54 protein-coding genes (2 of these 54 cut by a window edge) are annotated in these 56899 nt (G+C 52.1%); 26 read left to right on the top strand and 28 right to left on the bottom strand.

The window, feature by feature from the left end; genetic code table 11:
• Positions 1–475, top strand: partial view of an orotidine-5'-phosphate decarboxylase gene (gene pyrF, locus ACS0RQ_RS14500; RefSeq protein WP_271851177.1) — the 3' portion only. Its footprint begins 263 nt before the window's first position; only the last 475 of its 738 coding nucleotides appear in the window; the start codon falls outside the window, past its left edge; its stop codon occupies positions 473–475.
• Positions 475–801, top strand: coding sequence for a stress response translation initiation inhibitor YciH (yciH, locus tag ACS0RQ_RS14495; RefSeq protein ID WP_271851176.1), 327 nt, complete (start codon positions 475–477; stop codon positions 799–801). The genes pyrF and yciH overlap by 1 nt, the downstream gene beginning before the upstream one ends.
• A 112-nt stretch (positions 802–913) precedes the next feature.
• On the opposite strand, the gene osmB is transcribed toward yciH, so the two are convergent.
• The 3 genes from osmB to yciZ all read right to left on the bottom strand — a co-directional run bounded on the left by osmB (position 914) and on the right by yciZ (position 2421).
• Entirely contained in the window at positions 914–1132 is a 219-nt protein-coding gene (gene osmB / locus ACS0RQ_RS14490) for an osmotically-inducible lipoprotein OsmB (protein WP_039076988.1), read from the bottom strand.
• 258 nt (positions 1133–1390) lie between these two features.
• Entirely contained in the window at positions 1391–2149 is a 759-nt protein-coding gene (yciT, locus tag ACS0RQ_RS14485; RefSeq protein WP_271851175.1) for a DNA-binding transcriptional regulator YciT, read from the bottom strand.
• Between the two features lie 89 nt (positions 2150–2238).
• Positions 2239–2421 (bottom strand): protein YciZ/DeoL, encoded by a 183-nt coding sequence (yciZ, locus tag ACS0RQ_RS14480; protein ID WP_047370475.1) that lies wholly within the window; start codon positions 2419–2421, stop codon positions 2239–2241.
• A gap of 194 nt (positions 2422–2615) precedes the next feature.
• Here yciZ and ACS0RQ_RS14475 point away from each other — a divergent pair, with 194 nt between their 5' ends.
• Entirely contained in the window at positions 2616–3485 is an 870-nt protein-coding gene (locus ACS0RQ_RS14475; protein ID WP_271851174.1) for a crotonase/enoyl-CoA hydratase family protein, read from the top strand.
• On the opposite strand, the gene pdeR is transcribed toward ACS0RQ_RS14475, so the two are convergent.
• The 4 genes from pdeR to fabI all read right to left on the bottom strand — a co-directional run bounded on the left by pdeR (position 3482) and on the right by fabI (position 10047).
• A complete protein-coding gene (pdeR, locus tag ACS0RQ_RS14470) occupies positions 3482–5473 on the bottom strand; it encodes a cyclic di-GMP phosphodiesterase (RefSeq protein WP_271851173.1) in 1992 nt (663 codons plus the stop codon). The genes ACS0RQ_RS14475 and pdeR overlap by 4 nt on opposite strands.
• A 310-nt stretch (positions 5474–5783) precedes the next feature.
• Entirely contained in the window at positions 5784–7718 is a 1935-nt protein-coding gene (locus ACS0RQ_RS14465) for an exoribonuclease II (protein WP_271851172.1), read from the bottom strand.
• Positions 7719–7857: 139 nt separating this feature from the next.
• The gene (locus tag ACS0RQ_RS14460) at positions 7858–9015 is read right to left on the bottom strand and encodes a carboxymuconolactone decarboxylase family protein (protein WP_271851171.1); all 1158 of its coding nucleotides are present in this window, start codon (positions 9013–9015) and stop codon (positions 7858–7860) included.
• 243 nt (positions 9016–9258) lie between these two features.
• Positions 9259–10047 carry an enoyl-ACP reductase FabI gene (gene fabI / locus ACS0RQ_RS14455; protein WP_039076945.1) on the bottom strand — a complete coding sequence of 263 codons (789 nt, stop codon included), beginning with the start codon at positions 10045–10047 and terminating at the stop codon, positions 9259–9261.
• Positions 10048–10811: 764 nt separating this feature from the next.
• Between fabI and ACS0RQ_RS14450 the strand changes: the two genes are divergently transcribed.
• Positions 10812–11993, top strand: a complete 1182-nt coding sequence (locus ACS0RQ_RS14450) for a fimbrial protein (protein ID WP_271851170.1) — start codon at positions 10812–10814, stop codon at positions 11991–11993.
• 179 nt (positions 11994–12172) lie between these two features.
• Here ACS0RQ_RS14450 and sapF read toward each other — a convergent pair whose 3' ends face one another.
• The 6 genes from sapF to pspF form a co-directional block, all read right to left on the bottom strand.
• Entirely contained in the window at positions 12173–12979 is an 807-nt protein-coding gene (sapF, locus tag ACS0RQ_RS14445) for a putrescine export ABC transporter ATP-binding protein SapF (RefSeq protein ID WP_039076947.1), read from the bottom strand.
• A 1-nt stretch (position 12980) separates the two neighbouring features.
• Positions 12981–13973: a putrescine export ABC transporter ATP-binding protein SapD gene (sapD, locus tag ACS0RQ_RS14440; RefSeq protein ID WP_271851169.1), complete on the bottom strand. Its 993-nt coding sequence runs from the start codon at positions 13971–13973 to the stop codon at positions 12981–12983.
• Complete coding sequence (gene sapC / locus ACS0RQ_RS14435; protein ID WP_271851168.1) at positions 13973–14863, bottom strand: putrescine export ABC transporter permease SapC; 891 nt, start codon at positions 14861–14863, stop codon at positions 13973–13975. The genes sapD and sapC overlap by 1 nt, the downstream gene beginning before the upstream one ends.
• Positions 14850–15815 (bottom strand): putrescine export ABC transporter permease SapB, encoded by a 966-nt coding sequence (sapB, locus tag ACS0RQ_RS14430; RefSeq protein ID WP_271851167.1) that lies wholly within the window; start codon positions 15813–15815, stop codon positions 14850–14852. The genes sapC and sapB overlap by 14 nt, the downstream gene beginning before the upstream one ends.
• The gene (sapA, locus tag ACS0RQ_RS14425; protein WP_271851166.1) at positions 15812–17455 is read right to left on the bottom strand and encodes an ABC transporter substrate-binding protein SapA; all 1644 of its coding nucleotides are present in this window, start codon (positions 17453–17455) and stop codon (positions 15812–15814) included. The genes sapB and sapA overlap by 4 nt, the downstream gene beginning before the upstream one ends.
• A 98-nt stretch (positions 17456–17553) precedes the next feature.
• Positions 17554–18534, bottom strand: a complete 981-nt coding sequence (pspF, locus tag ACS0RQ_RS14420) for a phage shock protein operon transcriptional activator (protein ID WP_271851165.1) — start codon at positions 18532–18534, stop codon at positions 17554–17556.
• Positions 18535–18700: 166 nt separating this feature from the next.
• Here pspF and pspA point away from each other — a divergent pair, with 166 nt between their 5' ends.
• The 10 genes from pspA to tyrR all read left to right on the top strand — a co-directional run bounded on the left by pspA (position 18701) and on the right by tyrR (position 25676).
• Complete coding sequence (gene pspA, locus ACS0RQ_RS14415; RefSeq protein WP_039076953.1) at positions 18701–19369, top strand: phage shock protein PspA; 669 nt, start codon at positions 18701–18703, stop codon at positions 19367–19369.
• 67 nt (positions 19370–19436) lie between these two features.
• Positions 19437–19661 carry an envelope stress response membrane protein PspB gene (gene pspB, locus ACS0RQ_RS14410; protein ID WP_039076954.1) on the top strand — a complete coding sequence of 75 codons (225 nt, stop codon included), beginning with the start codon at positions 19437–19439 and terminating at the stop codon, positions 19659–19661.
• The gene (gene pspC / locus ACS0RQ_RS14405) at positions 19661–20020 is read left to right on the top strand and encodes an envelope stress response membrane protein PspC (protein ID WP_039076955.1); all 360 of its coding nucleotides are present in this window, start codon (positions 19661–19663) and stop codon (positions 20018–20020) included. The genes pspB and pspC overlap by 1 nt, the downstream gene beginning before the upstream one ends.
• A 17-nt stretch (positions 20021–20037) precedes the next feature.
• The gene (pspD, locus tag ACS0RQ_RS14400) at positions 20038–20256 is read left to right on the top strand and encodes a phage shock protein PspD (protein ID WP_271851164.1); all 219 of its coding nucleotides are present in this window, start codon (positions 20038–20040) and stop codon (positions 20254–20256) included.
• A 91-nt stretch (positions 20257–20347) separates the two neighbouring features.
• Positions 20348–20662: a thiosulfate sulfurtransferase PspE gene (pspE, locus tag ACS0RQ_RS14395; protein ID WP_079497516.1), complete on the top strand. Its 315-nt coding sequence runs from the start codon at positions 20348–20350 to the stop codon at positions 20660–20662.
• A gap of 112 nt (positions 20663–20774) precedes the next feature.
• Positions 20775–22172 carry a YcjX family GTP-binding protein gene (locus ACS0RQ_RS14390; protein ID WP_271851196.1) on the top strand — a complete coding sequence of 466 codons (1398 nt, stop codon included), beginning with the start codon at positions 20775–20777 and terminating at the stop codon, positions 22170–22172.
• Positions 22169–23230 (top strand): YcjF family protein, encoded by a 1062-nt coding sequence (locus tag ACS0RQ_RS14385; RefSeq protein ID WP_271851163.1) that lies wholly within the window; start codon positions 22169–22171, stop codon positions 23228–23230. Before ACS0RQ_RS14390 ends, ACS0RQ_RS14385 begins: the two co-directional genes overlap by 4 nt.
• Positions 23231–23325: 95 nt before the next feature.
• Positions 23326–23628: a type II toxin-antitoxin system HigB family toxin gene (locus ACS0RQ_RS14380; protein ID WP_271851162.1), complete on the top strand. Its 303-nt coding sequence runs from the start codon at positions 23326–23328 to the stop codon at positions 23626–23628.
• A 5-nt stretch (positions 23629–23633) separates the two neighbouring features.
• The gene (locus tag ACS0RQ_RS14375) at positions 23634–23993 is read left to right on the top strand and encodes a helix-turn-helix domain-containing protein (RefSeq protein ID WP_271851161.1); all 360 of its coding nucleotides are present in this window, start codon (positions 23634–23636) and stop codon (positions 23991–23993) included.
• A 141-nt stretch (positions 23994–24134) separates the two neighbouring features.
• A complete protein-coding gene (gene tyrR, locus ACS0RQ_RS14370; protein ID WP_271851160.1) occupies positions 24135–25676 on the top strand; it encodes a transcriptional regulator TyrR in 1542 nt (513 codons plus the stop codon).
• 41 nt (positions 25677–25717) lie between these two features.
• On the opposite strand, the gene tpx is transcribed toward tyrR, so the two are convergent.
• Positions 25718–26224: a thiol peroxidase gene (tpx, locus tag ACS0RQ_RS14365; protein ID WP_132439330.1), complete on the bottom strand. Its 507-nt coding sequence runs from the start codon at positions 26222–26224 to the stop codon at positions 25718–25720.
• Positions 26225–26341: 117 nt separating this feature from the next.
• Between tpx and ycjG the strand changes: the two genes are divergently transcribed.
• Complete coding sequence (gene ycjG, locus ACS0RQ_RS14360; RefSeq protein ID WP_271851159.1) at positions 26342–27316, top strand: L-Ala-D/L-Glu epimerase; 975 nt, start codon at positions 26342–26344, stop codon at positions 27314–27316.
• Here the strand turns inward: ycjG and mpaA are convergent.
• Complete coding sequence (gene mpaA, locus ACS0RQ_RS14355; RefSeq protein ID WP_039076961.1) at positions 27298–28011, bottom strand: murein tripeptide amidase MpaA; 714 nt, start codon at positions 28009–28011, stop codon at positions 27298–27300. The genes ycjG and mpaA overlap by 19 nt on opposite strands.
• A gap of 188 nt (positions 28012–28199) precedes the next feature.
• On the opposite strand from mpaA, the gene ACS0RQ_RS14350 reads away from it, so the two are divergent.
• Entirely contained in the window at positions 28200–29816 is a 1617-nt protein-coding gene (locus ACS0RQ_RS14350; RefSeq protein ID WP_271851158.1) for a peptide ABC transporter substrate-binding protein, read from the top strand.
• Positions 29817–30168: 352 nt separating this feature from the next.
• Positions 30169–30357, top strand: a complete 189-nt coding sequence (locus ACS0RQ_RS14345; RefSeq protein WP_039076991.1) for a YdiH family protein — start codon at positions 30169–30171, stop codon at positions 30355–30357.
• Between the two features lie 54 nt (positions 30358–30411).
• On the opposite strand, the gene ACS0RQ_RS14340 is transcribed toward ACS0RQ_RS14345, so the two are convergent.
• Positions 30412–31632 carry a sensor domain-containing diguanylate cyclase gene (locus ACS0RQ_RS14340; protein WP_334633203.1) on the bottom strand — a complete coding sequence of 407 codons (1221 nt, stop codon included), beginning with the start codon at positions 31630–31632 and terminating at the stop codon, positions 30412–30414.
• A gap of 143 nt (positions 31633–31775) precedes the next feature.
• Complete coding sequence (locus tag ACS0RQ_RS14335) at positions 31776–33143, bottom strand: MHYT domain-containing protein (RefSeq protein ID WP_334633205.1); 1368 nt, start codon at positions 33141–33143, stop codon at positions 31776–31778.
• A 456-nt stretch (positions 33144–33599) separates the two neighbouring features.
• Here ACS0RQ_RS14335 and ACS0RQ_RS14330 point away from each other — a divergent pair, with 456 nt between their 5' ends.
• The 3 genes from ACS0RQ_RS14330 to ynaL all read left to right on the top strand — a co-directional run bounded on the left by ACS0RQ_RS14330 (position 33600) and on the right by ynaL (position 36340).
• Positions 33600–34796, top strand: coding sequence for a methyl-accepting chemotaxis protein (locus tag ACS0RQ_RS14330; RefSeq protein WP_271850364.1), 1197 nt, complete (start codon positions 33600–33602; stop codon positions 34794–34796).
• A gap of 134 nt (positions 34797–34930) precedes the next feature.
• On the top strand, positions 34931–35914 hold the full coding sequence (gene zntB / locus ACS0RQ_RS14325) for a zinc transporter ZntB (RefSeq protein WP_271850365.1): 984 nt from the start codon (positions 34931–34933) through the stop codon (positions 35912–35914).
• 276 nt (positions 35915–36190) lie between these two features.
• Complete coding sequence (ynaL, locus tag ACS0RQ_RS14320) at positions 36191–36340, top strand: proline-rich small protein YnaL (protein WP_271850366.1); 150 nt, start codon at positions 36191–36193, stop codon at positions 36338–36340.
• A gap of 32 nt (positions 36341–36372) precedes the next feature.
• Here ynaL and ttcA read toward each other — a convergent pair whose 3' ends face one another.
• From ttcA to nifJ, 4 genes are all read right to left on the bottom strand, one after another.
• A complete protein-coding gene (gene ttcA, locus ACS0RQ_RS14315) occupies positions 36373–37308 on the bottom strand; it encodes a tRNA 2-thiocytidine(32) synthetase TtcA (RefSeq protein ID WP_039076966.1) in 936 nt (311 codons plus the stop codon).
• A gap of 143 nt (positions 37309–37451) precedes the next feature.
• A complete protein-coding gene (locus ACS0RQ_RS14310; RefSeq protein WP_139153700.1) occupies positions 37452–37547 on the bottom strand; it encodes a YoaK family small membrane protein in 96 nt (31 codons plus the stop codon).
• A 483-nt stretch (positions 37548–38030) separates the two neighbouring features.
• Entirely contained in the window at positions 38031–38243 is a 213-nt protein-coding gene (locus ACS0RQ_RS14305) for a KTSC domain-containing protein (protein WP_193796080.1), read from the bottom strand.
• Between the two features lie 123 nt (positions 38244–38366).
• Complete coding sequence (gene nifJ / locus ACS0RQ_RS14300) at positions 38367–41891, bottom strand: pyruvate:ferredoxin (flavodoxin) oxidoreductase (RefSeq protein ID WP_334633209.1); 3525 nt, start codon at positions 41889–41891, stop codon at positions 38367–38369.
• Between the two features lie 556 nt (positions 41892–42447).
• On the opposite strand from nifJ, the gene ACS0RQ_RS14295 reads away from it, so the two are divergent.
• From ACS0RQ_RS14295 to ACS0RQ_RS14285, 3 genes are all read left to right on the top strand, one after another.
• The gene (locus tag ACS0RQ_RS14295) at positions 42448–42918 is read left to right on the top strand and encodes an Hsp20 family protein (RefSeq protein ID WP_039076969.1); all 471 of its coding nucleotides are present in this window, start codon (positions 42448–42450) and stop codon (positions 42916–42918) included.
• A gap of 224 nt (positions 42919–43142) precedes the next feature.
• Positions 43143–43349 (top strand): hypothetical protein, encoded by a 207-nt coding sequence (locus ACS0RQ_RS14290; protein WP_039076970.1) that lies wholly within the window; start codon positions 43143–43145, stop codon positions 43347–43349.
• Positions 43350–43644: 295 nt separating this feature from the next.
• Positions 43645–43911, top strand: coding sequence for a putative hemolysin (locus tag ACS0RQ_RS14285; protein ID WP_072039689.1), 267 nt, complete (start codon positions 43645–43647; stop codon positions 43909–43911).
• Here ACS0RQ_RS14285 and hslJ read toward each other — a convergent pair.
• Both hslJ and ACS0RQ_RS14275 read right to left on the bottom strand, forming a co-directional pair.
• On the bottom strand, positions 43905–44333 hold the full coding sequence (hslJ, locus tag ACS0RQ_RS14280) for a heat shock protein HslJ (protein WP_271850368.1): 429 nt from the start codon (positions 44331–44333) through the stop codon (positions 43905–43907). The two genes, ACS0RQ_RS14285 and hslJ, sit on opposite strands and share 7 nt — an antisense overlap.
• A 112-nt stretch (positions 44334–44445) precedes the next feature.
• Complete coding sequence (locus tag ACS0RQ_RS14275; RefSeq protein ID WP_271850369.1) at positions 44446–45435, bottom strand: 2-hydroxyacid dehydrogenase; 990 nt, start codon at positions 45433–45435, stop codon at positions 44446–44448.
• A gap of 208 nt (positions 45436–45643) precedes the next feature.
• Between ACS0RQ_RS14275 and ACS0RQ_RS14270 the strand changes: the two genes are divergently transcribed.
• Together ACS0RQ_RS14270 and ACS0RQ_RS14265 are read left to right on the top strand one after the other, a co-directional pair.
• A complete protein-coding gene (locus ACS0RQ_RS14270) occupies positions 45644–48286 on the top strand; it encodes a YdbH family protein (RefSeq protein ID WP_271850370.1) in 2643 nt (880 codons plus the stop codon).
• Positions 48283–48477, top strand: a complete 195-nt coding sequence (locus ACS0RQ_RS14265; RefSeq protein ID WP_271850371.1) for a YnbE family lipoprotein — start codon at positions 48283–48285, stop codon at positions 48475–48477. The genes ACS0RQ_RS14270 and ACS0RQ_RS14265 overlap by 4 nt, the downstream gene beginning before the upstream one ends.
• 6 nt (positions 48478–48483) lie before the next feature.
• Here the strand turns inward: ACS0RQ_RS14265 and azoR are convergent, their stop codons facing one another.
• Positions 48484–49089, bottom strand: a complete 606-nt coding sequence (gene azoR, locus ACS0RQ_RS14260; protein ID WP_039076975.1) for an FMN-dependent NADH-azoreductase — start codon at positions 49087–49089, stop codon at positions 48484–48486.
• Between the two features lie 202 nt (positions 49090–49291).
• Between azoR and hrpA the strand changes: the two genes are divergently transcribed.
• Positions 49292–53194, top strand: a complete 3903-nt coding sequence (gene hrpA / locus ACS0RQ_RS14255) for an ATP-dependent RNA helicase HrpA (RefSeq protein ID WP_169039308.1) — start codon at positions 49292–49294, stop codon at positions 53192–53194.
• A gap of 155 nt (positions 53195–53349) precedes the next feature.
• On the opposite strand, the gene ACS0RQ_RS14250 is transcribed toward hrpA, so the two are convergent.
• The 4 genes in view from ACS0RQ_RS14250 to ACS0RQ_RS14235 are tightly spaced (at most 25 nt apart) and all read right to left on the bottom strand, a layout consistent with a single transcriptional unit that may run on beyond the window.
• The gene (locus ACS0RQ_RS14250; protein WP_039076977.1) at positions 53350–54009 is read right to left on the bottom strand and encodes an O-methyltransferase; all 660 of its coding nucleotides are present in this window, start codon (positions 54007–54009) and stop codon (positions 53350–53352) included.
• Between the two features lie 15 nt (positions 54010–54024).
• Positions 54025–55413 carry an efflux transporter outer membrane subunit gene (locus ACS0RQ_RS14245; RefSeq protein ID WP_271850372.1) on the bottom strand — a complete coding sequence of 463 codons (1389 nt, stop codon included), beginning with the start codon at positions 55411–55413 and terminating at the stop codon, positions 54025–54027.
• Complete coding sequence (locus tag ACS0RQ_RS14240) at positions 55410–56492, bottom strand: HlyD family secretion protein (protein WP_271850373.1); 1083 nt, start codon at positions 56490–56492, stop codon at positions 55410–55412. The genes ACS0RQ_RS14245 and ACS0RQ_RS14240 overlap by 4 nt, the downstream gene beginning before the upstream one ends.
• 25 nt (positions 56493–56517) lie before the next feature.
• A protein-coding gene (locus tag ACS0RQ_RS14235; protein ID WP_271850374.1) for an MFS transporter crosses the window boundary here: on the bottom strand, positions 56518–56899 show its final stretch. Its footprint extends 1274 nt past the window's final position; only the last 382 of its 1656 coding nucleotides appear in the window; its start codon lies beyond the right edge, outside the window; its stop codon occupies positions 56518–56520.

Below are 56899 nucleotides of genomic sequence, written 5' to 3'. Positions count from 1 at the left end.
GGCAGATTTAGGTGTATGGATGGTGAACGTACATGCTTCTGGCGGTGCACGAATGATGACCGCCGCCAAAGAGGCGCTTCTCCCTTTCGGTAACGATGCGCCACTTCTTATTGCCGTCACGGTACTCACCAGTATGGAAGCCAGCGATCTGCAAGGATTAGGTATCAACGCTACCCCTGCTGAATACGCAGAACGTCTGGCGGGCCTGACTCAACAATGTGGTCTGGACGGCGTTGTCTGCTCAGCGCAAGAAGCGGTGCGCTTTAAAGCGGCTTTTGGTCAACAATTCAAACTGGTGACGCCGGGTATTCGTCCTCAGGGCAGTGAGGTGGGCGATCAGCGTCGCATTATGACCCCGGAACAGGCGCTGGCGGCCGGTGTAGACTATATGGTGATTGGTCGTCCGGTCACGCAGTCTGCTGATCCCGCGCAGACCCTGCGCGACATTAACGCATCTCTTGGCCTGGAGGCGTAATGAGCGATAACAATAGTCGTCTGGTCTATTCCACCGAAACCGGGCGAATCAATGAAGAAAAAGCTCCCGTTGAGCGCCCGAAAGGCGATGGTGTTGTGCGTATACAGCGTCAGACCAGTGGCCGTAAAGGGAAGGGGGTATGCCTGATCACCGGTGTTGAAGGTGATGACACCGCGCTTGCAACCTTAGCCGCCGAGCTCAAAAAGAAATGTGGCTGCGGTGGTTCAGTGAAAGATGGCGTTATTGAAATTCAGGGTGATAAGCGTGATTTGCTTAAATCATTACTGGAAGCGAAAGGGATGAAAGTGAAACTGGCAGGCGGGTAATATTTGTGCCTAAGAGAAAGGCCGCGATTTTCATCGCGGCCTTTTTAATACTGCTTATTCAGACCTGAAAGAAAGTATCTTTATTCTGTTTTAGATGCCGTGGTGAAACGAATTATTTACCAACCTGGTGACCGATAATACCACCAACCGCCGCGCCACCCAGTGTACCCAGCGTGCTACCATCGGTTAAGACAGCACCACCTAAAGCACCTGCGCCAGCACCGATTGCGGTATTACGATCGCGTTTAGACCAGTGACCGCATGCACTCAGAGACATTGCCAGGGTTACAGCCAGCAGAGCGGCTGCCATTTTTTTGCTTGTTAACATCATCATACTTTCTCCTGAATAGTTGATTCACGGAAAGTGTTCTCTTTAAGTATAGTGCCTTTAGCCTGTACTAAAGACTTTCCGTAAAACCTTGTGGCGCAGGTGTTACTAAATTCACGCGTGTGATAGTTACGTCCTGTTATATCGCTGAATATAATTTTACGTCTGAACATTTTTACCGGCAGGGTAAATAGTCTTAATTGGCGGGTCAGAATAGTCTCAGATATGAAGGAGATAGCCCGACTGAGCGGGCTGTTTCTATTAAAGCGAAGCGGCTGTGTCGACGATATCAACGAAAAGGCCAGATTCCTGCAACTGGCGCTGAGCATCCGCAGGGATACCCGCGTCAGTGATCACGCGATTAAAGCGGTTGCCGACGCCCAACGTATACGGATGCACCGCGCCAAATTTTGAGCTGTCTGTCAGGACAATGGCTTCATTGCCTTTTTCCAGCACCGCGTTAACCACGTCAGAGCGCATCATATCTCTTCCGGTAAAACCGGTATCAGGCAGCCAGCCATCAATGCCAATAAATGCCTTGCTGAAATGCACTTGCTGAACGTATTGCCGGGTGAGGGGGCCGACGACGCTTTCACTTTTCTTCTGATAAATACCGCCCAGCAAAATAACGTCACACAGGGCATCTTTAAGGAGATGTGCGATATAGCTGCTGACGGTAATGATAGTGATGCCACGTTGCTCACCCAGGCGACGGGCCAGCAGCGCGTTGCAGCTACCGTTTTCGATAAATACCGTTTCGCCGTCACCCACCAGTGATGCGGCGTAGTCAGCAAGCTCGCGTTTTACGGTGTAGTTATTCATCATGCGCGTTTCGACGTCATCGCTATCCAGCGGAACGGCAAAACCATGCGTACGACGCAGGTAACTCTGTTTTTCAAGGGTATTGAGATCCTGTCGGATAGTTACTTCGGAAACCCCTGTCATTTTTGACAGATCCGAAACGCTCATCCGTCCCTTATCGATTACCGTCTGCAGTATTAATTGTTGTCGGGAATTCATATCCACTACTTTCAGAGTCGTTACGTCTATTAATAAAAAGCTATAACGGCGCCATCTTCCTGTGGTCCGCTATCGCGAGAGGGTATCAGTCAGACTTCCCAGGGTGTTTTAGGGTTGCCAGCAGATGCGGATTTATCCGCGTTATCAAGGTGCTGTAATTCAGCCTTCAGAATTTCAAGGTTACGAATGGCGGATTGGTAATCGCCCGCAACCAGAATGTCCAGAACGGTATCGAGCCGTCCGGTCAGTTGCTTTACATCAATGTCAGCCATGTCTTCACCTTTATGTTTGAAAATTAACAAAATGAATGATGCAGAAAACAGTTTAAAAAGAGAAGGGGAAAAGCGAAATCTCAAAATATTATAAGTACCAATTATATATTCATTAAGTTACATACAGCTAAGGTTGCTGCTGGATTAGTCTTGCTCTGCGCACACTGCGCTTTTATTTCCGGAGGAGTAAGTCTATGACAGTTATCAACCAGGCTACGTGTAAACTTTTTACGGATAATGAACGTTTTACGCAACTTTCGGGCTACTACGAAGAAGAACGCCGCACGGTATGGATGATGTTGCGAGCTCAACCTCGGCCCTGTTTTAACCACGTGTTAATCGAAGAAATCATGAACATCTCCTGGCTTGTCCGGCAGGCGGGATTTGCCGTCGATTTCTGGGTAACGGGCTCGCTGGTTCCCGGAATGTACAACGTGGGGGGCGATCTGAACTTCTTTGTTGAGTGCATTCAAAATGGTCGCCGGGAAGCATTGCGTGCCTATGCACGTGCTTGCGTCGATTGCGTCCATGCAGCGTCGCGCGGGTTCGATACTGGCGCGATTTCGCTGGCCATGGTCGAAGGTAGTGCATTAGGCGGCGGCTTTGAAGCGGCGCTGGCGCACCATTTTGTCCTGGCGCAACGCGATGCTCGCCTCGGATTTCCGGAAATTGCCTTTAACCTGTTTCCGGGCATGGGAGGTTATTCGCTGGTTGCCCGTCGCTCAGGGATGAAACTGGCGGAGGAATTGATCTACAAAGGCGAGTCCCATACTGCAGAGTGGTATGCGCAACAGGGTCTGGTGGATGAGCTTTTTGAGCCTGGACAAAGCTACCTGGCTGTACGTACGTTTATCGATACGCTGCAACCCCGGCTCAATGGTGTCCGCGCGATGTTGCGGGCACGTCAACGCGTAATGCAGCTTCCTCGCAGTGAGCTCATGGACATTACCGAAGACTGGGTCGATGCCGCCTTCTGCCTGCAACCGAAAGACGTGGCCTATATGGAACGTCTGGTGCAGTTGCAAAACCGGCATTTATCCACCAGCCTAAGTAAAGCAAGCTAGCCCTTTTTCCGCGCCTGATAGCGCTTATACCATCGCTCGAATACGGCAGCGGGCATGGGTTTAGCAAATAAAAATCCCTGCCGTTCGTTGACGCCGTTCTTAGTAAGGAAGGCGTCTTCTTTCGCATTTTCAACCCCTTCGGCAATTACCTGTAAATTCAAGGCCTGTGCTACCGCAACAATCGCCCGCACCAGAGACTGCGAAACAGACTGTTTATGGATATCCTTAACGAAGGATTGATCGAGTTTTATCGCATCTATAGGAAAACGCGCCAGTTGTGAAAGGGAAGAGTAACCGGTACCAAAGTCGTCGAGATGTACCTGAGAGCCCAAATCACTGAACTGCTGAATCACCGACAGCGCCAGATCCTCATTTTCAATCAGACAGCTTTCTGTCAGTTCAACGTCTATCGGGCAATATTCAAAATTCAGGTCATGCAAAGCCTGTTTTAAATCGCTGAATATCGACTGATCTGCTAACTGCCGTGCAGAGACGTTTACCGCCACACGCAAATTGATGCCCTTATCGCGCCACTTCGCGACCTGACGCACGACATCAAGCATAACCCAGCGTCCCAGGGGCACAATCAGCCCTGATTCTTCTGCATAGGCAATAAAATCCTGCGGCGGAATTAACCCACGTTCCGGCGACTGCCAGCGAACCAAAGCTTCCAGGCTGCGCACTTCACCACGCCAGGTGACTTTGGGCTGATAGTGAATCACCAGTTGGTCATTATCGAGTGCTTTACGCAGGTTGGTATCCAGCCATAAATACTCGAAAACCCGCTGATTCATTTCGGGAGTGAAAACACAGAATTTCCCACGTCCGTTTTCTTTTGCGATATACATCGCGGTATCGGCGTTGCGAATAATACTTTCGCGATCGTTACCATGCTGTGGGGCGAGGGAAATCCCCAACGAACAACCGGTGTAAATCTCGATTAGGCCAATCCGGAAGGGCTGGCGCAGACGGGTGATAATACGCGAAGCCATCGCCTCCAGCGCGCTTTGCGACGAATCTGTCGCCAGGACAATAAACTCATCACCTCCCAGGCGCGCCAGGGTCTGGCCTTCGTCCAGACAGCTTAAAATCGCCAGGGCCACGGCTTGTAAAAGTTGGTCGCCGAACATATGGCCATAGGCATCGTTTACTTTTTTGAAATTATCCAGGTCCAGGTAAACGATACCAATTTGTGTGTCGCCACGATTATCAATCGCGTTGCTGATTAACTCATGAATAGCATTACGATTGGGCAACCCGGTAATGGTGTCGGTATTCGCTAAAACCCGTAAACGCTCTTGTGCCCGACGTTCTTCGGTAATATCGGTGCCGGAACAAATAAGGAAGATTTCGTTTTTTCCGCTGCCGCTGTGTACGAATTTATTGCGAAATAAGAACAGACGTTGCCCCTTTCGCGTTTTAATCCAGCGTTCGACTTCGTAAGAAGCGCCGTTACGGAAAAATTCAGAGATATTGCGTTTAGAGGCTTCGGCTTCGTTATGGCTCATAAAGAGTTTAAAAACGTTTTGCCCTATAACCTCTTGCTCTTTTAAACCCGTATATTCTTCACAAAGTCGATTAAAGCGCTGGATATTGCCATGGCGATCGAGGATGACGATTACGGAATTGGCTTCGGAAACAACCTGTTCGGCAAAGGAGAGCCCTTGAACCAGATCCCGTGCCACAGATGATGTGTCATTCCACGCTGACGCGGTTCCGGCCCACTCGGTTTTATTGATTTTGCGGCCAACTAAATGAACGGGAACATTATCGCCAAATAAAGATATATGCATAGTCAGGCTGGAAGTAATAACGGTCATTTGTCGTAGCTGTGTTGCCTGCTCATCATTAAGTGTCACCACCTGACTTGACTCAGAGTCTTCATCAGGAGCGAAATGTAATGCGTTGCTGTCAGCGGTCAATCGCCAGAATGGGCTGCTGGAACCCAGGTACCGAAACAGTAGATTCTGTTCCTGATCGTCTCTCATGCTGTCTCCCAACCCACCAAAAAGCGCAACGGTTACTCATCTAATGACGGATTAACCCCCTTAAATTAAGGGGTAATCAGGGATGAAGGTATTGTTTTTATTTACAATCTTATAATAAAACGAGTCCCGGACAAAAGAACAGCAGGCGCGAAAAAATGGATAAAGCGCCGCAAAAATGTGCAAAGTTATTTTATTGTGGTCGCTTTTAATGCTTTTTGTGAGGATTTGAAAAAAAATGAGGGTGGTATCGCTTTCACAAAGAAATTTTTGCTCCCTCTGAATAAGAGAGGGAGCAAAAGAACGTGGTTTATCAGGCAGCTGGGCGCGCGATAATACTACGGGTTTCCATACGAACTTCCGCAATCGTGACATCAATAACGTCAGTCGCTTTATAAACGGTTTCGCCTTTAATTTGCACGGTCCCGGTTTCCTGGCTGCATACTAATTCATCGCGTACTGCGTGTAGGAACGGTGCCGGGATAAATGCAATGGCACCGTTATCCACCAGACGAACACGCATGCCGCCACGGCTGATATCGATAATCTCGGCGCTAAATCGGGTTTCGGTACCGGCTTTATTCTGCAAGAAACGGGCATACAGCCAGTCACCAACATCGCGCTCCGCCATACGGTTAAGACGACGACGCTCAGCCATCTGCACGGTAGCTTCGGCCTGTGGACGTTCTGCCGTTTCACCTTTGATCACTGCTTTCAGCAGGCGATGGTTGATCATATCGCCATACTTACGAATAGGTGACGTCCAGGTGGCGTAAGCTTCGAGGCCCAGACCAAAATGTGGGCCTGGATCGATGCTGATTTCCGCAAAGGACTGGAAACGGCGAATACGACTGTCGAGGAAACCGGACGGCTGTGCGTCCAGCTCGCGACGCAGCTTACAGAAGCCATCCAGCGTCAGCACTTCTTCCGCATCAACGTGCATTCCGTGGCCTTTCAGTAGCGTGGCAAGCTGTTCACTGTTTGCCGGATCGAAGCCCAAATGCACGTTATAAATGCCAAAACCGAGCTTGTCTCGCAGCACGCGAGCCGCGCAGATATTGGCGGCAATCATTGACTCTTCCACGATACGGTTTGCGATTCGACGCGGCTCGGCAACGATATCCAGCACTTCGCCTTTTTCACCAAGAATGAAGCGATAGTCAGGACGGTCTTTGAACACCAGCGCATGTGTCTGGCGCCACTGAGAACGTGCCAGACAGACGCGATGCAGCAGACGAATTTGTGCGGCTATGGCGTCGCTCTGTGGCTGCCAGCTACCGCTGTTTTCCAGCCAGTCAGAGACCTCGTCATAAACCAGTTTGGCTTTTGACGTAATCGTCGCGGCGAAGAATTCGATATTGTCTTCGATAGCGCCTTGTGCATCCAGCGTCATGCGGCAGGCCAGGACCGGGCGAACTTCATTAGCGCGCAGTGAACACAAGTCGTCAGACAGTTCACGCGGCAGCATCGGAATGTTGAAGCCCGGCAGATAGTTGGTAAAGGAACGCACTTTGGCGATGTTATCCAGCTTGCTGCCTTCTGCGATCCACGCGGTTGGGTCGGCAATCGCAACGGTCAGTTGCAGTTTGCCTTCGGCGGTCTCTTCAACATACAGCGCATCGTCCATATCTTCAGTGCTGGCACTGTCGATGGTAACAAAATCCAGCGAGGTCAAATCGATACGCTCAAGGCCTTCATCCAGCATGGCGGTCGCTACGCCATTTGGTGCTTCTTTTTCAAGGTTATGACGCGCCAGGGTGACCCACCATGGTACAAAATGGTCGTCGCCAAAGGTGATGAATTGCGTCAGCTCAGCATAAAAGCTGCGGTCGCCTTTGAGGGGATGACGGCGCATTTCAGCAACCGCCCAGTCACCGTCTTTGAAATCGTGCGTCACGCCACGTTCAGCGCGGCAGGGGATAACATCTTTAATTAACGGATGGTCAGGAACGATAGAAAGACGGTCATCTTTCTTCTGCACCCGGCCAACAAAACGGCTCAGGAACGGCTCAACCAGCTCTTCAGGTTCAGCGGATTCGCGTTCCTTTTCGGTGTGGATCACAGCGATAATTCGATCGCCGTGCATCACTTTTTTCATCTGCGGCGGCGGAATAAAGTAGCTTTTTTGCGCATCGACTTCGAGGAAACCAAAGCCTTTTTCCGTGGCTTTAACGACACCTTCCGCACGGGGTGTTTGGGAATGAAGTTGCTGTTTTAGCTGCGCGAGCAGCGGGTTGTCCTGAAACATAATTTTGTATTTTCGTGGCTGAAAGAGCGGCTGACAGTTTTACGCGAATCTGCCTGTTGCAGCAAGCGCTGTTTCAGCAAAATGCCCGTCCCTGACTTAGCATAAAGCCACATGCCGGGTAAGGGCGCTGGTGCCAGAATCAGGCGATATCACCGAAGGCAATTTTCAGACGGTTTAACCAGCCGCATAACGCACACCAGATAAGCAATCCAATAGCTGATACTTCGTTAACGCCATTCTCTTTCAACTGAGCAAAATGCGCCGGGCTGAAACGATCGGGGGCGCAGGTCAACATTTGGACAGCTTGTGCAATAGCACCTTCTTTAATTCGTGTTTGCCCCAGGCGTTTGAGTACCCGATCACCATTACGCACTGCTTCGGCAAGGTCATCATCGCCGTTCCAGCCTTGCCAGGTCTCACTAAAACAGTTCACGCTGCCGTTAATTCGCGCAGTGTAGAGAGTGACCAGTTGCGTGATGTTGTCGTCCACCAGCGTCGGGAGCGCGCCGCTATAAATTTCACCCAGCGCATCAAGTGAAGGATACTCATGCGCCAGCACGGGCGCGAGAAGCTGAAAAACAGGCAACGGTTGCCATTTAGCAAGTGACTCCATCTGACGTGCGCTGGCGGTGCGTAAATCCACCGGCGCAATGCCTGGCGTCCACTGTGCCTGCGTTGCGTCAAACAAGGCATGTTCGGCCTCTTGCTGCATTTCCATGCCTGGGATCCAGCGCACAGGCTGTCCTTGTAGCGCCTGAAAAGTGGCGATGGCGCGCGCCTGAAAACCAATAAAACCGATAACCTGGCCCATCAGAATAATGTCGTATTCTGTTAACCCCACTTCATCAAGCTGCTGGCGGGCACGTGCGTCAATAACGCCAGGTGACAGCGCGAGCTGGCGGGCATATTGCGTGATTTGTGCCAGACGCCGATTGCTCTCACGTGAAGAGTCCGGGCCGGGAAGGGGGGCCAGACGTGCGGCATAGTGATTACACAGGCGCTGCACGCCATATACCTGAGCGACAGTCAATGCAGTACTCAGGCGGTCATAGGCGCTGAATGTGTGCAGGCGATTGATCGTCACGCGCTGAGGAAACAGGAATTTGTACAGTGTTCGTGCAGGCGTCAGCCAACTGTTGCATGCCTGAATTAACGAATCTGGCAGGGTCAGGTTTAACAGAAACGGGTCGTCAACAGTGGCTGCTTCGGGAACTAAGGGGAGCGCCTGAGCCTGACGGGCGCTCGACTGGGTTTCATGATACCAGTGGCTTTTGCCGGAAACACGGCGTTGTTCCATGGTCGTTCCTTGGTCTGAAAGTGGCGATCCGGACTCGTCGTTATGCTGGTACGCGGATCTTTTTCGCTGTTTTATCCTGGCGTAAGCGGTGGAAGGGATGAAAGAATGTTACGTGATAATAAATATCAGAAAGATATATATAACGTTAAAGCGTACAGGCTGCTGGATGAGGGGGAAAGGGCAGGAATACAAACGGGAAAAGAGGTAACGAAATTCGCCCCCTGTGGCAGGGGGCGAGGGCAATTATTTCAGTTCCAGCTCGTTCATTGCAGCGATGTTGAAACCGCCATCAACGTGAACAACTTCACCGGAAATACCTGCGGACAGGTCAGAACACAGGAACGCAGCGGTGTTACCCACATCTTCAATGGTAACGGTGCGGCGAATCGGGGTAACTGCTTCGCAGTGGGACAGCATTTTACGGAAATCTTTGATACCAGATGCCGCGAGGGTGCGGATCGGGCCAGCAGAGATACCGTTAACACGAACGCCTTCCGGACCCATCGCGTTCGCCATGTAACGGACGTTCGCTTCCAGAGAGGCTTTTGCCAGACCCATAACGTTGTAGTTAGGAATAGCACGTTCTGCGCCCAGGTAGGAGAGGGTCAGCAGTGCGGAGCCTGGGTTCAGCATTTCGCGGCAGGACTTAGCCAGTGCCACAAAGCTGTAGGAGCTGATGTCATGTGCGATTTTGAAGCCATCGCGGGTTACGGCATTAACATAGTCACCGTCCAACTGGTCGCCCGGCGCAAAACCGATAGAGTGAACGAAACCGTCAAATTTCGGCCATACTTTAACCAGTTCGCTGAACAGGGCTTCGATGCTGGCATCTTCCGCAACGTCACACGGCAGTACGATGCTGGAACCCAGTTGAGCGGCAAACTCTTCCACACGGCCTTTCAGTTTGTCGTTCTGATAAGTGAACGCCAGTTCAGCGCCTTCGCGATGCATAGCTTGCGCGATACCGTAGGCGATGGAAAGTTTGCTGGCAACACCCGTTACCAGAATGCGCTTACCGGTAAGAAAACCCATAGCTTTTAATCCTTATAGTCATTGCTTTTATTTACTTTAACAATCAATAAGTTATGATTGCCATTTCAACATAAATCAAAACGAAATCGAATTATCCCAGCAGCCGCTGTCGGTGTCACGTTTTTTCCGTGATGCCAGAGCGCGCCAGAGGAATGTTTCAGACTGACTCATTAACAGTTCGATACCGCAAAAGTATATCATCAGTCTGCCATTTCGGGTCATCCAACCAGCGGGAAAGAGGAGGCGATAAGCGGAGCGTACGATAGGGCATCTGGTTGATATATGGCCATATTTATTTTAAATGACAACTATATTATTGGGATAAGTATCGCTTTTAATTAATCAAGAACACTATCTTCGTGAAGAGATTTACCCGGGAAAATGCCATCAGGCTATAAGTATATTCTAACTCACATATCAATTCAGGCTTGTGATATTTTAATGTGATCAGTCGAAAATGGACTGTCTTGAATTAATATGTCTGGTTAAAATTATCTGCCAGCGTCAGAGGAATAAATATACCTTTACATAAAGGGTGCTTTAATGGTTATCATAATCAAAAAAGCAATGTTTTTGATGGTTTCTGGTTAAATCTCTGGTTGATATATTTTTCATATGAATAATATTATTGGATTTTATATAAAAAACTAATTAAAAAGGCATTTTTTGTCTTGTGAGTCATTATTCTGGAGAGATCTAATATCTATTCATGATGAACTATTGTATATTTCCTATAATGGATGGCAGCGTACAAGGAGTGCCTTATGCGAGAGGTTACAACAGTAATAAGTATTGTGCTGATATTAGCTGGCAAGACAGTTTATGCAGAAGATATTAATATTACCATAGATGGCACAGTGGTTAGACCTTATAGTGCAAACCTCGCAAATAAAGTCACGCTGGGGACTGGTCTGTCGAATTGTGCAATGATAGGCAGCGTTAATTCGGTTAATATGGGAGGGACATGGGCAAAGAAAAATGATGGGAGTCCAAAGGTAACCTATTATACCTTAATAAATAGGGCAGACCGTTCAGCGGTTGAAGTTTGCTCGGGGCAATATGCGAACTATCGTATTTACAAAACAACGGTAGACGGTATTGGTATCTCTTATAATGATGCTGATCCAGGTTCACAATCTAAAGGAGAACCAATCACACCAACTGCGCTGACTAAATATTCAGTAAGTACAGACAGGAATAACGTACAATTATGGGCAGACATACGTTTATGGCGTTACTCGTCCTCAGCAGATTCACTGCCGTCCGGTTTGCTTAATATTGAGGGGCCTGCCTTAGCACAGGGGGTTGGGGCTACCGAAGCGGGAGACGTGATAAATAATTGTACGTCCTATTCAACAGGTACCAATCCCAGGTTATGTTTTACGGACATCATTAAATTTCCGCAAATTACGACATCCGTCTATTCTGGTACCTGTGAATTTGTCAATGCCTCAAAAACCGTACAAATGGGCAATCGTAATATCCCGGCGAATGCGCCCGAGGGGTATGGCACTTCGTGGGTGGATGCCAGTTTTCAGTTACGGTGCCCGGATGCCTGGGGCTATTATTCAAACCCTTCCAGCCCTACGGCTGTTACAAGAAACAGTGCCGTGATGGTCACCGTTAAGCCGCGTGATGGTGTGGTGAATGCCTCTAAAGGCATTTTCAAACTCGACGGCTCCGGGGCGCAGGGGGTAGGCATTCAGCTTGCCTGGGGAGATTACGGCAGCCAGGGTGAGACACCAGCGAAACCGGTACAGCTCAATACGCCGACCAATGCGAGCGGCATAAGCAGTAATTTTGCCGCCGGACCTTACGCCACAGGCAGTAATGCCGTGTCGGGGGACGGTACGATAAAAATGGCCGCCCGGTATATTCGCACAACGGGTACAGTACAGCCAGGACCAGCGAATGGCCTGGTAGAAATCCTGGCCAATTACCAGTGAGCTACGGCAGTGGAAAAATCGGTTCGCCGGGACGGGCCGATAACGCTGCTCAACCTCTTTCAGACTAATAAAGATGGTCAGATATATTTACCTGATAAAATCCGGGCAAATAACCAATAGCACCAAATGAAAACCATCGCGGTGCTATTTGCCGGGCGCGAAGCGCGCCTTAAGCATTATCAGCGATCCTGCCGCCAGGCATCGGCAGTCAGCGCCTCGCCAAAATGTCCGGCAATCAAGCGCTTAGTCAGATCGTGAAGCGGCGAAGCCAGCACGCTCGCGGTACTCCCGCGTTCAACCACTTCACCCTGATGCATCACCAGAACCTGATCGCTGATATGTTTCATCATACCGATATGCTGAGTCACATAAATATATGAAATACCCTGTTTTTCCTGTAATTCCAGCATCAGGTTAATCAGTTGCGAGCGCATCGACATATCCAGAGACGCCAGCGCTTCGTCGGCAATGATCACCTTCGGGCGCAATATTAAAGCGCGTGCCAGCCCCAGACGCTGTTTTTGCCCCGGCGCGAACATGTACGGATAGTAACTGGCGTGATCGGGCAGCAGGCCAACCATGCGCAACGTTTCATAGATGCGCTTTTGCCGTGCCTCCGGCTCCAGATCAGTATTCAGACGTAGCGGGAAATCAAGGATCTGCGAGATACGCTGACGCGGGTTCAGCGAGGTCGACGGGTCCTGGAAAATCATGCGGATACGTTGACTACGAAATGAATAGTCGCCGTAATGCAGAGGATGATCGTCAATCAGTAACTCACCGGTGGACGGTTCCACCATGCCTGCCAGCATCTTTGCCAGGGTCGATTTGCCAGAGCCATTCTCGCCGATAATGGCCAGCGTTTGCTTCTCACGCAGGGTAAAACTGAGTGATTTAACCGCTTCCACGGTTTGCGGACGAAACCACCCGGTACGATAGCGGAACGTCTTACTTAGATTGCGCACTTCGAGCAGCGTTTCAACCATCTCACTCTCTCTCCATATTCAACGGGAAATGACAGGCATACAGATGGTTTTTCGCACCACTCAGACGCGGTTTTTCTACACATTTGCGCTGGGCATAAGGACAGCGCGGCCCAAGGCGACAGCCGATCGGCAGATGTTCGAGCAACGGAATGGCACCCGGCATGGTGTTCAGGCGGCTTTTATGCGGCATGGCACTGCCAAAATCAGGGATGGCGCGAATCAACGCCTGGGTATAGGGATGATGCGGTGTCGTCACCAATTCTTCGCTTGGTGCGGTCTCCACGGTTTGCCCACAGTACATGACGTTAATGCGGTCGGCCCATTTGCTCAGCATCTGCAAGTCATGACTGATCAACAAAATGGTAGTGTTGTTGTTCTGGTTTAGTCGAGTTAACAGACGGAAGATTTGTGCCTGTGTTGTCGGCTCCATGGCGTTTGTCGGTTCATCGGCAATCAGCAGGCGTGGTTGGTTGGCCAGTGCGATAGCGATCATCACTTTCTGGCATTCCCCTTCGGTCAGCTCATAGGGGAAGCTGCGCATCGCGTCTTTATGATCTTTAATGCCCACACGGTGCAGCAGTTCAATAGCACGCTGTTTGCGCCAGCCAATACGACGGAAGAAGCCGCCTTTCCACGTCCAGCCGGGAATGTTTTGCATCAACTGTTTGCCAATTCGTTCAGACGGGTCGAGACACGACTGCGGCTCCTGAAAAATCATGGAAACGTTATGGCCAAGCAGCTTGCGGCGCTCGCGCGCGGAAAGCCGCATCAGATCGATATCATCAAAACGCATACGGTCGGCGGTCACCCGCCAGTTCTCTTTCGTCACCCCGCAAATGGCTTTGGCGATAAGGCTCTTACCTGAACCGGATTCACCCACCAGACCGCGGATTTCCCCTTCGGCCAGCGTCAGACTAACCCGGTCAACGGCCTTAACCCAGTCTTCACCAGTCTTCACTTCAATGGTCAGATTGCGAATATCCAGCAGTGGCATTATTCCACCCCCGCATTGATCGCGCGGCGAATACCATCGCCCAGCAGATTGACTAACAAAACGCTCAACATAATTGCAGCACCCGGTAGCATTACTGTCCAGGGGGCAACGTAAATGAGTTCCAGTGCATCACCGAGCATGGCACCCCATTCCGGAGAAGGAAGTTGTGCGCCCAGATCAAGGAAGCCCAGCGCCGCTATATCCAGAATGGCCATCGACAGCGAACGGGTAATTTCGGTGACCAGTCCGGAGGTCATGTTTGGTAGCACGGCAAACCACAGAATATTCAGCGTGGATGCGCCATCAAGACGGGCGGCAATAACGTACTCTTTTTCCAGTTCATCATGCACCAGGCTGTAAACCGACCTCACCATGCGCGGCAGGAGCGCCAGCCAGACGGCAAACATGGCATGAGAAAGGTGCGGCCCGGCGAAGGCCACCACAATGATGGCCAACAGCAGTGACGGAATGGAGAGCAGGGTATCGAGAATATGGTTGAGTACCGCTGAGCGCAGACCATGTGTCGCCCCGGCGAAGACGCCTAACACCAGGCCAACAAGCGTGGCGGCGAGCGTCACCACAAATGCGCCCCCGACGGTGGGGGCCGCACCGCTTAGCAAACGGCTTAATACATCGCGCCCCAGGTCATCGGTGCCGAGAAAGAAAGAGACCTCGCCATAGCGCGACCAGGACGGCGGCAACAACTGATAGCCTAAAAATTGCTGATCAATGCCGTAGGGCGCGAACCAGCCACCGAACACGCATAACACCGCCAGGGCCGCACAGCCGTACAGACCGATCATTGCCGGCGTGTCACCATAGAATTTTCGCCACGCGGTGAGCAGGGTGCTGGGCGGGCGCTTTTCGCTATAGACGCTATCGTAAGGCATACCATTCCTTATGTTTCAATGGGTTCGCCAGTGCGCCCAGAATGTCAGAAAGCACGTTCACGATGATAACCAGCGAGCCTATCACCATTACCCCGGCAGAAATTGCCGCATAATCTTGTTGGCGGATTGCGTTGATAACCCAGCGCCCCAGGCCTGGCCAACTGAACACCATTTCGGTAATCATCGCCAGCGTCAGCATCGTCGAAAATTGCAGCCCCAGGCGTGGGATGACCGGCGGCAGGGCATTATGCAGAACGTGGCGGCGCAAAATAGTCAGGCGTGACATACCACGCGTGGCGGCAGCCTTAATATAGTTTTTGTCGAAGACTTCGATGGTGCTGATACGCATTAAACGGATGACTTCGGTGGTGGGGGCAACCGCGAGTGTCAGAACCGGCAACACCATATGGCGGATGGCGCTGATAATCATCTCGTCACGCCACGGCGAATCAGAAAGCCATGCATCGAGGATAGCGAACCCGGTAACAGACTTCACTTCGTAGAGCAGATCGAAGCGGCCAGAAACCGGCAGCCAGCCCAGAGTCAGGGAGAAGAACAGTGTTAAGAGCAGCGCCAGCCAGAATACAGGAATGGAGAAGCCGAGCAGGGCGATGGCGCTTATCAATTTATCCTGCCATTTATTGCGCATAATGCCCGCCATCATGCCTATGGGGATACCCACCAGTAAGGCAAAGCCAAAGGCGAAAATACACAGCTCCATGGTTGCCGGGAAGACCTCTTTCAGTTGTTCAGAAATCAACTGACCATTGATGCTCGACACGCCAAAATCCCAGTGCAGTAGCCCGTTAAACCAAAAAACCCAGGCGTTCCACAGCGAGGCGCCCTGCAATGGCGCATGTGGGGTGAAATAGCTCAAACTAAAGCCGATAAAAGTCAGCAGAAAGAGCGTCACCAGCAGGAGCAATAAGCGGCGTAAGGTAAAAATGATCATGGTTTTTTCACCTCTTCTTCTTTTTCCCGCGTCACCCCGGCAAACGAGGCGCTGCCAAACGGGCTCAGCACGAGCCCTTTAATATCGTAGCGATAAGCCTGCAGACGAAGCGATGAGGCGAGCGGCAGTACCGGCAGTTCCTGCGCCAGAATATTTTGCGCCTCATCGTATGCATCAATACGCGAGGCAAGCTGCTGCGACGCCAGCGCTTTTTGCAGGACGCTGTCAAAATCGCGGTTACACCAGTGGGCGAAATTGGTTTGGGAATCGATAGCCGCACAGCTCAATAACGGACGGAAGAAGCTATCCGGGTCATTACTGTCGGTTGCCCAGCCTGAGAGGGTAAGATCATGGTTCATGTCCATCAGGCGCGCTTCCTGGAAACGGCCTTCAACGGGAACAATCACTACCTTCACGCCAACCTGCGCCATATCGGCCTGAATCAGTTCTGCTGTTTTCAGCGGACTGGGGTTCCAGGCCTGCGATGTGGTCGGCACCCATAAATGCAGCGTCAGGTTTTCCAGCCCGAGTTCTTTCAGGCGTTTTCGCGCTTTCTCCGGATCGTATTCGGTAACCCTGGCTTCACCGTCATAAGCCCAGGACGCGCGAGGTAAAATCGATGCCGCCGTTTCGGCCGTGCCGTAATAGATGGACTGCATCAGGCGCTGGTTGTTAATCGATAAGGCCAGCGCATGGCGAACTTCCGGGTTATTGAGCGGCGCTTTGTCAGTATTAAACGCCAGATAGGCGATATTCATACCCGGACGCAGGGTCAGGCGCAGGCGCGGGTCGTCACGCAAAATGGTTAACTGACTCGCGGCAGGCCAGGCCAGCACATCGCACTCACCGGTCAATAATTTTGAGAGTCGGCCTGTTCCACCTGAGCCCAGATCTACCACCACTTGTGGCATCAGCGGCGTGCCACGCCAAAAATGGGCGTGACGTTGTAACCTGACATACTGCCCGGCGCGGTACTCTGCTAACTGGAACGGTCCGGTGCCGACGGGCTGGCGATCAAGAAGTTCCTGACGGTCGGATTTTGCCAGCATTGCCGCATACTCCGCAGACATTACCGAGGCGTAGTGAGTCGCCAGATGCCATAAGAAGGAGGCGTCTGGCTGGCGCAGACGAAACTCGACGGTATGGCTATCGAGCTTGCGCACACTTTGTACGGAATCTGCGAATTGCAGACTGTCGAAATAAGGGAAGCTGGTGCCATTAACGTTATGCCAGGGGTTGTCGCGATCAAAAATGCGCTGAAAGGTAAAAACGACATCGTCTGCGTTGAAATTACGTTTAGGCTTGAACCACTGCGTCGTCTGGAAGGCAACGCCATCACGCAGGTGGAAGCGGTAGGTCGCACCGTTGTCCATAACTTCCCAGCTTTCCGCCAGTTCAGGCACCAGGCGGTAGGTATAGGGGTCAACGTCCAGCAGGCGGTCATAAAGTTGCGCTGCCAGCGTATCGACAATCAGACCGCTGCCCGCTTTCTGTGGATTAAACGTGCTTACTTGCCCGTTGACGCAATAAACGAAGCCACTGTCGCGAATATCGGCAGTCGCCGCCTGCGGTGAAGCAGAGTGCGCAATACCGGCCCACAGGCTCGCGGTGATTAGCAGGAAAGGGGAAAGCAGACGCATGTTTTATTCAACGATTTTAGGTTCATGTGCAAAGTGTATCGCACTTGCCATAGCTTCGTACAAATGTCTGATAACGACTGCTGTTATTGTCAGCGATTTCAGCTTATCTGGTGCTTTTTCAGTAGCGCCCGCAACTGGTGATAGGTCAATCCCAGCAGCTCCGCCGCCCGTTTCTGGTTAAATTTTGCCTGCTGCAAGCTGTTTAACAGTAACTCGCGTTCCTGCTGATGCTGGAACTGGCGGAGGTCGACAGGCAGCCTCGGTAGACCGTCCGGTTCAGGTAAAACCGCGTCAACGATGGGCGTCTCGCTGTTAAAGGGGTCAATGATGATCTCATCGAGCGGCGTTTCACTTGTCCCGTGCCGGTAAACCGAGCGTTCAACGACGTTTTTAAGCTCGCGAATATTCCCCGGCCAGTTATAACGCATCAACGTTTCGCGCGCGCGCTCTGTAAATCCGGCAAACAGCGGCAATTTAAGTTCGCGGCACATTTGGATGGCAAAGTGATCGGCCATCAGCATGATATCGCTCTGGCGCTGGCGTAACGGGGGAAGTTGCACCACATCAAAGGCCAGACGGTCCAGTAAGTCGGCGCGGAAAGTGCCTTTGTAAACCATCTCCGGCAGGTTGGCGTTGGTGGCGCACACCAGGCGTACATTAACCTGCAGAGGCTGGCTGCCGCCAACGCGCTCCAGTTCACCATATTCAATCACGCGCAGCAGTTTTTCCTGCACCAGCATCGGGGCGGTGGCCAGCTCATCAAGAAACAGGGTGCCGCCATCGGCGCGCTCAAACCGACCTGGATGACGTTTTTGCGCCCCGGTGAAGGCGCCCGCTTCATGGCCAAACAGCTCGGTATCAAGCAGATTTTCATTGAGGGCAGCGCAGTTGAGGGAGATAAACGGCCCTTGCCAACGGCTCGACAGATAGTGCAGACGGTTGGCGATTAACTCTTTCCCTGTGCCGCGTTCACCGATGATAAGCACCGGTTTATCGAGCGGCGCCAGACGCGAAACCTGTTCCAGCACCTCAATAAAGCTGTTGGACTCGCCCAGCAGATTGTCTCTTTGTTCAGCCATGATGAATTTCGCCACTTGTTAGCGTTATTCACCACTCTAAACTAAAAATACGCAACGGTAAAATAGAGTGTTTCTTTTAAAATCAATAAATTAAAAAATTGGCACGAAGATTGTAATACCTGAGAGCAGGGCAAGGCCCGATTACAGAAATTAAGAGGAACAGATTATGGGTATTTTTTCTCGTTTTGCCGACATCGTGAACGCTAACATCAACTCGCTGCTGGAGCGCGCTGAGGATCCGCAAAAGCTGGTGCGTCTGATGATTCAGGAAATGGAAGACACGCTGGTCGAAGTACGTTCAACCTCAGCCCGTGCGCTGGCAGAGAAAAAACAGCTCGTACGCCGCGTTGAGCAGGCGACCGCGCAACAGGTTGAATGGCAGGAAAAAGCCGAGCTGGCTCTGCGCAAAGATAAAGACGATCTGGCGCGTGCGGCGCTGATCGAGAAGCAGAAAGTGACGGCGCTTATCGATACGCTGGAGCAGGAAGTGGTGCAGGTTGATGAAACTCTCGCCCGGATGAAAAAAGAGATTGGCGAGCTGGAGAGCAAACTCAGCGAAACGCGCGCACGCCAGCAGGCGCTCTCTTTACGCCACCAGGCGGCGAGCTCGTCCCGTGATGTGCGTCGCCAGCTTGATAGCGGCAAGATTGATGAAGCGATGGCCCGTTTTGAGTCTTTCGAACGTCGTATTGACCAGATGGAAGCCGAAGCTGAAAGTCATGGTTTTGGTAAACACAAAACGCTGGATCAGCAGTTCTCTGAACTGAAAGCAGATGACGAAATTAGCGAACAACTGGCGCAGCTGAAAGCAAAAATGAAACAAGATAATCAATAACTTTTTTGCAAGACATTGCAGGCGGCATCGGGAGATGTCGCCCCATTATCACCTGTAAGGAGTACACATGAGCGCGCTTTTTCTGGCCATTCCCCTGACGTTATTCGTTCTGTTTATTTTGCCGGTCTGGTTATGGCTCCATTACAACAACCGTACCTCACGCGGTGAACTACCGCAAAGTGAGCAGCAACGGTTGGTGCAACTGACCGACGATGCACGGCGAATGCGTGAACGTATTCAGGCGCTGGAAGACATTCTTGATGCAGAGCATCCGAACTGGAGAGATCGCTGATGGCAGGTTTAAACAGCAATAAAAAATTATGGCGTATCCCACAGGAAGGCATGGTGAAAGGGGTGTGCGCCGGTGTTGCGCACTATCTGGATGTACCGGTGAAGTTGATCCGTTTGATAACGGTGTTGGCCATGCTGTTCGGGCTGTTTTTCCCGGTTGTGGTGGTCTATATCGTTATGACCTTCGTTCTGGATCCGATGCCGGAGAGCGCAGTGGACGCCGAAAACACACCAACCAGCAGCCAGCTTCTGGATGCCGTGGATGCGGAACTGGCAGCCGGTGAGCGTCGTCTGCGCCAGATGGAGCGTTATGTCACCTCCGACACGTTCTCTTTGCGTAGTCGTTTCCGACAGCTTTAATGAAGAGGTATCAGGCAATGGCAACCTGGCGACAGGCTACACAGAAAGTTAAACCGGGGATGAAAATCGCCGGGAAAGTTGTCCTGCTGGCCGCGTTGCGCTATGGCCCGGCAGGGGTTGCAGGCTGGGCGGTAAAATCGGTGGCGCGACGCCCGGTAAAAATGTTGTTGGCTTTTGCGCTTGAACCGTTGCTCAGTCGCGCGGCGAGCCGATTCTCGAAACGCTTTATGAAGTAACCCGTGCGCAAAATGCGATAACAGCGCTACAACCGGGTTGTAGCCGGGCGTATAGTTGGCGAAGGAATTAACAAAACCAAAGGAAGGAAAGATGTTAAAACAAACGGTTATCGCCGCTGCGCTCGCTGCCAGCACGCCCACTTTTGCCGCGGAGCACTGGATCGACGTACGGATCCCGGAGCAGTATCAGCACGAACATATTCAGGGCGCACTGAACATACCGCTCAGTGATATTCAGGCCGGAACCTTTTCGCCACTGGCAAAAGAGGACACCCTTTATCTGTACTGCAATTCCGGGCGTCAGGCGACGCTGGCCCAGGAGGCATTACAGCAAATGGGTTACCAGCATGTCATCAATATGGGCGGCATAGCCGGTCTGAATAAGCCTGTCGTTACCTCCAAATAAACCTTCTGGTGGCGGGGCATTCACCTCGCTACCGTTGATATCTGCCGAAGTGCACCTCATCTCATATATTCTATGAATAAATTTTCTGATTTCATGGCGGCACGGAATGACGATTGAACGCTGGAAAAATGAACTTAACGCCCTGGTAAACCGGGGAATGGATCGCCATCTGCGGTTAGCCGTTACGGGGCTTAGCCGCAGCGGAAAGACGGCGTTTATCACCGCAATGGTGAATCAATTACTTAACGTTCATGCAGGCGCGCGGCTTCCCTTGTTTAGCGCGGTACGTGAAGAGCGACTGCTTGGTGTTAAACGCGTTCCTCAACGTGATTTTGGTATTCCGCGTTTTACCTATGACGAAGGGCTTGCGCAGCTCTATGGTACGCCACCCGTCTGGCCAACCCCGACACGCGGTGTCAGCGAGATTCGACTCGCGCTGCGCTTCCGGTCGCAGGAGTCGCTGCTGCGCCATTTTAAAGAGACCTCCACGCTGTATCTGGAAATTGTCGATTATCCGGGGGAATGGCTGCTGGATTTACCAATGCTGGCTCAGGATTATCTAAGCTGGTCACGACAGATGCGCGGCCTGTTACAGGGGCAACGTGGCGAATGGTCGCAGAAGTGGCAGGCCTTGTATGAAGGGCTGGATCCTTTAGCGCCTGCCGATGAAAACCGCCTGGCAGACATTGCCGCCGCCTGGACAGATTATTTGCATCAGTGCAAACGCGAAGGGCTGCATTTTATTCAGCCGGGGCGTTTTGTTCTGCCCGGTGATATGGCCGGCGCACCTGCATTGCAATTTTTCCCATGGCCCAATGTGGACGAAGCGGGGGAAGCCAGACTGGCGCAGGCGGGCAAACACACTAACGCGGGCATGCTGCGCGAGCGGTTTAACTACTATTGCGAACATGTGGTGAAGGATTTTTATAAAAATTACTTCCTGCGTTTTGACCGCCAGATTGTGCTGGTGGATTGCCTGCAACCGCTCAACAGCGGGCCACAAGCCTTTAATGATATGCGTCTGGCGCTGACGCAACTGATGCAAAGCTTTCACTACGGTCAGCGGACGCTGTTTCGCCGTCTCTTCTCGCCGGTTATCGATAAGCTGCTGTTTGCCGCCACAAAAGCGGATCATGTCACGCTCGACCAGCATGCCAATATGGTGTCGTTGCTCCAGCAACTGATTCAGGATGCGTGGCAAAACGCCGCATTTGAAGGGATCAGCATGGACTGCGTTGGTCTGGCCTCTGTCCAGGCGACCCAGAGTGGGCTGATTGATGTTAATGGCGAGAAAATTCCTGCGTTACGTGGCCATCGGCTGAGCGATGGTTCTCCCCTGACATTTTACCCCGGTGAGGTGCCGGCGCGTCTGCCAGGCCAGGCATTCTGGGAAAAACAAGGGTTTCAGTTTGAGTCCTTCCGTCCTCAGGCGCTGGATGTGGATAAGCCATTGCCGCATATCCGTCTGGACGCTGCGCTGGAATTTTTATTGGGAGATAAATTGCGATGAGTGAACCCCTCAAACCGCGTATCGATTTTGCCGGACCGCTGGAAGCGGAGACCGTCATGCAGGTCAAGGCCGCGCAAACATTCAGCGACGATCTGGCTGATAACTTCGCGCCAGTCAATCCCGACGAGATCCGCGAAGAAGGCCCGGCAGAAGCCGCAGTAGAAGCGGCGCTGCACCCGAAACGCAGCCTGTGGCGCAAAATGGTGCTCACCGGGATGGCGCTGTTTGGCGCAAGCGTTGTCGGTCAGGGCGTGCAATGGGCGATGAATGCCTGGCAAACTCAGGACTGGGTCGCTATGGGCGGGTGCGCCGCTGGTGCATTGATTGTCGGTGCGGGCGTTGGGTCAGTGGCGACGGAGTGGCGTCGGTTATGGCGATTGCGGCAGCGAGCCCAGGCACGAGACGAGGCGCGGGAACTGCTTCACAGCCACGGTACAGGGAAAGGTCGCGCATTTTGTGAAAATCTGGCGCGCCAGGCCGGGCTTGACCACGCGCATCCTGCACTCCAGCGCTGGTATGCGGCTATCCATGAGACGCAAAATGACAGGGAAGTGGTCTCGCTATATGCCCATATCGTTCAGCCTGTATTGGATAACCAGGCGCGGCGTGAAATCAGTCGCTCCGCGGCTGAGTCAACATTAATGATTGCCGTCAGCCCGCTTGCGGTGGTGGATATGGCGTTTATCGCCTGGCGTAATCTGCGTCTGATAAACCGCATTGCCACGCTTTATGGTATTGAGCTGGGGTATTACAGTCGACTGCGTCTGTTTCGCCTGGTGCTGCTCAATATTGCCTTTGCTGGCGCCAGTGAAATGGTGCGTGAAGTGGGGATGGACTGGATGTCGCAAGATCTTGCCGCCCGGCTTTCCGCCCGTGCCGCGCAGGGGATCGGCGCAGGCCTGTTGACTGCCAGGTTAGGCATCAAAGCCATGGAACTGTGCCGCCCGTTACCGTGGCTGGGCGATGACAAACCGCGTCTTGGCGATTTTCGTCGCCAGTTAGTGGTGCAGCTCAAAGAGACGGTGCAAAAAGGCAAAGCGTCGAAGCGAGATGGATAGTTCTCTCTTGCCGTTAAGTTTACTGTGGTTATTTTTACAGGAGTCCCATTTTGGGATAAAATGGATAGGTCCCATGATGGGACAGGGATAATTCAATGAAGATCATATCCATCAAAGCGCTCAGAGATTTTTGGACGGCACATCCGGATGCGGAACAGCCCTTAAAAGCATGGCACGATGAGGTTCAGCAGGCTGAATGGAAAACACCTGCAGACATTAAATCTCAATACCGCAGTGCAAGCATTCTCAAAAACCGGAGGGTCGTGTTCAACATTAAAGGTAACGACTACCGTTTAATTGTCTCGATTGCGTATCAACGAGGCTGGGTGTTTGTGAAATTTATAGGCACACATCATGAATATGATGTTGTCGATGCAGACAACGTTGAACGAGGGTAATCTGTATGCAAATCAAATTAATCAAAACGGAACAGGATTACGAAGCCGCGTTAAAAGCGGTTGCCCCTATGTTCGACAATGAACCTCAAATGAACACACCTGAGGGTGATTATTTTGAGGTGATGTGTTTGCTTATCGAAGAGTATGAAAAAAAACATTATCCAATCGACCCTCCCGATCCGATTGAGGCCATAAAATTCAGGATGGAGCAACAAGGATTGACCGTCAGCGATCTGGAGTCTGCAATTGGCAAATCGAACCGGGTATACGAAATTCTGAACGGTAAGCGCAATCTGACGTTACCGATGATTCGAAAACTCCACCTCCAGTTTGGCATTCCCCTGGAAAGCCTTGTTGGATTATAAATTGTGCGCTGCGCGTTTAACTTTACGGCACAGCGCCCACTTTTCCGCCATGCTGTCAATATTTCTTGACAGACATCTTCCTGCCAGACAGGAACTGACATATCATCCCGGCATTCGTTGATTATCTGGGGTGATATTTCCATGCGTCTTGAAGTCTTTTGTGAAGACCGACTGGGTCTGACACGCGAACTGCTGGATTTACTGGTGCTACGCGGCATTGATTTACGCGGAATCGAGATAGACCCTGTCGGGCGCATCTACCTGAATTTTGCTGCTCTGGAGTTCAATACATTCAGCAGCCTGATGGCAGAGATTCGCCGCATCCCTGGCGTAACCGACGTGCGCACCGTGCTGTGGATGCCTTCCGAGCGTGAGCATCGTGCGCTGAGTGCGGTGCTGGAGGCGTTGCCTGAACCCGTTTTATCGCTTGATATGAAAGGGAAGATTGAACTGGCGAACCCGGCGAGTTGCCAGCTATTTGCGCTGGACCAGAGCAAACTGCGCAATCACAACGCGGTACAGCTCATTTCCGGTTTCAATTTCACGCGCTGGCTGGAAAGCAACCCGCACAACTCTCATAGCGAACATGTTGCCATTAATGGGCAAAATTTCCTGATGGAAATCACCCCGGTTCATCTGGAAGGCGAAACCGGCGAACCGGTACTGACCGGCGCGGTGGTGATGCTACGTTCCACTGTCCGAATGGGGCGTCAATTACAAAATCTTTCGCAACAGGATCTGGGCGCTTTCAGCCAGATTGTTGCCGTCAGTCCGAAGATGCGTCAGGTGATGGAGCAGGCCCGGAAGCTGGCTACGCTTACGGCACCGCTACTCATTACCGGTGACACGGGGACGGGTAAAGATTTGCTGGCACGAGCCTGCCATATGGCCAGTCCGCGAGCGGCGAAACCCTACCTGGCGCTGAACTGCGCGTCGATTCCGGAAGATGCCGTCGAAAGTGAACTGTTTGGTCATGCCCCGGAAGGGAAAAAGGGCTTTTTTGAACAGGCGAATGGCGGTTCTGTGTTGCTGGATGAAATCGGCGAAATGTCGGCGCGTATGCAGGTTAAACTGCTGCGTTTTCTCAATGACGGGACTTTCCGCCGGGTGGGGGAAGACCATGAAGTACACGTCGATGTGCGGGTGATTTGCGCCACCCAGCGCAACCTTGTGGAGCTGGTGCAAAAGGGGATGTTCCGCGAAGACCTCTATTATCGCCTGAATGTTCTGACGCTGAATCTACCGCCGTTGCGGGAGCGTCCGCAGGATATCATGCCGCTGACCGAGCTCTTTGTTGCCCGTTTTGCCGATGAGCAGGGCGTTCCCCGGCCTAAATTATCGGCCGATCTGGGTAAAGTTCTGACCCGTTATGGCTGGCCGGGTAACGTTCGTCAGTTGAAAAACGCGATCTACCGTGCGCTTACCCAACTGGAAGGCTACGAGCTACGCTCACAGGATATTCTGCTGCCGGACTTTGATGCCGCTACCCTGCCTGTCGGCGAAGATGCTATGGAAGGGTCGCTTGATGAGATCACCAGCCGCTTTGAGCGCTCGGTACTGACACAGCTTTATCGCAGTTTCCCCAGCACGCGTAAGCTGGCTAAGCGCCTTGGTGTTTCGCATACGGCGATCGCGAATAAACTACGGGAATATGGTTTGAGCCAGAAGAAGGGTGACGAGTAATACGAATTGCCCGGTAACAGGGTGTTACCGGGCAGACTTTATTAGCCTTTCAGCACTTCAAGTGCGGCAGCATAGTCAGGCTCATTGGTGATTTCATTCACCAGTTGGCTGAAAATGACATTGTCGTTTTCGTCAATGACCACCACAGCACGTGCCGCCAGACCTTTCAGCGCGCCTTCGGAAATACCCACACCGTAGTTTTCCAGGAACTCAGTATTACGCAGAGTGGACAGGGTGATCACATTGCTCAGACCTTCTGCGCCGCAGAAGCGAGACTGGGCGAACGGCAGGTCAGCGGAAATGCACAGAACGACAGTGTCGTTTACGCCTGTTGCCAATTCGTTAAATTTACGCACAGATGCGGCGCATACGCCGGTATCAATGCTCGGGAAAATGTTCAGAACTTTACGTTTTCCTGCAAACTGGCTCAATGCAACGTCAGACAGGTCTTTCGCCACGAGAGAGAACGGTGCGGCTTTGGAACCGACCTGCGGAATCTTACCGGCAACGGAAACTGGATTACCCTGGAAATGGACAAGCTGTGACATATATATCTTCCTGTTTACATATAGTTAACTTCATCGCTAGTGTATTCTGAAAGCAAGGACCACGGCAAACCTAATTTCACATCTATAATCGTGGAAAAGGCGGCAGAGGAGAAAGGGATGAGAAGCGTTAAGGTTTATGATGAAACCTGGCCGTTACACACGCCATTTGTGATCGCACGGGGTGCGCGCAGCGAGGCTCGGGTAGTGGTTGTTGAACTGGAAGAAGACGGCGTGAAAGCCGTAGGTGAATGCACACCATACCCACGTTATGGCGAGAGCGAAGCTTCAGTGATTGCGCAGATTATGACGATCCTGCCGCAACTGGAAAATCGTTTGACCCGCGAAGAACTCCAGACATTGCTTCCTGCCGGTGCGGCGCGTAATGCCGTTGACTGTGCGCTTTGGGATCTGGAAGCCCGGCGACAGGGAATGACGCTTGGGCAGTATGTGGGAGTGACATTGCCCACCATAGTCACCACTGCGCAAACCGTGGTCATCGGTACGCCTGAGCAAATGGCCGCCAGTGCCTCGGCGCTTTGGGAGACGGGGGCAAAGTTGCTTAAGGTGAAGCTTGACGATCATTTGATCAGCGAAAGGCTGGTGGCAATACGTGCCGCTGCACCGGAAGCCACGTTGATCGTTGATGCCAATGAGGCCTGGCAAAGTGAAGGACTTGCTGCCCGTTGCCAGCTTCTGGCAGACCTTGGCGTGGCAATGCTCGAACAGCCCCTTCCGGCAGGCGATGATGCCGCGCTGGATAACTTTATTCATCCGTTGCCCATCTGTGCCGATGAAAGTTGCCACACGCAACGGGATCTCGCCGCGCTGGCGGGGCGTTATGAGATGGTTAATATCAAGCTCGATAAAACCGGCGGGTTGACAGAAGCGCTGGCGCTGGCCCGTGCGGCGCATGAGCAGGGTTTTGGCCTGATGCTGGGCTGCATGATCTGTACCTCACGCGCCATTGGCGCGGCACTACCTTTGGTGGGTGAGGTTCGCTTTGCCGATCTCGACGGCCCTACCTGGCTTGCGGTAGATGTCGAACCGTCGCTGCAATTCACCCCTGGTCAGCTTCATCTCTCCACATCATGACGCAGTAGCGCTGTCATCGCGCTGAGGTATTTCTCGCTGGCTTCATCGGCTGAAACTGGCGGGAATTCCAGTGTGATGCAGTGTAAATTCATATCCGCACACCAACTACCGAAAGAGCCGGGTGTTTCATAGCCGACACTGGTGACCAGCGGTAAGTTAAACGCCTGCGCCAGCCACTGACCAAAGGCGCTGTTGCGAGGATCTTCCACACACGCCAGCGGATCGTGAAACGACACCACCCAGGCGGGGCGGACCTGATGAATCAACTGGCACAATGCTTTAGTTTCTGGTTCGGAGCCGGGTGCATCACCTGTCGATAACACCACATCACGCGCTTCGGCGGCACTGTTCCAGCGGTAAACCGTCTCGCCGGGTTTCCAGTTTGCGGCAGGAAAGTTGCGATTCAAATCCACGCCGCTGGCATTCGCGCGCAGGCCAAGCTGGCAACCATCCGGATTGACGGCCAGCACAACATGGTGTCGACGAAGTTCTGGTTTCAATGTCCGCAAGGCGCAGGAAAGCGTCACAATAGAAGAATTTTCATCACCATGGGTTCCCGCAATGATAAGCCCACTGGCATGTGAAGCTTCGGTTGCCGGAAACCAAATGAGCGGGGCACCTAACAGAGAGTGTCCGTAATATTCGCTACCGGAAGGAAAGGCGCCCCGTTCCGGGCGTGGGCGTGAAGCAGGCATAGTCATCCTTATTCTGGTTGGCTTATTGCAAGTGTTGGGCATATTTCTCGCCTGGGCAAATTATTGCTGTATTCAGGCAGAAAGGAATAGCCGTCAACTTTCCATCGACGAAAATTTGCATTCGCTCTTTCTAAAACAAATAATTACCTCATCTTTCGTTTTGCTTCAAAACATAAAAAGGGGATCTCATGAAGCATCCTGTTTCGTTGCTCAGTTGTGCGCTTTTACTCTGTGGTTTTTCCTCATCGCCCTGGGCTGCGGATGTTCCGCAGGGCACGGTGCTGGCTCAGAAACAGGAGTTGGTTCGCCATATTAAAGACGAACCCGCATCGCTTGACCCGGCGAAGGCGGTAGGGCTGCCGGAGATTCAGGTCATTCGCGATCTGTACGAAGGCCTGGTCAATCAGAATGAGAAAGGCGACATCATCCCTGGCGTGGCCACCAAATGGCAGACCAGCGATAACCGCGTCTGGACATTCTCCCTGCGTAATGATGCGAAATGGTCCGACGGCACGCCGGTCACCGCACAAGATTTTGTTTATAGCTGGCAGCGCCTGGTCGATCCGAAAACAACATCGCCTTTTGCCTGGTTTGCGGCGCTTGCAGGAATCACCCATGCGCAGGAAATCGTTGATGGCAAGGTGACGCCGGATAAGCTTGGCGTGACGGCGGTTGATGCCCATACGTTGCGGGTACAACTCGACAAGCCGCTACCATGGTTTGCGAACCTGGCCGCTAATTTCGCGTTTTACCCGGTGCAGAAAGCGAATGTTGAAAGTGGCCCTGACTGGACGCGTCCAGGTAACCTGGTCGGCAATGGCGCTTATGTGCTGGAAAACCGGGTGGTGAATGAGAAAATTGAACTCAAACCGAATACCCATTACTGGGATAATAGTAAAACCGTCATTCAGAAAGTGACATTTGTACCGATCAATCAGGAAACGGCGGCGACAAATCGCTATCTTGCCGGAGGAATTGATATCACGGAGTCCTTCCCGAAAAACCAGTACCAGAAATTGCTCAAGGAGATTCCTGGTCAGGTTTACACCCCGCCGCAGCTCGGCACCTATTACTATGCCCTTAATACGCAAAAAGGGCCGACAGCCGATCCGCGCGTACGTCTGGCGCTGAGTATGACCGTTGACCGCCGCGTGATGGCGGAGAAAGTGCTGGGAACCGGGGAAAAACCGGCCTGGCGATTCACACCGGACGTCACCGCAGGCTTTAAACCACAGCCTTCGGCGCTGGAAAAGGTGAGCCAGGCGGAGCTCAATGCCCAGGCGAAAACCCTGCTCCAGGCCGCAGGGTATGGCCCGCAACGCCCGCTGGAATTGACGTTATTGTATAACACCTCCGAAACGCATCAGAAAATCGCGATTGCGCTGGCGTCGATGTGGAAAAAGAATCTGGGCATTGATGTCAAACTGCAAAACCAGGAGTGGAAAACGTATATTGATAGCCGAAATACTGGCAACTTTGATGTTATCCGCGCCTCATGGGTGGGGGATTACAATGAACCGTCTACCTTCCTGTCGCTGTTGACATCTACCCATAGCGGCAACATCGCGCGTTTTAACGATCCGGCATATGACAAGGTCATGAATCAGGCCGCACAAGAGACACAGGCCGAAGCCCGCAATGCGGATTACAATGCGGCCGAGAAGATCATCGCGGAAAAAGCACCTATCATTCCTATCTATCAATACACCAATGGTCGCCTGATTAAGCCATGGCTTAAAGGCTATCCCATCACTAACCCGGAAGATGTGGCGTATACACGTACAATGTATTTGATTAAGCACTGAGTTTTCTGACGGGTGTAACGTCTTTCGACATCTCCGCTGGCGCTGATGCAGCGCCAGCACCGCGTTTTCCCGTTTTCCCATAGGCCGATGTTGCCATCGAAGAAAGGAGGGTTGCCAGGTGGCTGGAGGCGGGAGAAGCGCCAGGAACTGTGTTAAATGGGCTGCGTCCTCGCAAAATTCATAAAAGTTAACTCATTTATCTCGCTATTCCCGGCGCATCATAACTCCCTGAATTTTATAGACTGCCTTGCACAAAAATAAGTGTAGAGACGAACGCGCATACGACTTTGGTCAAAAAATGGTCGAAATAATGTGTTATAGTGATTATGTTTTAACCACACATGAGGATTATATGCACACCGAACTAGACCCCACTCAGTTGGCAATTGAATATCTCCGTCGCGATAAGAGCGGATTGACGCCTGCGGAATACCTTAAGAAATTAAAACAACTCAGGCTGGAATTCGCGGATTTGCTGACGCTCTCGCATAGCGAGCTAAAAGAAGAGATCGATTTTGCCTGGCGGATGGGCATCCACTAAATAACACCCATCGTTGAAAAGCGCCCTCGCCAGGGCGCATTTTTTCTCTCGAATTCAGGCTGCCAGCACCTTATTACGCCCACTGTTTTTTGCGCGGTACAGCGCTTCATCAACACGCTTAAACAGATCATCCAGTGACTCTCCCGCCAGGTGGCGAGCCACGCCGATACTCACAGTGCAACCCGGAAGTTGGGGAATATTGATACTGGCGACGGCCTGGCGCAACTGTTCAGCGATGCTAACAGCGGTTTCCTCTGTCGTGTGCGGCAACAACAACAGAAACTCTTCGCCGCCCCAGCGGAAAACATAATCTCCGCGTCGGCAATGTTGCTCAAGCGTGCGGGAAAGTTGTATCAGGACTTCATCACCTTTCTGGTGCCCATACTGATCATTGATGCGTTTAAAGTGGTCGGTATCGACCAGCAACAGGCTGAAATCGAACGCGGTCGGCATAATCTGTTCAGTCAGATGGTAGAACTGTCGGCGATTGAGCAAACCGGTGAGTAAATCACGGTGTGCGGCATACTCCAGTTCCTGCTCGAGTCGTTTCTGCTCGGTAATATCGTGAATAATGCATAGCATCAGTCGGTCGTTATAGATTTCTACCGGGCCGGCATAGGTCTGCACATGGCGGGTTGAGCCATCAGCCAGCTTGTGCACAAAGTTGAGCGGCTTATGGCCGCCAGGCAGATGGGCGATTTCGGCCATCACTGGCAAAATACCGCGTCCGAGGGTATTGATCTCCCAGGTGTGCTTTTGGCACATCTCATCGTATGAGTAGCCGTAAAAACGCAGTGCAGCGAGATTGGCATCAACGATAAGACCATCTCTGGCAGGATCAATAAGCAGAATAGGTGCGGAGTTGGTATAGAAAAAACGGGCATAAAACCCCTGTTTACGAGGGCGGTATGTTGTTGAGCGGCTGGCTTTAAGTCTGGCGGATGTTCCCGATGATAATCCTTCAAAAAAAATCACCTCACCTATGCCACTGATTTCGCGCAGGGAGGCTTTACAACTTAAACTCACCTCTTCGCCATCAATGTAAACAGTCCATACTTCAATAATATTTTGCTCGCCCCTGAGACCCGGCAGGTACATCGCCAGGCTGTGCTGTGCATATGCCGAATATGTACCAGTTCGCAATTCCCGTACTGAACGCTCAGCGGTCAATTTCTTAGCCGCTGCGTTGGTGAAGAGCAGTTCTTCTGTATCGGGTGAAACTACCCAAACGGGAGTCGTCAACAGGTTTAGCGCATCCAGGCGATCTGTCAGCATGGGTTTATCCCCTTATCGTGCGCGTCGCTTTAGTCATTGTAACTTATCGAATAATAGCGTTTTCGGCACTTTTATTCTCAGGCTTGAGGAAAATCTATCGCAAAAAAATGGGAATTGATATGTATCGTTGCAATAAGCAAACTTTACTTTTGGTTGACTGAAATATTTGAGAGGAAAAAAGGAGTGTTTGCCGCATTGTGGGTTATTGCCGGGTGCCAGACTTCCCAACCATTTCGTCCATTTTGTTTAACGCGATACATCGCTGCATCTGCTTTAAATTTCAGATCCTGCACGGTGTCGCCGTGTTGGGGATAAAAACTGATACCCACACTTAATGACACGTTGATGACATGGCCCTGCTCGTAAAACGGAAAATGAATAGTATCTACCAACCTTTTTGCCAGCGTGGTGATTTCCTCATCAATACAATCAGGTACCAGCAAAATAAACTCGTCACCGCCAAGGCGTGCCAGTGTCATTTTTGCATTAACGCAGGTCGAAAGCCTTATAGCGACGGACTTTAATAATAAATCACCAACATGGTGTCCATACGCATCATTAACCTGCTTAAAACGGTCCAGATCCATAAATAATAAGGCGAATCGCTGCCGCTGGGCTGCCGCACTGGCGAGGCATGCATCCAGTAAGATATCGAATTGGATTCGATTTGCCAGGTTGGTCAGGGGGTCGAAATGGGCCTGCATCTCCAGTTGATGATTCAACTGACGCAGGCTCTCTGTGAGCCGCGAGGTGCGGATCTGGGAGTCAATGAGTGAAATAAACAGCATTATTCCCAGTACAATCAGCGTGGAGGTCGAGACCCAAATTGAAAGACCGGCTTCGCTCACGCTGGTATGTGTCGAGTAATAGGCAGTACTGCGAACAATAATTCCAGCGCTGTCTTTACCATTGCTAAACTCAACGGCGCTCATCGCCACATAATGCATGGCGCATATCGTGATACCGAGAACGAGACCAGCAAAAACCCGATAGATAAATGCGCCGTGATGGTTGACCTGGCGAACAAAGGCAAGCCATAGCGAAAAGCCAGAGGCAAAAAAAGCAATGGCGACTGAGAGGATAAGACGCGGAGCGTTCCAGTAGAGGGTGACGTAATCGGTGAGGGCGGCCATACCGAGAGCGTGCATTCCCACTATACCCACACACAATAAACAGGTCGCCAGTATAAGGCGTTTAAAGGGCAGTATCTCTTCACTGACAACAACGTTGATGGCCAGTGTTGCAGCAATTAAGGCAACAACGAAGGATGCAATGGTCAACACTAAGTCGTAATGCATGACGATAGGCATGCGCATTGCCAGCATGCCAACAAAATGCATCGACCATATTCCCATGCCTAGTGTCGCACCGCCACAGAGTCGCCAGAACAGCGCGCCACGAACGGTTGAAGAAAAAATTTTGCTGGCGCTATCCAGCGCCACGAATGAGGCAATGAACGCCACGACAAAAGAAATACCGATAAGTATGGGGTCCCACGATACATAAAGCATTATGCATTTCACGCCCGCTGAAAAGAAAAGAGTTAATTCTAATTTTTATTCTAGCAGCTAACCTGGTGAATTTATGTTGTTGGAAATATTTATTATTTATACTGCTATTTAAGCTGAATTAAAAGTAAATTATTATTATCGGCATTCATATCAGTAACTTTAGGATTATGAATCATTTTAGCACAGCTTAAATATGGTTTAAGCGGCGTAATGATTAAATTACTGAGATGTAAAGCTGCTTTTTGTATGGCGGGTGACTTCCTGATATGACGAATTATTTAGATATCTTAACTTTAAAATTTGCAGTGTCTCTGGGTTTTTGGATTTTAATGTCGCTCTTAAGTTAAATTTCAGTGAAGGTAAGCTAAACATGTCTTACGATCAATTTCGAGATGAAAAAGTGAATTTCGAATGCTATAAGAATATTACTCCTCGTGATGTATTTGTTGGTGCCCTATGCTTAAAAATATTAGTGTAAGAAGCTTTATATTATCGTTCCTGATTGTCTCATTTATAATCATGGACCTTTTAGTGATCGCCATCTCAAAAAATATGGCCTTATTAACAGCAATTAGCGTAGTGTGGGTAGCAACATTGGGTTTGCTTTGGCTGTATATGACGTATTATTTAGTTTCGCCAATTAATACGGTGAAGAAAAGTATCGAAGAGGTGACCGCTGGCAACCTGTCGATTACGATTCCCGAATTTGGCAACAATTGCGCCGGGCGCTTAATTCCGGGCATTAATAGCCTTTCTGCAAGTATCGCAACGCTGGTTAATGAAATTCGTCTCTCTTCACAGAACGCAATGGATCTCTCCGATCAACTGGCATCCCGAAGCGGCGAACTGTCGGTTAAAACTGAGGAGCAATCTGCGGCACTGGTGCAGACAGCGGCCAGTATGGAGCAGATAGCCAGTAGTACCCAAAATAATGCCGAAAACACGCGGCTTGCCAGTACACGGGCGAACGATGCCAGTGAGAGTGCGCGTAAAGGCGGCGACTTGATGGGGCAGGTGGCGAAAAATATGCAGTCCATTACTGACTGCGCGGGCCAAATGGCAGATATTATCTCCCTTATTGATGGCATTGCTTTTCAGACAAATATTCTCGCGCTGAACGCTGCTGTGGAAGCGGCAAGAGCGGGGGATCACGGTAAAGGTTTCTCTGTGGTAGCAGGAGAAGTCAGAGGCCTGGCGCACCGCAGCGCCGAAGCGGCCAAAAATATTAAGTCGCTGATTGCCGTTACCACGGATAACGTCACGCAAGGGGCGACAGTCGTCAACCAGGCCGAACAGAATATGCATGAAATTGTCTCCGGTGCGAGTGTGGTTAGCAAGTTAATGGGGGAGATAGCTGTATCGACCCTGGAACAGGAAAAAGGCATTTCGCAGATCACACTGGCGTTGTCTGAGCTGGAAAAAGTGACACAGAGTAATGTCACCATGGTTGAAGAACTGGCGGGTTCTTCTGACATTCTGAAAAACCGGGTTATCGAACTGCAAACACGTACGTCTAAATTCCGTCTGGCGGACAATCAGGTAACAGACACTGGTCCCGTTACGACACCCTCAAGCGCTCCTTCCAAAAATCGTAGAAATCGTCAGGCAAGTCCTGCAATCGGTAACCAGGAAAATTACTGGCATTCGTTCTAATTCTCAGGTCATCCTGCCTCTGGCCCGCTCATGCGGGCTTTTTTTTAATATTTGTAACGAATTCAGCATGATGGTTGCTTAACGGGCGCAGAGAGCTAGACTGACAACAGCACTTATGTTGATTGGGAGGCGCTGTGGAAGCGATCAAAGGAACGGATGTTGATATTCCGGATGCGGTTTTCGCCTGGCGTCTGGATGGAAAGGGCGGAGTCAAACCGCTGGAACCAGATGATGTGATTGATGCACAGCATCCTTGCTGGCTGCACCTGAATTATACCAATCAGGAGAGCGCGCAATGGCTCGCATCAACGCCGCAGTTACCTAATAGCGTGCGTAACGCGCTGGCCGGTGAAAGCCTGCGTCCACGTGTCAGTCGCGTAGGGGAAGGTACGCTTATCACGCTGCGCTGCATTAACGGCAGCACAGACGAACGCCCGGACCAGTTGGTGGCCGTGCGTGTTTATATGGATGAACGGATGATTATCTCAACGCGTCAGCGTAAGGTGCTGGCGCTGGATGATGTCGTAAACGACCTTGAGGAAGGGACCGGGCCGACGGATTGCGGCGGCTGGCTGGTGGATGTTTGTGACGCATTGACCGACCATGCCAGCGAGTTTATTGAAGAACTACACGATAAGATTATCGACCTTGAAGATAATTTGCTTGATCAGGAGATTCCCCCCAGAGGTTTCCTCGCATTACTGCGTAAACAGTTGATCGTGATGCGTCGCTATATGGCGCCACAGCGAGATGTTTTCGCTCGTCTGGCCAGTGAGCGGCTGCCGTGGATGACCGACGATCAGCGTCGTCGTATGCAAGATATTGCAGACCGACTGGGGCGGGGACTTGATGAAATTGATGCCTGCATCGCGCGCACGGCGGTGATGACGGATGAAATCACGCAGGTGATGCAGGAGTCGTTAGCACGCAGAACTTACACCATGTCGTTGATGGCAATGGTCTTCCTGCCCAGCACCTTTTTGACCGGGCTATTCGGTGTCAATTTAGGCGGAATACCCGGCGGTGGCTGGCGATTTGGCTTCGCACTTTTCTGCATTATGTTGGTCATCCTGATAGGGGGTGTTACCTGGTGGTTGCATCGTAGTAAATGGCTGTAAAATTTCACTTTTTTAACAAAAATTGAACATAAAAACGCCGTTTACTTTGAGCGATATCAATAAATGCTCTACGCAACCAGTGCAATATTGCACTCGCAGGTGAATGCAACGTCAAGCGATGGGCGTTGCGCTCCATATTGTCTTACTTCCTTTTTTGAATTACTGCATAGCACAATTGATTCGTACGACGCCGACTTAAAAGAGTCGGCTTTTTTTTGCCTCTCAGTTTGTCCGGTCTACCCTTAAAGGATGGCAACGCGAAAGAAGGAGGCGAAAATGCGTACATTAACCCCACTGCAGATGAGCGACCCACTTCCGACAGATCCGGTTCCAGTGCCTGACCCTATACCAAAACCGCAGCCCATTCCCGACCCGCCGTTCGACCCGGACCCTCGGCCGATTGTCGATCCACCGCCGCACAGATAGAAAAAAGCCCTCTGTGAAAGAGGGCTGGTGGCTTACTTGATTTCAAGTATATCGAGGCGACTGGCAGCGAAATCGCCGTCGTCTTCGTCAGGCTGCCAGCCTGCTGGCCGTAAAGGGATCTCTTCGCGGTCAAAGGCGAGGTCGCCACCGTCCACCACCGCAGAACCGTGATGAATAGATTTGAAATCAAACAGGGTGGTATCGCTCAAATGCGAAGGCACCACGTTTTGCATCGCACTGAACATCGTCTCAATACGCCCAGGATAACGTTTATCCCAGTCGCGCAGCATATCGGCAATAACCTGACGTTGCAGGTTCGGCTGTGAACCGCACAGGTTGCAGGGAATGATAGGGAATGCTTTTGCTTCGGCAAAACGCTCGATATCTTTTTCGCGGCAGTAAGCGAGCGGGCGAATCACGATATGTTTGCCATCATCGCTCATCAGCTTAGGCGGCATGCCTTTCATTTTGCCGCCATAGAACATGTTCAGGAACAGTGTTTGCAAAATGTCGTCACGGTGATGGCCCAGCGCGATCTTAGTGGCTCCCAGCTCAGTGGCCGTACGGTACAAAATGCCGCGACGCAGGCGTGAGCAGAGCGAGCAGGTGGTTTTCCCTTCCGGAATTTTCTCTTTTACGATCCCGTAGGTGTTCTCTTCCACGATCTTATATTCGACACCCTGCTGGTCCAGGTACGCTGGCAGAATGTGCTCCGGAAAGCCCGGTTGTTTCTGATCGAGGTTGACCGCCACAAGGCTGAAATTGATCGGCGCGCTTTGTTGCAGATTGCGCAGAATTTCCAGCATCGTATAGCTGTCTTTACCGCCGGAGAGACAGACCATAATGCGGTCGCCTTCTTCAATCATATTGAAGTCGGCAATCGCCTCGCCCACATTACGGCGCAGACGTTTTTGCAGCTTGTTCAGATTGTATTGTTCTTTTTTGGTAATTTCTTGATTTTGCGACATGAAAAAAAGCTCAATTCAGGTGTTCAACGTCAATCAGGCATGCCTGACCAACAGATATGGGCGCTAAAGCGAGATTGTAGCAATGCTTGACGGCGAATACAGGATTTTTATCGCGGAGACGATGGCAGGAATGATTGCCGCTATTAGCCCGGCGTAGCGTAGCCACCAATAATAAACCAACTGAGAAATGCGACAGCGACGATAAATACGATGATGGGGAAAGCAATACCCAGTCTCATAACTGTTCTCTAATGCCAGAGGTGAAAAAGCAGAAGAGCACATTACCCAAACCGGATCGGCTCTGCAAATGTTATAACGCGAAAAACGACTATTGCTTAACGGCTCCCATCAGAATGGCCGTTGTTAGCTCAAATTAAGTCGTTCAGCGGTAAGAGGAAAGGGCATTGCCGTTACGTTGAGGGAACATAACGGCGGACAAAATCAGGTATTCAGGATCTGCGGTTAGTAAGCACCAGGCTGAATTTCTTCCATTGGTTTTCGCGTTGACGCTGCAGGCTCCAGTGAATCTGCATCGTGCGGCGAGTTCTGCTTAATTTCATTCAATCGTTCTCAATGGCTAAGGAGTCGACAGACCGATGTTCAGGTCTGAACATGAGTATGGCGCACTTATTTGACAGTTTTATATCAGCGGCGTCTGTTACGGCATGATTTTCAGACAATGCGTGAATTTTTTATGCGTATTGTGAGGTTTTACCTGTCTTTCAGGCCACTTTCTTTTCCGGAAATTTGCCTTTCACTACGCCATCGTAATAGCGGCCTTTCGATACAACCGTCAGAAAGACTGTGAAAATTCTTTCCGGCACGCCGTGGTACTGCCAGGTGCTTTTATCGTGAAAACGGACTTCCAGCGTGTTTGTGCGTTCATCATAGCCAATGGACGCAATACGGGAGGATTTTACGGGATGGTGTCGCATGCTGGGTGTCCTTTACAACTCGGCGCGGGGAAGGTTTATCATCCACCAGATGCGCCGTCTGTTGCAAGACGCACAGAAATAAAAAGCCTGCAAATATGCAGGCTTTTTGTTCAACTTATCTTGTTATTCCGTCGAGCTTTTTTCCGATTTTCCTGCCATTTGGGCGAGGAAGTCATAGCGTTTTTGCAGATCGGCGGCGGCATCTTTCCAGAGCTGTTCTGCCACTTCCGGCTGCTGGGCGTTAAGCCGCCTGAAGCGTTGCTCGTTGAGCAGCGTTTCGGCCAGCGCATCAGACGGTGGGCGGGAATCGAGCGCCAGAGGCAATTTACCTTCATCCGCACGGCGCGGGTCGAAGCGATACAGTGGCCAGAAGCCGGTTGCCGTAAGTTGACGCATCTGATCATGACTCAACGCCAGATCATAGCCATGCTCCTCACAGGGACTATAGGCAATGATCAACGACGGTCCAGGGTAGGCTTCCGCCTCCTGAATCGCTTTTACCGTCTGGTTGAGCTGCGCGCCAAGTGAAATCTGCGCGACATAAACATGGCCGTACATCATCATGCTGACGCCAAGATCCTTACGTGCCTTACGCTTGCCATGTTCACCAAACTTGGTGACCGCACCAAGCGGCGTGGCTTTGGATGCCTGACCGCCGGTGTTGGAATAACATTGCGTATCGAGCACCAGGATATTGACGTTCTCGGTGAGGCTGAGCACATGATCAAGTCCGCCAAAGCCAATGTCATAGGCCCAGCCGTCGCCGCCAATCAGCCAGATCGATTTCTCGACCAGCGCATCAGCATCGGTTAACAACTCTTTGGCTTCCTCGACACCGGCCAGTGCCTGACGTAGCGAGGCAACCTGTTTACGACGCACTTCCGGTGTCGCATCGGCATGTAGCGCATCGTTGAGTTCGCCAGGAATATGCGCGGCGAACTGTTCCAGCAGGCGCATCACGCGTTTGCGGTGCTGATCGACCGTCATGCGGAAGCCCAGACCAAACTCGGCGTTATCCTCAAACAGGGAGTTCGCCCATGCCGGGCCACGTCCTGCCGCATCGGTGGTATACGGCGTGGACGGTAAGTTCCCGCCATAAATCGATGAACACCCGGTGGCGTTAGCTATCAGCATGCGATCGCCATACAGTTGGGTTAACAGCTTGATGTACGGCGTTTCGCCGCAGCCTGAACAGGCGCCGGAGTATTCAAACAGCGGGCTGATAAGCTGCGAGGTGCGAATATCGATACGTTCCAGTTTGCTGCGGTCAATTTCCGGCAGATTGAGAAAGTAGTCGAAATTCACTTTCTCTTCTTCAACGTGCTCCAGACGCGACATCATATTGATGGCTTTGATTTCCGGGTTCTGACGATCTTTGGCCGGGCAGACTTCCACGCACAGGTTACACCCGGTGCAGTCCTCTGGCGCCACCTGCAACACGTACTTCTGTCCACGCATATCACGGGATTTCACATCCAGTGAATGCAGACTTGCCGGAGCCTGTTCCATCGCTTCGGGTGAAACCACTTTGGCGCGAATGGCTGAATGTGGGCAGGCCGCAACGCAGTGGTTACATTGTGTACAGAGATCCTCTTTCCAGACTGGGATCTCTTCGGCGATGTTGCGTTTCTCCCAGCGAGTGGTGCCCATCGGCCATGTGCCGTCTGGCGGCAGCGCAGAGACGGGCAGGGCATCACCCAGGCCTGACAGCATGGCGGCCGTAACGGTTTTCACAAAATCGGGGGCGGCATCGGAGACTACGGGTGGGCGAGGCGCGCTGGCCGGATTCACCTGTTGTAGCGGAACCTCGAACAGCGATTCGCGCGCCATTGCCAGTGCCTGCCAGTTGCGTTCAACCAGTTCCTGACCTTTGTTGCTGTAGCTTTTGGCAATGGCCCCTTGCAACTCCGCCAGCGCGCTGTCGCCTGGCAGGATGCGGGTCAGATGGAAGAAGGCCATCTGCATTACCGTGTTGATACGTGCGGCCAGGCCACATTCGCGGGCAATTTTCGCGGCGTTAATGACGTAGAAATGGGCTTGCTTCTGGTTCAGCACGGCCTGAACTTCCTGCGGCAGTCGATCCCAAACTTCGTCGGCACTGTACGGGGTGTTGAGCAGGAAAATGCCGCCAGGTTTCAGGCGCTCCGCCATCTGATATTTATCAATAAACTGCAATTGATGGCAGCCAACGAAATCCGCCTGCGAGACCAGATAGGCTGAGCGAATCGGGTGCTCACTGACGCGCAGGTGCGAAACTGTCAGGCCGCCCGCTTTTTTGGAGTCGTAAACAAAATACCCCTGCGCATACCACGGCGTTGAATTACCAATAATCTTGATGTTGTTCTTGGTGGCCGAAACACTCCCGTCACTGCCAAGCCCATAAAACAGGGCTTCCAGTCGGGATTTTGATGGCAACGTGTTTTCCGGCAATGGCAGCGACAGGTTTGTCACGTCATCATAAATGCCGACGGTAAAACGCGGTTTAGGTTTGCTGGCGCGCAGTTCATTGAAGACGGCCAGAACGCAATCCGGACCAAACTCTTTGGATGATAATCCGTAGCGTCCACCGATAACCCGGGGCAGGGTTTCGCGTTCACCGCCATTAAAGGCTTCTGCGAGCGCGGTCATCACGTCCAGATAGAGAGGTTCTGCCAGCGCACCTGGCTCTTTTGTGCGATCGAGTACGGCTATAGTTTTTGCCGATTCCGGTAAGACGGCAAGCAGATGCTGCGCGCTGAACGGACGGAACAGGCGCACTTTCAGTACACCGACTTTCTCACCGCGGGTGAGCAGTTCGTCGACGACTTCTTCACAAGTACCAATTGCCGAACCCATCAGGATAATGACGCGCTCAGCCTGAGGATGACCGTAATACTCAAACGGCTTGTACTGGCGTCCGGTGGCGGCGGCAAACGTTTCCATAGCCTGCTCAACGTGGTCATAGACGGCGTTGTACCAGGGGTTAGTCGCTTCACGTGACTGGAAATAGGTATCCGGGTTGGCGGAGGTACCGCGAATGACCGGATGTTCAGGATTGAGCGCACGGGAACGGTGGGCATCAATCTCGTCCTGTGGCATCAGGGCGCGGATCGTATCGTCAGAGAGCGGTACAATTTTGTTAATTTCGTGCGAGGTACGAAAGCCATCAAAGAAATGAATAAACGGCACACGGCTTTTTAGCGTCGCGATATGCGAGATCAGCGCAAAGTCCTGCGCCTCCTGCACACTCCCCGCACAGAGCATCGCGCAGCCAGTCTGACGGACAGCCATCACATCGGAATGATCGCCGAATATAGAGAGCGCATGGGTAGCAACCGTGCGGGCCGCCACGTGCAACACGAACGGCGTGAGCTGACCGGCGAGTTTATACAGCGTCGGGATCATCAGTAACAGACCCTGCGACGAGGTAAAGGAGGTAGAAAGCGCGCCCGTTTGTAAGGCACCGTGTACCGCAGCAATGGCCCCGGCTTCGGATTGCATCTCCACAACGCGTGGCGTATCACCCCAAACGTTATTTAGCCCATTCCCGGCCCAGGCATCTGCCTGCTCAGCCATGGTTGAACTTGGGGTAATAGGATAGATGGCGATAACTTCACTGGTGCGAAACGCCACCGAAGCGACCGCGCCATTACCGTCAATAGTGATCATATAGAAACTCTCATTGCTTAAATGTCAGTTTTAAAGCGGCTTTATGCTTGCATTGCGACTCTGTGGTGCCCCAGCAGGGCTGTTACAAGCATTTTTTTAAATAGGTTTATCAAATTCGTTCTGGTGGATGTTCGCTTCGCTTTCAGGGTTATGACTCGCAGTTCGTTCTCTTTCCATACCTGCCGCCGCCCCTCATCATGCTTTCAGTCAGTATAGACAGCCAGGAACCAAAGGTTTTTGATCTCATGGGCTTTAGCGAAAGTTATAAACCTGAGAAATGTATTGTATTCCGTCGTTCAGGCGCTGGTCGTAACCTGTTGAGCATGTTGCGCTATGTCCACTCCCGGAAAATAGCGCAATTTTGTGATCGCCATTTTCCCTTGAGTAGCACTAATTCGTTTTGCGAGGACGGCATGCGAATGCCTGTAACGGGCCGCAGGAAAAAAAATTTTTTTCAGGACTTGAAAAACCGTTTTTGGCACTTATTTTTATCAGCGGACAAGCCACGCTTGCCTTTAACTTGAACTTTTGAATCCAACATTCAGGAGGTTAATTTATGGCACTCAGAACCTTGTCAGCACTTCCGGGCTTTTCTGATTCTGTCTTTGCTGACCGATTCAACCGTATCGACAAACTTTTTAGTCAGTTAACCGGGGATTCGCCTGTCTCGGCGTTGCCTGCCTATGATCTGAAAAAAGTCGATGAAAATAACTACCTTCTAAACGTAAGCGTTCCAGGCTGGAAAGAAGACGAGCTGGAAATCGAAACCGTAGGCGGCACGCTCCATATCTCTGGTAAACGTGCGGTTAATGACTCTCAGGATGAACAAGGGTGGATTTACAGAGGCATACGCCGTTCTGATTTTCGGTTAAGTTTCTCGCTGCCAGAGCATGCTAAGGTCAGCAATGCGAAACTGGAAAGCGGGCTTTTAGAGGTGAATATCTACCAGGATATTCCTGAACATGAAAAACCCAGGAAAATTGCCATTGAGAACAGTCAAAAAGTGATTGAGCATCACGCCGGATAATTTCCGTTAATAGTTTGCCTGTCGTGGGCCCGCTCTGGCGGGCCTTTTTTGTACACGCAATCTGCCTTTTATCAGGGGATCCGCAGTGGCCTGTTGGCACGCAATGTCTTTTCTGCCTATGCAGTTGCTCACAGCTTCCTGGATACGTTTAAACATCGCATACAGCTTTTTACTTTTGCTCCCGCAATATAGCCGCTGCAAGTTATCAACTTACAGGGTCATTGATGATGGGTAAGACGTTAAGAACGGCGTGGTTTTTACTGATTTTATCATTGGGCTCGGCGGCAGCTTACACAGAACAGCCTCCGGTTCTTCTGCAAGGGCATAATAATATTGTCCGGCATTCCTCAGGAGAGGGTGATCTTGCCGAAAATCCGGATGAACATGTCCGGGAATCGATGGAGCAGTTCTTCCGGAAGGCACAACGCTGAAAAGGTGTGCGAGTAAACGTCTTTGCGAACCTGTCCATCTGACAGGTTTTTTTATTTCCAGCCTGCACAATGGCGCACGATTGTCTCGTTATACATCAATTTTGACTGCGTCTTATCTCTAAATCCGTTTCAGGCATAACGTCAATGACTGTCTTGCGATGTGCTATTTTGCGTTTGCGCAAAAAAATAGCATCAAAATGTTTCCAGAGCGCATAAAGGTGCGGTTTCGGTCTCGACGTAACGGGTTGTGCTGCCTATGATGCTTAGGTTTTGCTAAATCATTGGGGGATGAGAAATGCGTTCAGCGTTTTGGGTAGGGTGTGCTGTTTTATTACTCTCTGCATGCAGCAGTGAACCCGTTCAGCAGGCAACGGCCGCGCATGTGGCGCCGGGGTTACGTGCGTCAATGTCCAGCAGCGGTGAGGCGAATTGCGCAATGGTCGGCGGGTCATTGTCTGTCGCACGCCAACTGGATGGATCTGCAATCGGGATGTGTGCACTCCCTAACGGCAAACGTTGTAGCGAACAGTCGCTTGCCGCCGGAAGTTGTGGCGCTTACTGAGCCTGATCGGCCTGGGTATAAATTAACGTTTGGTCGGCAGTTGTCAGCGTAAGCTGCCCATCGGTTAAATCGACCTGGGCACCTTCACTGAGCATTTTACCGATGATATTGTCCAGTGCGTTGCGCTGGGCATCAGCACACATCATGCGCGTCATTGCCATCTTTTTCACTGACAGCGTGCCTTCGGACAATTTCCCCTGACCCGTAAAGCGATTGCACATACTGCCAGAGACAACCATTTTATTGTCAAATTGGATGTCTGCCGGATGCTCGCCTTTCTCGACGGTTTGTCCGTTGACTGTTTCGAGCACAAAGCGGTGCTGTGCAAGCTGTGTCTCGTTGACTGAATTTTTACTCACACCATGGCTTACACAGCCGGATAGCAGCACGCCAAAGGCTAACAGGGTAATGATCCTTTTCATCTGGTCCTCAAAGAAAATCAACATAACGGCAGGATAGTAACAGACTGCGGTAATCTGGTGTTGGCAGGAATTGTCTTAAAGGGTTCCCTTCGAAGGAAGGGAACCGCAGTGATTATACCAGTGCGTTTGGGCAGGTTTCGCCGTTCTCAAGCTGGCGCAGATTATTCAGTGTGGTTTCAGAAATGCTAATCAGCGCTTCTGCCGTCAAAAATGCCTGATGCCCGGTAAAGAGCACGTTATGGCAGGCCGACAGGCGACGGAAAATGTCGTCCTGAATCACGTCATTAGATTTGTCTTCAAAGAAGAGATCGCGTTCGTTCTCGTACACATCCATCCCAAGCGAACCGATTTTCTGGTTTTTCAGCGCTTCAATCGCTGCCTGCGAATCAATCAGACCGCCACGACTGGTGTTAACGATCATGACGCCATCCTTCATTTGATCGAAGGCCGCCTGGTTAAGCAGGTGATAGTTTTCCGGCGTCAGCGGGCAGTGCAGGGAGATAACATCGGACTCGGAAAAGAGCGTCGTAAGGTCGACATATTCTACGCCTAACTCAAGTGCGGCAGCGCTCGGGTACGGATCAAACGCCAGCAGTCGCATGCCAAAACCTTTCAGGATCCGCAGCGCGGCAACGCCAATTTTCCCGGTACCGATAACCCCCGCCGTTTTACCGTACATGGTAAAGCCCGTCAGCCCTTCGAGTGAGAAGTTGGCGTCGCGGGTACGCTGATACGCGCGGTGAATACGACGGTTCAGTGCCATCATCATACCGATAGCGTGTTCTGCCACGGCTTCCGGGGAATATGCCGGCACTCGTACCACGTGGAGTCCCAGCTCTTTTGCCGCATCCAGATCGACGTTATTGAAGCCGGCACAACGCAGTGCGATGAATTTTACACCATGCTTTTTCAGCTCTTCCAGAACCGGGCGACTGCCGTCATCGTTAACGAAAATACAGACGCCTTCGCAGCCATTAGCCGTTTTTGCCGTTTTTTCTGTGAGTAGAAAGTCAAAAAATTCAATCTCGTAGCCGAACTGCTCGTTTACGTGCTGCAAATACTTTTTATCGTATTGCTTTGTGCTGTATACCGCGAGTTTCATAAGACTTTCTCCATTAGGTTTGTCACCACATTAACATGGTTAAAATAATTGTGTAAATACTAAAAAATAATTGATAAACAGAGACATATAAAACAGTTTAAAACATCTACGCTTAAAAGGGGCAGCGACTTCACCTGTCAGGCTAAACATGCCACAATAATGGCCAGAATCGGCTTAATTATACGCAAAATCAGGATATTAACTGCCCATGAAGGGTAAATACAAAGCCGCAATCGCATTGCTACTGCTGTTTATTCTGCTGCCGTTGACGCTGCTGCTGACGCTCGCGTATTGGGTGCCGACGCTTGCAGGTATCTGGCTGCCCGCAGGCACACGTATTGTCTTCGAAGAAAGCCCACGTTTTACCCGTCACTCGCTGCAAATCCCTGACCTGCATTACTTGATTGAGGATTGTCCTGTGGCGCTGGTCAAAAATGCGCAACTGACACACCCGAGCCGCTGGAAGCTGGATATAGGGTCGCTGGACATCAACACCACCTGTTTAGCGAAACTTCCCGAGACAGAACCGTCGCCAGGTGCGCCGACAACGCTGGCCGAATGGCAATCCATGTTGCCGAAAACATGGGTTGACATTGACCGTTTCACCGTCTCGCCCTGGCAAGAGTGGGAAGGAAAAATCTCGCTGGCGTTATCCAAAGAGAATCAGGATCTCCACTATGACGGCGACCAGGTCTCCTTTAAGGCTCGTCTGCGCGGACAGATGCTCACCCTGACACAAATGCAGTTACGTCTGATCGAGGGCGAACCGCCTGTCACGCTGGGCGGCGAATTTATCCTGCCAAATGTACCGAACGGCATACCGGTTAATGGTCATGCCCAGACCACGCTCACGCTGCCTACGGAACCGTCGCTGGTCGATGCCGATCTGGAGTGGCGTAATAATGAAGGGCAACTCATTATTACCGCACGCGACAATCCGGAACCTATTTTGGATCTGCCCTGGCAGGCGACACGTGAACGGTTAACCATTAGCGATGGCCGCTGGAACTGGCCTTATCAGGGGTTCCCACTAAGCGGACGCGTCGGATTACGTATTGATGGCTGGCAGGAGGGTTTGCAAAAAGCAGAAATCAGCGGTCGTCTGAACGTTCTGACGCAGGGCGATGCCGGAAAAGGGAATGCGGTACTCACCATAGGGCCGGGGCGTCTCAATATGGTGAACAGCGATATGCCACTGCAACTGACGGGTGAAGCTAAACAGGGAGAGATGATCTTCTACGCCGTGCTGCCTGCGCATCTGACGGGCGGGCTTAGCGACCCGACACTGGCATTTACGCCCGGCGCGCTGTTGCGCTCAAGCGGACGCGTGATCGACGCACTCAATATTGATGATATTCGCTGGCCACTGGCGGGCGTCAAAGTTACCCAGAAGGGCGTGGACGGGCGCTTGCAGGCCATTTTGCGTGCCCATGAAAATGCGATGGGGGATTTTGTTTTACACCTTGACGGCCAGGCGCGTGATTTTCTACCAGACGATGGTTTGTGGCAATGGCGTTACTGGGGGACGGGTAACTTTACCCCAATGAGCGCCCGCTGGGATGTCAACGGACGCGGCGAATGGCGTGATAAAACCATTTTGCTCAGCGATCTATCTACCGGTTTCGACCAGTTGCAGTACGGCACGATGCATGTAAGCTCGCCACGTCTGGTATTGAATGAGCCGGTGCGTTGGTTGCGCGATGAGGATCACCCCTTTTTTAGTGGCGCGTTAACCCTGGATGCCGGAAAGACTACCTTCACTGGCGGGAGCGTGCTGCCACCTTCAACGTTAACGTTTAGCGTAGAAGGGAGCGAACCCACCATCTTCCAGTTCAAAGGCGATTTACGCGCTGAAAAAATTGGCCCGGTACGGGTAAACGGGCGCTGGGACGGTGAGCGCCTGCGCGGCCAGGCCTGGTGGCCGCGCCAGTCGCTGACGGTGTTCCAGCCGTTGGTGCCGCCAGACTGGAAGATGAATTTATTGGACGGTTCTTTGTATGCCCAGGTGGCCTTTTCTGCCGCCGCCGGGCAGGGTTTTGAGGCGGGTGGGCACGGGGTGTTGCGTGGCGGCAGCGCCTGGATGCCGGATAACCAACTTTCCGGTGTCGATTTTGTTCTACCTTTCCGTTACCGCGAAGGTAACTGGCAACTGGGTACACGCAGGCCGGTTTCGTTGCGTATTGGCGAATTGGTGAATCAGGTGACGGCACGCAATATTGCCGCCGATTTACAGGGCAGTTATCCCTGGAGTGAAGAAAATCCCTTACAGTTGAGTAACGTCAGTATTGATGTACTGGGCGGCAAGGTCACGATGAGTCAGTTACGTTTACCGCAACACGATCCGGCTCTGCTCCGCTTGCGCAATATCTCATCAAGCGAGTTAATCAGCGCCATTAACCCTAAACAGTTTGCGATGTCCGGTCCTTTTGACGGCGCGCTACCGTTATGGCTCGATAACAACGGCACATGGATTATCAAAGACGGCTGGCTGCATAACCCCGGCCCCATGACTTTGCGCGTGGATAAAGACACGGCAGACGCGCTGGTGAAAGACAACATAGCAGCCGGTGCGGCTATCAACTGGCTGCGCTATATGGAGATTTCACGCTCCTGGACGACGCTCAATTTGGACCGTCAGGGCGTGCTAAAAATGAAGGCGGCCATTAAAGGCACCAGTTTTGTGGAAGGAAAAAGTAATACGGTGAACCTGAACTATACCCACGAAGAGAATGTCTTTGCGTTGTGGCGCAGTTTGCGCTTCGGCGACAATCTTCAGTCGCTGCTAAAACAAAAGGCAAAGCTGCCTGCGGTTCCCTGTGCGAACGGAAAAGAGTGTGAGGATAAACAATGAAAACCCTGCCAGTGATAATGATGACGATGATGCTGGCTGGCTGTACGCCGAGGATTGAGGTGGCTGCGCCGAAAGAGCCGATCACCATCAATATGAATGTGAAGATCGAGCACGACATCAATATTAAAGCGGATAAGGAAGTGGAAACATTGCTGGAGAAACAGAACCCTCCTGCGAGCGCAGGAGGGTAATAACACTTAGGCTGCGACCAGGCTGTCGATCGCCGCTTTTGCGTCGGTCTGCGCTTTGGTGGCAACTTCCGGACCGTAAGCAATACCTTCTGCAAACACGAAGTTCACGTCGGTAATACCGATAAAGCCCAGGAACAGTTTCAGGTACGGTGCAACCAGATCGCTTGGGGTATCTTTGTGAATACCGCCGCGGCTGGAAACAACAACAACGCGTTTACCGGTTACCAGACCTTCCGGGCCTTTCTCGGTATAACGGAAGGTGACGCCAGCACGAGCCACCAGGTCAAAATAGTTTTTCAACTGTGTCGGGATATTGAAGTTGTACATCGGGGCATTAATGACGATCACATCATGCGCTTGCAGTTCAGCAATCAGTTCGTCAGAAAGGGCCAGCGCTTCCTGCTGGCGCGGTGTCAGCGGGGCGTCGGAAGGACGCAGCGCGCCAACCAGTTCGCCATCCAGTACCGGAATAGGGTTTGCAGCCAGGTCGCGAACGGTGATCTCATCAGCGGCGTGTTTTGCTTTCCACTGATCAACGAAATAGTCAGCCAACTGACCAGACTGAGAGTACCCTGCCAGAATACTGGATTTAAGAACTAATACTTTGCTCATGGGTGTATCCTTGTTATTTGATATGGGGGCGCGTGCCCCGTTACTGAATGACACTCTATTCACAAAATTGCTGCATGAATAGCGCAATATATCGAATCCTCTATTCAAATTTCTTGAACAAGAAATGATTTATTACGATGTGGTATCCTACAAGTATTAAGCCAAAGAGATTTTTCCCGTCAGTGCGCTGACCGATAACACTATGACAGAACAAAAGAAATTGACCTTATCCGATCTTCATCAGCAATTAGACTCGCTGATGCTACGCGATCGGTTGCGTTTTGCCCGCCGCCTGCAGGGGGCAAAGAAAGTTAAAAATCCTGAAGCACAGCAGGGCATTTTTCAGGCGATGGCTCAGGAGATGAACGAAGCCGCAGGGAAGGTTATGCTGCGTGAAGCCTCACGTCCCGCCATTACCTATCCCGATAACCTGCCAGTAAGTCAGAAGAAACAGGCGATCCTTGAGGCTGTACGTGACAATCAGGTCGTGATCGTTGCAGGTGAAACCGGCTCCGGGAAAACCACCCAGTTACCAAAAATTTGTATGGAACTGGGGCGTGGGGTGAAAGGGCTGATTGGTCATACCCAGCCGCGCCGCCTGGCGGCACGCACCGTCGCAAACCGCATTGCCGAAGAGCTACAAACCGAGCCGGGCGCTTGTATCGGCTATAAAGTCCGTTTTAGCGATCATGTCAGCGACAACACCCTGGTGAAGTTGATGACTGACGGCATCCTGCTGGCAGAAATCCAGCAGGATCGCCTGTTGATGCAGTACGACACCATTATTATCGATGAAGCGCACGAGCGCAGCCTGAACATTGATTTCCTGCTCGGCTACCTGAAAGAGCTGCTACCCCGGCGTCCGGACCTGAAAATTATCATTACATCGGCGACCATCGATCCGGAACGTTTCTCGCGCCACTTTAATAATGCGCCGATCATTGAGGTATCCGGTCGTACTTATCCGGTGGAAGTGCGCTACCGGCCTATTGTTGAAGAAGCGGACGATACCGAGCGCGATCAGCTACAGGCCATTTTCGATGCAGTGGATGAACTAAGCCAGGAAGCGCCGGGCGATATCCTGATTTTTATGAGCGGTGAGCGTGAAATCCGCGATACCGCCGATGCGCTGAACAAGCGCGATCTGCGTCATACGGAAGTGTTGCCACTCTACGCGCGGCTGTCTAACAGTGAGCAGAACCGCGTTTTCCAGTCACACAGCGGGCGACGCATTGTACTGGCGACTAACGTTGCGGAAACGTCGCTGACGGTGCCGGGCATTAAATATGTGATTGACCCCGGTACTGCGCGTATCAGCCGCTACAGTTACCGTACCAAAGTACAACGCCTGCCGATTGAGCCGGTTTCCCAGGCTTCTGCTAACCAGCGTAAAGGGCGCTGCGGGCGTGTTTCCGAAGGGATCTGTATTCGTCTCTATTCAGAGGACGATTTCCTCTCCCGTCCGGAATTTACCGACCCGGAAATCCTGCGTACCAACCTGGCGTCCGTTATTCTGCAAATGACCGCGCTGGGGCTGGGCGATATTGCCGCGTTTCCTTTTGTTGAAGCGCCGGATAAACGCAATATTCAGGATGGTGTGCGTCTACTGGAAGAGCTCGGTGCTATCACCACTGACGAACAGGCCACTGCTTACAAGTTAACCCCGATGGGGCGTCAACTCAGTCAGTTGCCGGTAGACCCGCGTCTGGCTCGCATGGTGTTGGAAGCGCAAAAACACGGCTGTGTACGCGAGGCGATGATCATCACCTCGGCGTTGTCTATTCAGGATCCGCGTGAACGTCCGATGGACAAGCAGCAGGCGTCCGATGAAAAGCACCGCCGCTTCCACGATAAAGAGTCTGATTTCCTTGCGTTCGTGAATCTGTGGAACTACCTTGGCGAGCAACAGAAAGCCCTCTCGTCAAATCAGTTCCGCCGCCAGTGCAAGCTGGACTACCTCAACTACCTGCGCGTGCGCGAGTGGCAGGATATCTATACCCAACTGCGCCAGGTGGTGAAAGAGTTGGGGATCCCGGTGAACAGTGAACCGGCAGAGTACCGCGAAATCCATATCGCATTGCTGACCGGGCTACTGTCGCATATCGGGATGAAAGATGCCGATAAACAGGAGTTCACTGGTGCCCGCAATGCGCGTTTCTCTATTTTCCCTGGTTCCGGTTTATTCAAAAAGCCGCCGAAATGGGCCATTGTGGCTGAACTGGTGGAGACCAGCCGCCTGTGGGGGCGCATCGCGGCGCGTATCGATCCGGAATGGGTAGAGCCTGTCGCCCAGCATCTGATCAAGCGTTCTTACAGTGAACCGCACTGGGAACGTTCGCAGGGTGCGGTGATGGCAACGGAGAAGGTGACGGTTTACGGTTTGCCGATCGTGGCTGCCCGTAGCGTGAACTACAGCCAGATTGATCCGGCCCTGTGCCGCGAGTTGTTCATTCGCCACGCGCTGGTGGAAGGCGACTGGCAGACGCGCCATGCGTTTTTCCGCGACAACCTCAAACTACGCGCCGAAATCGAAGAGCTTGAACATAAATCCCGTCGCCGCGACATTCTGGTCGATGACGATACGCTGTTTGAGTTCTATGACCAGCGCATCAGCCATGATGTGATTTCTGCCCGCCACTTTGATAGCTGGTGGAAGAAGGCGAGCCGTGAAACCCCGGATCTGCTCAACTTTGAAAAGAGTATGCTGATCAAAGAAGGGGCGGAGAAGGTCAGCAAGCTGGACTACCCGAACTTCTGGCATCAGGGCAACCTGAAACTGCGTCTTACCTATCAGTTTGAACCGGGTGCGGATGCCGACGGCGTGACGGTGCATATTCCGCTGCCGTTGCTCAATCAGGTTGAAGAAAGCGGCTTTGAATGGCAAATACCGGGGCTGCGTCGTGAGCTGGTCATTGCCCTGATTAAATCGTTACCCAAACCGGTACGACGCAACTTTGTGCCGGCGCCAAACTATGCGGAGGCGTTTTTAGGCCGCGTAACGCCGCTTGAACTGCCGCTGTTAGATGCGCTGGAGCGTGAGCTTCGGCGTATGACGGGGCACACGATTGATCGCGATGACTGGCACTGGGATCAGGTTCCCGATCATCTGAAAATCACCTTCAGGGTGGTAGATGAGAAGAACAAGAAACTGTCAGAAGGGCCGTCATTAAGTGCACTGAAAGCGTCGCTGAAAGGAAAAGTGCAGGAGACTCTGTCTGCGGTGGCAGACGACGGTATCGAACAAAGTGGGCTGCATATCTGGAGCTTCGGCCAGCTTCCGGAAAGTTACGAGCAGAAACGCGGCAACTATAAGGTGAAGGCCTGGCCCGCGCTGGTGGATGAGCGCGACAGCGTAGCCATCAAGCTGTTTGATAATCCGCTTGATCAGCAACAGGCTATGTGGAGCGGCTTACGCCGTCTGCTGTTGTTGAATATTCCTTCGCCCATCAAATATTTACATGAGAAGTTGCCGAACAAAGCCAAGCTCGGGCTGTACTTTAACCCGTATGGCAAAGTGCTGGATCTGATTGATGATTGTATCTCCTGCGGCGTTGATAAGTTGATTGACGAGGCGGGGGGGCCAGTCTGGACGGAAGAGGGCTTTACGGCGCTGCATGAGAAAGTCCGTGCTGACTTGAATGAAACGGTGGTTGAGATAGCCAAACAGGTCGAGCAGATCCTCACGGCGGTGTTCAATATTAACAAGCGTCTGAAAGGGCGTGTGGATATGACCATGGCGCTGGGGTTGTCGGATATTAAGGCGCAAATGAGCGGGCTGGTCTACCGTGGTTTTGTCACTGGCAATGGTTTCCGCCGTCTGGGTGATACGCTGCGCTATCTGCACGCCATTGAGAAGCGTCTGGAGAAGCTGGCGGTTGATCCGCACCGCGACCGGGCACAAATGCTGAAAGTCGAGCAGGTTCAGCAGGCGTGGCAGCAATGGCTGAACAAGCTACCGCCAGCGCGTCGTGAAGATGAAGAGGTCAAAGCGGTTCGCTGGATGATTGAAGAGCTTCGCGTCAGTTATTTTGCGCAGCAACTCGGCACACCGTATCCGGTTTCCGATAAGCGCGTGTTGCAGGCGATGGAGCAGGTGAGCGCGTAGTTTTTTCTTGCATCCCGAATGCGGCGCAGATTTTCTCCCTCTCCTGTGAGAGAGGGATCCCCACAAAAAATGCGAGCACTAATGGTCCCCTCTCACTGAGGGAGAGGGCCTGGGAGAGGGCATCAGGCCGCACGATGCCTTCCGGGAACTAACGCTTACGCATTCACCCACGCCAGGGTAAATCCATCCCACCCTTTAACGCCTACGGTCTGTATCGCGGTCGCGGTCAGCCGTGGGTCTTCGCCCAGCATCTCAATAAAGGTTCTGACGCCCTGAACCCTTGCGTCATCACTCTGTGGGTTGGTCACTTCACCGTCGCGAACCACATTATCACCAATGATTAACGTACCGGGGCGGGAATAGCGCAGCGCCCAGCGCAGGTAATCCGGGTTGCTCGGTTTGTCGGCATCAATGAAAATCAGATCAAACGGCGGATGTTCGCCCAGTTGTTCAAGGGAATTGAGTGCAGGGCCTTCAATAAGTTTTACTCGCTCAGCCACTCCTGCCAGTTGCAGATTCTGCCGGGCAATACTGGCGTGATGCGCGTCGGCTTCCAGCGTCAACAATTCCCCGTCGGTCGGTAATTCGCGCGCCATCCAGATGGTGCTGTAGCCACCGAGAGTCCCTATCTCAAGGATACGTTTAGCCCCCGTCATGCGCACAAAAAGGGCCAGTAACTGGCCCTGGTTGGCCGCCACATCAAAGGCGGGAAGCCCTGCCTGCTGGTTATTCACCAACACCTGCTCAAGGATGTCATCTTTTGGGATGAGTTTTTCAATCAGATAGTTATCAACATTGGACCACTGTTTCTGCATAACATAACTCCCTAGTTAATCGTGCACTGCGGGCGTGGACCATCCACCGCCGAGTGCGCGATATAAATCGATTTGTGCCAGTAACAGGTTACTTTTGGCCTGAACGACGCTGAGCTGCGCGGAGAAGAGCGTGCGTTGGGCATCAAGCTCATCAAGATAGGACGAGTAACCATTGCGATAGCGGTTTTGCGCAATGCGTAATGCCTCCTGCGCGACCAGCGTCTGCGCCTGCAATTCCGCCAGTTGTTCCTGCAAATGCGTTATCGCATCCAGACTGTCGTTGACCTCTTTAAAGGCATTTCTTACCGTCTTTTCATAGGCATACAGTGCCTGGTTTCGTTGTGACGCCGTCACGTCTACCTGCGCATTCAGCGCCTGACGATTAAGCAACGGAGCAAGAATACTGCCGCCAACACTCCATAGCTGGAGCGGGTTATCCAACAAGCCGGGCAGGGTTCTGTCCTGAATGCTGCCCGTGGCGGTGAGATTGATGGATGGCAGCAAACTGGCGCGCGCGGAAGCCAGCGTAGCATCGGCGGCGATCAACTGTTGCTCCGCCTGGGCAATATCCGGGCGACGATTAAGCAGTGACGATGGCAGGTTTGACGGGATGCTCAGCGGCGTGAGTTGATCGAGTTCATTTTGCCGGGCGATGCTGCCAGGGTTGGCGCCAATGAGCAGACTAAGCGCATTTTCCTGCTGGGCGATTTGGTGACGTAAACCGGGAATTTGTGCCCGCGTCGCGCGCATCTCAGAATCTGACTGCATCAGTTCCAACCGTGAGCTGTATCCCGTTTCATACTGACGCTGCGCCAGCCTGAACGCTTCTTCCCGGGCTTTTAAGGTCGATTCTGTTACCCGTAATTGATTATCAAGCGAAAGCAGACTGACATAGCCGGAGGCAACCGAGGCGGCGACGGTTAAATCAGCCGCTGCGGCTGCGGCTTTTTGTGCCGCCAGCGAGGCCTGTGCGGCATCGCTGGTAGTGCGATGAACGCCCCAGATATCCACATCGTAACTGGCCGTGAGCGTGCCTTTATACAAGGTGCTGTAGATAGGCAGGCCGGTGGCCGCAGACTGGCTCCGGGCGCGCGTGCCGCTCACACCGGCACTGAGCGAAGGAAAAAGACTGCCCTCTGTGCCGTAAACCCGTGCCTGGTACTCATTGACCCGCTCACGGGCAATCAGCACGTCACTGTTATAGCGCAGCGCCTGGTCTACATAACCGTTGAGCGCATTATCGTGAAAATTGCGCCACCAGACCTTTTCGACCGGGCTCGACGGACCAACGGCACTCCGCCAGGCCGCCGGGATCTGTAACGTGGGTTTCGCCGGTTTTACATCAACAGACTGACACGCCGTCAGCAGCAGACAGGTGAGTGCCACGAGAGGACGCACGGTCATTGCTTCGCCTCCCGGGTATCGATATGGACCTGTACCGACATGCCGGGGCGCAGGCGGGCGACATCTTCTTCTTTGCCGTTCACTTCAATGCGCACCGGGATACGCTGGGCGATTTTCACAAAGTTGCCCGTGGCATTGTCCGGTGAGATGGCGCTGAATTCCACGCCAGTCGCCGGAGAGATACTCTCCACACGACCTTCAAACGCTTTACCGTCGAGCGCATCGACGGTGAATCGTACCGGCTGACCAGGATGAACATTCGCCAGTTGCGTCTCTTTAAGATTGGCGATAACCCAGCGTTGGGCGGGGACCAGCGACGTCAGATGTGTCCCGGCGGTGACATACGCCCCCAGTCTGACGCTAATTTGCCCAAGCTGGCCGTCGCGCGGGGCGACAATGCGGGTGTTTTGCAGGTCGATATCTGCCAGTTCAAGCGCCGCTTTGGCATTTTCCACATCCGCTTCCAGGGAGCCGCGATTAACGATAGTGGTTTGCAGATCCTGACGGGAGACGTCAAGGGTGGCCTGTGCCTGCGCAATACTGGCATTGCCCTGCGCCGCGCTGGCGAGAGCCGCGTCGCGTTCACGAACAGAGAGCGAACCGTCTTCACTCAGGGCTTTTACGCGTTTAAGGTTCGCCTGCGACTGGATATTCTGCGCTTTCGCACTGGCCAGCGCTGCCTCGTTACGCTGAATCACCGCCTCGGCACTTTTCCGTTGCTGAATATTGTTATTCAGCGCGGCGATTTTCATTGCCAGTTGTGCCTGTGCCTGATGGACGCGCTGACGATAAATACGATCATCAATCTGCATCAGCAGGTCGCCTTTTTTCACCCTGGCGAAATCCTGAACGTTGACCTGCGTAATATAGCCGTTCACCTGAGGACTGATGAAGGTCGTCAGACCGCGCACATAGGCGTTATCGGTAAACTGGGTTTGCCGGGTAAAAGGGGGCAACTGCCAGGCATAAAGAATCACCAGTACGCCAACAATGCCAATAGCGGCAGCGGCGAAAATTGACACAACACGCAGGTTACTGCGGGTATTTGCCCGCTCTTTGGCGGCATCCTGCTGGCTCATAGATACTCCAGTAAAGTTAACACTCTTATTTTTTGGTTCCGGTTGCCTGTCTTAGTACGATACGCGCGGTGATACGCAGGCGTAGCAGTCGCCAGAATATCCACACCAGGGTGGCTGCCGCGACGGAGGCGGTTAACAGATAAGTATCGTTATAAGCGAGAATATTCGCTTCCAGGGTTGAGACGTTTTGCAGTTGTGTGGCGGCCTGTACGCTCAGTAACGTACTGTCACCGATCATGCTCTGGTACATCTGGCTGTAGAGTTGCAGTCGTTCATTGACCAGTGGGTTAAGCGTGGTGAGCTGGTCGGCAAGCAGGCTGGAGTGGTATTTCTCACGCCAGGTCTGGAATGTCCCCAGAATGGCAGAGCCCAGTAGGCCGCCAATATTCTGGCTCATCCCAAACAGT

Origin of the sequence: Phytobacter diazotrophicus (assembly GCF_052061655.1) — a bacterium.
Classification (GTDB): Bacteria; Pseudomonadota; Gammaproteobacteria; order Enterobacterales; family Enterobacteriaceae; genus Phytobacter; species Phytobacter diazotrophicus.
The sequence above is the reverse complement of the archived record's forward strand: the minus strand, read 5'-3'. Positions and strand labels throughout refer to the sequence as shown.

What these genes read in the sequence shown, in the direction of transcription:
- yciH (WP_271851176.1), top strand. Translation starts at nt 475, where the DNA reads ATGAGCGATAACAATAGTCGTCTGGTCTATTCCACCGAAACCGGGCGA.
- osmB (WP_039076988.1), bottom strand. Translation starts at nt 1,132, where the DNA reads ATGATGTTAACAAGCAAAAAAATGGCAGCCGCTCTGCTGGCTGTAACC.
- yciT (WP_271851175.1), bottom strand. Translation starts at nt 2,149, where the DNA reads ATGAATTCCCGACAACAATTAATACTGCAGACGGTAATCGATAAGGGA.
- yciZ (WP_047370475.1), bottom strand. Translation starts at nt 2,421, where the DNA reads ATGGCTGACATTGATGTAAAGCAACTGACCGGACGGCTCGATACCGTT.
- ACS0RQ_RS14475 (WP_271851174.1), top strand. Translation starts at nt 2,616, where the DNA reads ATGACAGTTATCAACCAGGCTACGTGTAAACTTTTTACGGATAATGAA.
- pdeR (WP_271851173.1), bottom strand. Translation starts at nt 5,473, where the DNA reads ATGAGAGACGATCAGGAACAGAATCTACTGTTTCGGTACCTGGGTTCC.
- ACS0RQ_RS14465 (WP_271851172.1), bottom strand. Translation starts at nt 7,718, where the DNA reads ATGTTTCAGGACAACCCGCTGCTCGCGCAGCTAAAACAGCAACTTCAT.
- ACS0RQ_RS14460 (WP_271851171.1), bottom strand. Translation starts at nt 9,015, where the DNA reads ATGGAACAACGCCGTGTTTCCGGCAAAAGCCACTGGTATCATGAAACC.
- fabI (WP_039076945.1), bottom strand. Translation starts at nt 10,047, where the DNA reads ATGGGTTTTCTTACCGGTAAGCGCATTCTGGTAACGGGTGTTGCCAGC.
- ACS0RQ_RS14450 (WP_271851170.1), top strand. Translation starts at nt 10,812, where the DNA reads ATGCGAGAGGTTACAACAGTAATAAGTATTGTGCTGATATTAGCTGGC.
- sapF (WP_039076947.1), bottom strand. Translation starts at nt 12,979, where the DNA reads ATGGTTGAAACGCTGCTCGAAGTGCGCAATCTAAGTAAGACGTTCCGC.
- sapD (WP_271851169.1), bottom strand. Translation starts at nt 13,973, where the DNA reads ATGCCACTGCTGGATATTCGCAATCTGACCATTGAAGTGAAGACTGGT.
- sapC (WP_271851168.1), bottom strand. Translation starts at nt 14,863, where the DNA reads ATGCCTTACGATAGCGTCTATAGCGAAAAGCGCCCGCCCAGCACCCTG.
- sapB (WP_271851167.1), bottom strand. Translation starts at nt 15,815, where the DNA reads ATGATCATTTTTACCTTACGCCGCTTATTGCTCCTGCTGGTGACGCTC.
- sapA (WP_271851166.1), bottom strand. Translation starts at nt 17,455, where the DNA reads ATGCGTCTGCTTTCCCCTTTCCTGCTAATCACCGCGAGCCTGTGGGCC.
- pspF (WP_271851165.1), bottom strand. Translation starts at nt 18,534, where the DNA reads ATGGCTGAACAAAGAGACAATCTGCTGGGCGAGTCCAACAGCTTTATT.
- pspA (WP_039076953.1), top strand. Translation starts at nt 18,701, where the DNA reads ATGGGTATTTTTTCTCGTTTTGCCGACATCGTGAACGCTAACATCAAC.
- pspB (WP_039076954.1), top strand. Translation starts at nt 19,437, where the DNA reads ATGAGCGCGCTTTTTCTGGCCATTCCCCTGACGTTATTCGTTCTGTTT.
- pspC (WP_039076955.1), top strand. Translation starts at nt 19,661, where the DNA reads ATGGCAGGTTTAAACAGCAATAAAAAATTATGGCGTATCCCACAGGAA.
- pspD (WP_271851164.1), top strand. Translation starts at nt 20,038, where the DNA reads ATGGCAACCTGGCGACAGGCTACACAGAAAGTTAAACCGGGGATGAAA.
- pspE (WP_079497516.1), top strand. Translation starts at nt 20,348, where the DNA reads ATGTTAAAACAAACGGTTATCGCCGCTGCGCTCGCTGCCAGCACGCCC.
- ACS0RQ_RS14385 (WP_271851163.1), top strand. Translation starts at nt 22,169, where the DNA reads ATGAGTGAACCCCTCAAACCGCGTATCGATTTTGCCGGACCGCTGGAA.
- ACS0RQ_RS14380 (WP_271851162.1), top strand. Translation starts at nt 23,326, where the DNA reads ATGAAGATCATATCCATCAAAGCGCTCAGAGATTTTTGGACGGCACAT.
- ACS0RQ_RS14375 (WP_271851161.1), top strand. Translation starts at nt 23,634, where the DNA reads ATGCAAATCAAATTAATCAAAACGGAACAGGATTACGAAGCCGCGTTA.
- tyrR (WP_271851160.1), top strand. Translation starts at nt 24,135, where the DNA reads ATGCGTCTTGAAGTCTTTTGTGAAGACCGACTGGGTCTGACACGCGAA.
- tpx (WP_132439330.1), bottom strand. Translation starts at nt 26,224, where the DNA reads ATGTCACAGCTTGTCCATTTCCAGGGTAATCCAGTTTCCGTTGCCGGT.
- ycjG (WP_271851159.1), top strand. Translation starts at nt 26,342, where the DNA reads ATGAGAAGCGTTAAGGTTTATGATGAAACCTGGCCGTTACACACGCCA.
- mpaA (WP_039076961.1), bottom strand. Translation starts at nt 28,011, where the DNA reads ATGCCTGCTTCACGCCCACGCCCGGAACGGGGCGCCTTTCCTTCCGGT.
- ACS0RQ_RS14350 (WP_271851158.1), top strand. Translation starts at nt 28,200, where the DNA reads ATGAAGCATCCTGTTTCGTTGCTCAGTTGTGCGCTTTTACTCTGTGGT.
- ACS0RQ_RS14345 (WP_039076991.1), top strand. Translation starts at nt 30,169, where the DNA reads ATGCACACCGAACTAGACCCCACTCAGTTGGCAATTGAATATCTCCGT.
- ACS0RQ_RS14340 (WP_334633203.1), bottom strand. Translation starts at nt 31,632, where the DNA reads ATGCTGACAGATCGCCTGGATGCGCTAAACCTGTTGACGACTCCCGTT.
- ACS0RQ_RS14335 (WP_334633205.1), bottom strand. Translation starts at nt 33,143, where the DNA reads ATGCTTTATGTATCGTGGGACCCCATACTTATCGGTATTTCTTTTGTC.
- ACS0RQ_RS14330 (WP_271850364.1), top strand. Translation starts at nt 33,600, where the DNA reads ATGCTTAAAAATATTAGTGTAAGAAGCTTTATATTATCGTTCCTGATT.
- ynaL (WP_271850366.1), top strand. Translation starts at nt 36,191, where the DNA reads ATGCGTACATTAACCCCACTGCAGATGAGCGACCCACTTCCGACAGAT.
- ttcA (WP_039076966.1), bottom strand. Translation starts at nt 37,308, where the DNA reads ATGTCGCAAAATCAAGAAATTACCAAAAAAGAACAATACAATCTGAAC.
- ACS0RQ_RS14310 (WP_139153700.1), bottom strand. Translation starts at nt 37,547, where the DNA reads ATGAGACTGGGTATTGCTTTCCCCATCATCGTATTTATCGTCGCTGTC.
- ACS0RQ_RS14305 (WP_193796080.1), bottom strand. Translation starts at nt 38,243, where the DNA reads ATGCGACACCATCCCGTAAAATCCTCCCGTATTGCGTCCATTGGCTAT.
- nifJ (WP_334633209.1), bottom strand. Translation starts at nt 41,891, where the DNA reads ATGATCACTATTGACGGTAATGGCGCGGTCGCTTCGGTGGCGTTTCGC.
- ACS0RQ_RS14295 (WP_039076969.1), top strand. Translation starts at nt 42,448, where the DNA reads ATGGCACTCAGAACCTTGTCAGCACTTCCGGGCTTTTCTGATTCTGTC.
- ACS0RQ_RS14290 (WP_039076970.1), top strand. Translation starts at nt 43,143, where the DNA reads ATGATGGGTAAGACGTTAAGAACGGCGTGGTTTTTACTGATTTTATCA.
- ACS0RQ_RS14285 (WP_072039689.1), top strand. Translation starts at nt 43,645, where the DNA reads ATGCGTTCAGCGTTTTGGGTAGGGTGTGCTGTTTTATTACTCTCTGCA.
- hslJ (WP_271850368.1), bottom strand. Translation starts at nt 44,333, where the DNA reads ATGAAAAGGATCATTACCCTGTTAGCCTTTGGCGTGCTGCTATCCGGC.
- ACS0RQ_RS14275 (WP_271850369.1), bottom strand. Translation starts at nt 45,435, where the DNA reads ATGAAACTCGCGGTATACAGCACAAAGCAATACGATAAAAAGTATTTG.
- ACS0RQ_RS14270 (WP_271850370.1), top strand. Translation starts at nt 45,644, where the DNA reads ATGAAGGGTAAATACAAAGCCGCAATCGCATTGCTACTGCTGTTTATT.
- ACS0RQ_RS14265 (WP_271850371.1), top strand. Translation starts at nt 48,283, where the DNA reads ATGAAAACCCTGCCAGTGATAATGATGACGATGATGCTGGCTGGCTGT.
- azoR (WP_039076975.1), bottom strand. Translation starts at nt 49,089, where the DNA reads ATGAGCAAAGTATTAGTTCTTAAATCCAGTATTCTGGCAGGGTACTCT.
- hrpA (WP_169039308.1), top strand. Translation starts at nt 49,292, where the DNA reads ATGACAGAACAAAAGAAATTGACCTTATCCGATCTTCATCAGCAATTA.
- ACS0RQ_RS14250 (WP_039076977.1), bottom strand. Translation starts at nt 54,009, where the DNA reads ATGCAGAAACAGTGGTCCAATGTTGATAACTATCTGATTGAAAAACTC.
- ACS0RQ_RS14245 (WP_271850372.1), bottom strand. Translation starts at nt 55,413, where the DNA reads ATGACCGTGCGTCCTCTCGTGGCACTCACCTGTCTGCTGCTGACGGCG.
- ACS0RQ_RS14240 (WP_271850373.1), bottom strand. Translation starts at nt 56,492, where the DNA reads ATGAGCCAGCAGGATGCCGCCAAAGAGCGGGCAAATACCCGCAGTAAC.